46 protein-coding genes and 1 other RNA gene (1 of these 47 only partly in view) are annotated in these 49,097 nt (G+C 47.0%); 25 read left to right on the top strand and 22 right to left on the bottom strand.

The features are described from left to right. Nucleotides 1–639: outer membrane beta-barrel protein (locus tag G517_RS0106370; protein WP_028303714.1), on the top strand; the 639-nt coding region annotated here is incomplete at its 5' end. 102 nt (nt 640–741) lie between these two features. Here G517_RS0106370 and bamJ read toward each other — a convergent pair. Together bamJ and G517_RS20010 are read right to left on the bottom strand one after the other, a co-directional pair. Then, the gene (gene bamJ, locus G517_RS0106365; protein ID WP_028303713.1) at nt 742–1,449 is read right to left on the bottom strand and encodes a BamJ family beta-barrel-assembly machinery protein; all 708 of its coding nucleotides are present in this window, start codon (nt 1,447–1,449) and stop codon (nt 742–744) included. A gap of 229 nt (nt 1,450–1,678) precedes the next feature. Beyond that, complete coding sequence (locus tag G517_RS20010; RefSeq protein WP_051206164.1) at nt 1,679–2,230, bottom strand: TIGR02444 family protein; 552 nt, start codon at nt 2,228–2,230, stop codon at nt 1,679–1,681. 76 nt (nt 2,231–2,306) lie between these two features. On the opposite strand from G517_RS20010, the gene G517_RS0106355 reads away from it, so the two are divergent. Then, entirely contained in the window at nt 2,307–4,241 is a 1,935-nt protein-coding gene (locus G517_RS0106355) for an ATP-binding cassette domain-containing protein (protein WP_028303712.1), read from the top strand. A 123-nt stretch (nt 4,242–4,364) separates the two neighbouring features. On the opposite strand, the gene G517_RS0106350 is transcribed toward G517_RS0106355, so the two are convergent. From G517_RS0106350 to G517_RS0106330, 5 genes are all read right to left on the bottom strand, one after another. Beyond that, entirely contained in the window at nt 4,365–5,144 is a 780-nt protein-coding gene (locus G517_RS0106350; RefSeq protein WP_028303711.1) for an SDR family NAD(P)-dependent oxidoreductase, read from the bottom strand. 29 nt (nt 5,145–5,173) lie between these two features. Next, nucleotides 5,174–5,611, bottom strand: coding sequence for a D-aminoacyl-tRNA deacylase (dtd, locus tag G517_RS0106345; protein WP_028303710.1), 438 nt, complete (start codon nt 5,609–5,611; stop codon nt 5,174–5,176). A gap of 139 nt (nt 5,612–5,750) precedes the next feature. Beyond that, complete coding sequence (locus G517_RS0106340) at nt 5,751–6,989, bottom strand: HDOD domain-containing protein (RefSeq protein WP_028303709.1); 1,239 nt, start codon at nt 6,987–6,989, stop codon at nt 5,751–5,753. Between the two features lie 133 nt (nt 6,990–7,122). Further along, complete coding sequence (locus tag G517_RS0106335) at nt 7,123–7,518, bottom strand: CoA-binding protein (protein WP_028303708.1); 396 nt, start codon at nt 7,516–7,518, stop codon at nt 7,123–7,125. A gap of 90 nt (nt 7,519–7,608) precedes the next feature. Further along, a complete protein-coding gene (locus tag G517_RS0106330) occupies nt 7,609–8,631 on the bottom strand; it encodes a hypothetical protein (protein WP_157833164.1) in 1,023 nt (340 codons plus the stop codon). 417 nt (nt 8,632–9,048) lie between these two features. On the opposite strand from G517_RS0106330, the gene G517_RS18050 reads away from it, so the two are divergent. Beyond that, nucleotides 9,049–11,919 (top strand): bifunctional diguanylate cyclase/phosphodiesterase, encoded by a 2,871-nt coding sequence (locus G517_RS18050; protein WP_051206163.1) that lies wholly within the window; start codon nt 9,049–9,051, stop codon nt 11,917–11,919. A gap of 57 nt (nt 11,920–11,976) precedes the next feature. Here G517_RS18050 and G517_RS18045 read toward each other — a convergent pair whose 3' ends face one another. Then, nucleotides 11,977–14,085 (bottom strand): putative bifunctional diguanylate cyclase/phosphodiesterase, encoded by a 2,109-nt coding sequence (locus tag G517_RS18045; protein WP_169447903.1) that lies wholly within the window; start codon nt 14,083–14,085, stop codon nt 11,977–11,979. Nucleotides 14,086–14,290: 205 nt separating this feature from the next. After that, on the bottom strand, nt 14,291–15,262 hold the full coding sequence (gene ispB, locus G517_RS0106315) for an octaprenyl diphosphate synthase (RefSeq protein ID WP_028303706.1): 972 nt from the start codon (nt 15,260–15,262) through the stop codon (nt 14,291–14,293). Nucleotides 15,263–15,692: 430 nt separating this feature from the next. Here ispB and rplU point away from each other — a divergent pair, with 430 nt between their 5' ends. From rplU to ispH, 11 genes are all read left to right on the top strand, one after another. Then, nucleotides 15,693–16,004: a 50S ribosomal protein L21 gene (gene rplU / locus G517_RS0106310; RefSeq protein ID WP_028303705.1), complete on the top strand. Its 312-nt coding sequence runs from the start codon at nt 15,693–15,695 to the stop codon at nt 16,002–16,004. Nucleotides 16,005–16,096: 92 nt separating this feature from the next. Then, nucleotides 16,097–16,354 (top strand): 50S ribosomal protein L27, encoded by a 258-nt coding sequence (gene rpmA / locus G517_RS0106305; protein ID WP_028303704.1) that lies wholly within the window; start codon nt 16,097–16,099, stop codon nt 16,352–16,354. A 380-nt stretch (nt 16,355–16,734) separates the two neighbouring features. Further along, nucleotides 16,735–17,985, top strand: a complete 1,251-nt coding sequence (cgtA, locus tag G517_RS0106300) for an Obg family GTPase CgtA (RefSeq protein WP_028303703.1) — start codon at nt 16,735–16,737, stop codon at nt 17,983–17,985. A 64-nt stretch (nt 17,986–18,049) separates the two neighbouring features. After that, nucleotides 18,050–19,171, top strand: a complete 1,122-nt coding sequence (gene proB / locus G517_RS0106295) for a glutamate 5-kinase (RefSeq protein ID WP_028303702.1) — start codon at nt 18,050–18,052, stop codon at nt 19,169–19,171. A 215-nt stretch (nt 19,172–19,386) separates the two neighbouring features. Continuing rightward, a complete protein-coding gene (gene rpsT / locus G517_RS0106290) occupies nt 19,387–19,653 on the top strand; it encodes a 30S ribosomal protein S20 (RefSeq protein ID WP_028303701.1) in 267 nt (88 codons plus the stop codon). A gap of 125 nt (nt 19,654–19,778) precedes the next feature. Beyond that, the gene (murJ, locus tag G517_RS0106285) at nt 19,779–21,374 is read left to right on the top strand and encodes a murein biosynthesis integral membrane protein MurJ (RefSeq protein ID WP_028303700.1); all 1,596 of its coding nucleotides are present in this window, start codon (nt 19,779–19,781) and stop codon (nt 21,372–21,374) included. A gap of 114 nt (nt 21,375–21,488) precedes the next feature. Further along, on the top strand, nt 21,489–22,457 hold the full coding sequence (ribF, locus tag G517_RS18040; protein ID WP_036590584.1) for a bifunctional riboflavin kinase/FAD synthetase: 969 nt from the start codon (nt 21,489–21,491) through the stop codon (nt 22,455–22,457). 242 nt (nt 22,458–22,699) lie between these two features. After that, on the top strand, nt 22,700–25,507 hold the full coding sequence (gene ileS / locus G517_RS0106275; RefSeq protein WP_028303699.1) for an isoleucine--tRNA ligase: 2,808 nt from the start codon (nt 22,700–22,702) through the stop codon (nt 25,505–25,507). A gap of 62 nt (nt 25,508–25,569) precedes the next feature. Next, the gene (gene lspA, locus G517_RS18035; protein WP_051206161.1) at nt 25,570–26,103 is read left to right on the top strand and encodes a signal peptidase II; all 534 of its coding nucleotides are present in this window, start codon (nt 25,570–25,572) and stop codon (nt 26,101–26,103) included. A 104-nt stretch (nt 26,104–26,207) separates the two neighbouring features. Then, entirely contained in the window at nt 26,208–26,663 is a 456-nt protein-coding gene (locus tag G517_RS0106265) for an FKBP-type peptidyl-prolyl cis-trans isomerase (RefSeq protein ID WP_028303698.1), read from the top strand. Between the two features lie 189 nt (nt 26,664–26,852). Beyond that, the gene (ispH, locus tag G517_RS0106260; protein ID WP_051206160.1) at nt 26,853–27,839 is read left to right on the top strand and encodes a 4-hydroxy-3-methylbut-2-enyl diphosphate reductase; all 987 of its coding nucleotides are present in this window, start codon (nt 26,853–26,855) and stop codon (nt 27,837–27,839) included. 26 nt (nt 27,840–27,865) lie between these two features. Here the strand turns inward: ispH and G517_RS21210 are convergent, their stop codons facing one another. After that, on the bottom strand, nt 27,866–28,297 hold the full coding sequence (locus tag G517_RS21210) for a type IV pilin protein (RefSeq protein ID WP_028303696.1): 432 nt from the start codon (nt 28,295–28,297) through the stop codon (nt 27,866–27,868). Nucleotides 28,298–28,460: 163 nt separating this feature from the next. Between G517_RS21210 and G517_RS0106250 the strand changes: the two genes are divergently transcribed. The 5 genes from G517_RS0106250 (at nt 28,461) to thiO (ending at nt 32,094) form a co-directional block, all read left to right on the top strand. Further along, nucleotides 28,461–28,979 (top strand): GspH/FimT family pseudopilin, encoded by a 519-nt coding sequence (locus tag G517_RS0106250; RefSeq protein WP_028303695.1) that lies wholly within the window; start codon nt 28,461–28,463, stop codon nt 28,977–28,979. Between the two features lie 20 nt (nt 28,980–28,999). After that, entirely contained in the window at nt 29,000–29,800 is an 801-nt protein-coding gene (locus tag G517_RS0106245) for a prepilin-type N-terminal cleavage/methylation domain-containing protein (protein ID WP_028303694.1), read from the top strand. Next, entirely contained in the window at nt 29,775–30,401 is a 627-nt protein-coding gene (locus tag G517_RS0106240) for a pilus assembly PilX family protein (protein WP_028303693.1), read from the top strand. Before G517_RS0106245 ends, G517_RS0106240 begins: the two co-directional genes overlap by 26 nt. Before the next feature lie 62 nt (nt 30,402–30,463). Next, nucleotides 30,464–30,940, top strand: coding sequence for a type IV pilus modification PilV family protein (locus tag G517_RS0106235; protein WP_157833162.1), 477 nt, complete (start codon nt 30,464–30,466; stop codon nt 30,938–30,940). 44 nt (nt 30,941–30,984) lie between these two features. Next, nucleotides 30,985–32,094, top strand: coding sequence for a glycine oxidase ThiO (gene thiO / locus G517_RS0106230; protein WP_028303691.1), 1,110 nt, complete (start codon nt 30,985–30,987; stop codon nt 32,092–32,094). Nucleotides 32,095–32,249: 155 nt separating this feature from the next. Here thiO and G517_RS0106225 read toward each other — a convergent pair whose 3' ends face one another. Both G517_RS0106225 and G517_RS18030 read right to left on the bottom strand, forming a co-directional pair. Then, nucleotides 32,250–32,519 (bottom strand): PP0621 family protein, encoded by a 270-nt coding sequence (locus tag G517_RS0106225; RefSeq protein WP_028303690.1) that lies wholly within the window; start codon nt 32,517–32,519, stop codon nt 32,250–32,252. A gap of 60 nt (nt 32,520–32,579) precedes the next feature. Beyond that, nucleotides 32,580–33,650, bottom strand: a complete 1,071-nt coding sequence (locus G517_RS18030; RefSeq protein ID WP_245543206.1) for an outer membrane protein assembly factor BamD — start codon at nt 33,648–33,650, stop codon at nt 32,580–32,582. 92 nt (nt 33,651–33,742) lie between these two features. On the opposite strand from G517_RS18030, the gene rluD reads away from it, so the two are divergent. Continuing rightward, nucleotides 33,743–34,699: a 23S rRNA pseudouridine(1911/1915/1917) synthase RluD gene (gene rluD / locus G517_RS0106215; RefSeq protein ID WP_028303689.1), complete on the top strand. Its 957-nt coding sequence runs from the start codon at nt 33,743–33,745 to the stop codon at nt 34,697–34,699. After that, complete coding sequence (gene pgeF / locus G517_RS0106210) at nt 34,700–35,443, top strand: peptidoglycan editing factor PgeF (RefSeq protein ID WP_028303688.1); 744 nt, start codon at nt 34,700–34,702, stop codon at nt 35,441–35,443. Here the strand turns inward: pgeF and G517_RS18025 are convergent. From G517_RS18025 to G517_RS0106165, 9 genes are all read right to left on the bottom strand, one after another. Next, entirely contained in the window at nt 35,440–36,132 is a 693-nt protein-coding gene (locus G517_RS18025) for a metal-dependent hydrolase (protein WP_051206159.1), read from the bottom strand. The two genes, pgeF and G517_RS18025, sit on opposite strands and share 4 nt — an antisense overlap. A 123-nt stretch (nt 36,133–36,255) precedes the next feature. Beyond that, a complete protein-coding gene (locus G517_RS0106200; RefSeq protein ID WP_028303687.1) occupies nt 36,256–37,080 on the bottom strand; it encodes a DUF2971 domain-containing protein in 825 nt (274 codons plus the stop codon). Nucleotides 37,081–37,105: 25 nt separating this feature from the next. Beyond that, a complete protein-coding gene (locus tag G517_RS0106195) occupies nt 37,106–37,561 on the bottom strand; it encodes an acyl-CoA thioesterase (protein WP_245543205.1) in 456 nt (151 codons plus the stop codon). Then, on the bottom strand, nt 37,545–38,747 hold the full coding sequence (locus tag G517_RS0106190; RefSeq protein WP_028303685.1) for a class I SAM-dependent rRNA methyltransferase: 1,203 nt from the start codon (nt 38,745–38,747) through the stop codon (nt 37,545–37,547). Before G517_RS0106190 ends, G517_RS0106195 begins: the two co-directional genes overlap by 17 nt. A gap of 277 nt (nt 38,748–39,024) precedes the next feature. Beyond that, nucleotides 39,025–39,624, bottom strand: coding sequence for a YcxB family protein (locus tag G517_RS0106185; RefSeq protein WP_028303684.1), 600 nt, complete (start codon nt 39,622–39,624; stop codon nt 39,025–39,027). Nucleotides 39,625–39,765: 141 nt separating this feature from the next. Beyond that, complete coding sequence (locus tag G517_RS0106180) at nt 39,766–41,247, bottom strand: FAD-dependent monooxygenase (RefSeq protein WP_084632089.1); 1,482 nt, start codon at nt 41,245–41,247, stop codon at nt 39,766–39,768. Next, nucleotides 41,244–42,671 carry a 2-octaprenyl-6-methoxyphenyl hydroxylase gene (gene ubiH, locus G517_RS18020; RefSeq protein ID WP_051206158.1) on the bottom strand — a complete coding sequence of 476 codons (1,428 nt, stop codon included), beginning with the start codon at nt 42,669–42,671 and terminating at the stop codon, nt 41,244–41,246. Before ubiH ends, G517_RS0106180 begins: the two co-directional genes overlap by 4 nt. A gap of 37 nt (nt 42,672–42,708) precedes the next feature. Continuing rightward, nucleotides 42,709–44,100, bottom strand: a complete 1,392-nt coding sequence (gene pepP / locus G517_RS0106170; RefSeq protein WP_051206157.1) for a Xaa-Pro aminopeptidase — start codon at nt 44,098–44,100, stop codon at nt 42,709–42,711. Nucleotides 44,101–44,217: 117 nt separating this feature from the next. Continuing rightward, entirely contained in the window at nt 44,218–44,814 is a 597-nt protein-coding gene (locus G517_RS0106165; RefSeq protein ID WP_028303681.1) for a UPF0149 family protein, read from the bottom strand. A gap of 183 nt (nt 44,815–44,997) precedes the next feature. Here G517_RS0106165 and G517_RS20730 point away from each other — a divergent pair, with 183 nt between their 5' ends. From G517_RS20730 to G517_RS0106150, 4 genes are all read left to right on the top strand, one after another. Further along, nucleotides 44,998–45,210 (top strand): hypothetical protein, encoded by a 213-nt coding sequence (locus tag G517_RS20730; protein WP_157833161.1) that lies wholly within the window; start codon nt 44,998–45,000, stop codon nt 45,208–45,210. Beyond that, on the top strand, nt 45,203–45,526 hold the full coding sequence (locus tag G517_RS0106155; RefSeq protein ID WP_102043354.1) for a cell division protein ZapA: 324 nt from the start codon (nt 45,203–45,205) through the stop codon (nt 45,524–45,526). The genes G517_RS20730 and G517_RS0106155 overlap by 8 nt, the downstream gene beginning before the upstream one ends. A gap of 32 nt (nt 45,527–45,558) precedes the next feature. Next, nucleotides 45,559–45,737, top strand: a non-coding RNA gene (gene ssrS, locus G517_RS20450) — 6S RNA. A gap of 26 nt (nt 45,738–45,763) precedes the next feature. Then, on the top strand, nt 45,764–46,414 hold the full coding sequence (locus G517_RS0106150; RefSeq protein WP_051206156.1) for a 5-formyltetrahydrofolate cyclo-ligase: 651 nt from the start codon (nt 45,764–45,766) through the stop codon (nt 46,412–46,414). A 17-nt stretch (nt 46,415–46,431) separates the two neighbouring features. On the opposite strand, the gene G517_RS0106145 is transcribed toward G517_RS0106150, so the two are convergent. Next, nucleotides 46,432–49,097 carry the 3' portion of an EAL domain-containing protein gene (locus G517_RS0106145; RefSeq protein WP_157833160.1) on the bottom strand. 994 nt of this gene lie beyond the right edge of the window, so the window shows 2,666 of its 3,660 coding nt (coding positions 995–3,660); its start codon lies beyond the right edge, outside the window; it ends in the stop codon at nt 46,432–46,434.

Genomic DNA, 49,097 nt, shown 5'->3' with positions numbered 1-49,097 from the left:
GCTCTGAATGCACAGGCAGGTAACGCTTATTTGCAGCTTGAAGCAGGCCAGTCCCGCTCAGATATGAACATCAGTCATTTTGAGGCCTTTAATAACAGTATTGAAGCCGCTGGTGGCAGCGCCCGTTTAACAGAGAATAAGACAGATACCGCCCTGATTATCGGTGTCGGTTATGAATACTCACCCCATTTCGCGGTTGAGGTGAGCTATCTGAATCTGGGAGAGGCCTCTGCCCGCTCAGAAACCACAGATACTACCGCAGGCATTACGCGTCACCGTACCATTAAAGAAAGCGTCGAACAGGATGCTTTGATACTGAGCCTCATCGGCCAGCTACCCTTAACGAAGCAGTGGCAATTACGAGGTTCTCTGGGGCTAGCGTGGTTAGACCAAACCAGCCGAGGTGAAGCATCTGGAGCCAGTCGAAATAATGTTGGCACGGTAGTGAGTGAAACCTCAGAAAGCACCCGTCAATCAAGCCACGAATGGGTTCCGGCATTAGGTTTAGGGGTAGGTTATCAGTTTAAACCAGAGTGGCAGCTACAGCTCAACTGGCGGCGTTTGCTGAACACCGAACCAGACCTTCTTGGCAAACAGGACGCGGATCTCATCACCGCAGGCGTGGGTTATCAGTTCTAATTTTATTTTAAGCCCCTGCCCTTATAAAAGTAAAAGGGCAGGGGCTTAATCTCAGGTACAATTTTAATTGAATACAACTTTAACTTGAATGCAGCCTTAAATTTACTGTGCAGAAGAAGCTTCTGGGTTGATATCCAATAGCTCAACTTCAAACACTAGTGTTTCATTCGGGCCGATTGGACCACCGGTACCACCAGGGCCATAGGCTAAATCAGACGGAATAAATATTTTCCATTTACTACCGACTGGCATCAACTGCAGACCTTCCTGCCAGCCTTGGATCACTTGATTCAACCCAAATGTTACCGGTTCGCCACGCTTATAAGAGCTATCAAAGACGTCACCGTTCAACAGCTTACCTTCGTAGTGCACTTTTACCTGATCAGTCAGCTTAGGCTTAGCTCCGTTACCTGCGGTCAGTACTTGATACTGTAAGCCGGATTCCGTAGTAACAACGCCCTTTTTCTTACCATTGTCGGCCATAAATTTCTGACCATTTTTCAGGTTTGTCTCTGCCGCTTTAGCCTGTGCTTCTTGCTGTTCCAGTACTTTCTTCTGCTGGTAAGCTTCCATGGTTTCTTTGACTTCAGCTTCGGTCATTTTCAAGGTGCCGTCGGCATAAAGATCTTTTACCGCTTGAGCCATAACATCGACTTTAAGCTCAGAAAACTCTTGTTTCAGACGTTGGCCCATAATCAGACCCAAGCTGTAACTCAGGCGATCCTCGTCGGTCTTCAGGGGGGTATCCGCCATGACCGGTGCTGCGACTAATAGGCTGCTGAGGGTCAGGGTGAGTAACGCTTTTTTCATGAAAACTCCTTATTAGGGTCTGCTTAATTTTTTAATAAGATTGACTAAAGTAAGGTCGTACAATCAATTTTTTCAACTCTAACGGGTTAAGTCAGTATTGCTGATTGATTCAGACCAAAGATAAAGTGAGTCGTTCCTCTTTTTCTCAACGTTTAGCAATACGATCACATCAGCTAACAGGTTAAACGTCTGTTATTAATGGGTAAAGCTATCATCGATGATAAGGCTGCTAATCTTTATCCGCAGAGAGCGTGATAACGATATTATCGGCGATATCGTCATCAACGACTAAGGCTAGAACATGTTTAAGTTGTTGCTGAGCCGTGGCAGTTAACTTGGCATCTTTGAGAACGAAGCGAATATTAGTACGCAGAGCCGTTTCTCGATCTGCACAGGTTTGCATTCCTTTTTTTAAGGTATAAAGCAAGTAAAGCAATGACTGCTCATGCTGCTCAGCTATCAACTCTGCCGCGAGCAGGTGATCGCACATTTTTTGTAGGTGTTGTTCTACGTTTGACATCGGCTTAAGCTGGCGACGTTGCTTACGCAGGGATACCACAAATTGATTGTGCCACCCCAAGACTGGCTCTACGTGTTGTGACCAATCCGAGCGATAACATACATTTTGCGTAGTTAACCAACAGCTAAATAGCAACTGATTAACCATGATGCCCTGATGATCTTGCAGATAGAGGCAAGCAGCTTCTACAGAATCTAACCGATAGAGTTTCGTAGAAAAGCGCCAGAATGGGTTATCATACTCTAATGAAAGTTCTGACATAATTACTCGCCTCCGGGCTCATCTTTTTTCGCGCGGCACATTTTAGCGCGCTTTGAATATTTGATAGTAAAATCACATGATTACACTAGAAGGCCTGAGCCTGCAACGGGGAAGTCTCTCCCTGTTGCAAAATACCTCATTGATTATCCACCGTGGGCAGCGCATCGGCGTTGTTGGCTCCAACGGTGCTGGCAAATCAAGTCTGTTTAAACTGCTACTGGGTGAGCTTCATCAAGATGCTGGCGAGTTGCTGATTCCTGCGCAATTGCGAATCGCTCATATGGCACAGGAAGTTCATACCCGCGACAAAAGTGCGCTAGATTATGTGCTAGATGGCGATAAGCCCCTGCGTAAAGTGCAAATTGAACTGGCCGAAGCAGAAGCCAAGGAAGACAACCACGCCATCGCACGGCTACATGCGGAGCTGGAAAACCTAGATGGTTATACTGCTCCGAATCGTGCAGAACAGTTGTTGCTCGGGCTTGGCTTTACGATGGAACAAACCCAGCAGCCGGTACAGTCATTTTCCGGTGGTTGGCGCATACGCTTAAACCTTGCTCAAGCACTGTTGATGCCATCAGAATTACTACTGCTTGATGAGCCAACCAACCACTTGGATCTGGATGCAACTCTATGGCTAGAAAACTGGCTAAGACAGTACCCTGGTACTTTGCTATTAATCTCCCATGACAGGGATTTCCTCGATAGCGTAGTGGAGCATATCGCTCATTTTGAACAGCAGAAAATCAACCTATATCGCGGTAACTATTCTGCCTTTGAAATGATGCGTGCTCAGCGACTGGCCCAACAACAGGCTCAGTTTGAGAAGCAGCAAACCCGTATCGCTGAAATAGAAAACTTTGTTCGACGCTTTAAAGCCAAGGCCTCTAAGGCCAAGCAAGCACAGAGTCGAGTGAAAGAACTGGAGCGGATGGAGAAAATAGCCCCTGCCCATGTGGATTCACCCTTTCAGTTCACTATACCTTGCACCGAGAAAACGTCATCCCCCCTACTCGTCATGGATGGTGCCAATGTGGGTTATGGCGATAAAGCAGTTCTAAGTGACGTGAACTTTAGTTTATTACCGGGGATGCGAATTGGCTTGCTAGGCCCTAACGGTGCGGGTAAATCAACCTTAATCAAAACCCTTGTCGGCGATTTACCGGTAGTTTCCGGCGTTTATACCGCTGGTGAAAACCTACAGGTGGGCTACTTTGCTCAGCATCAACTGGAATCATTAGATCTCAACGCGTCCGCTTTGCTGCATATTCAGCGTTTATCACCTAAGGTATCTGAGCAGGAAATTCGTAACTATCTAGGCGGCTTTGGTTTCCGTGGTGACGATGTAGAAACCAATGTAAATCGCTTCTCTGGTGGCGAAAAAGCTCGCTTGGCACTATCGGTTATCGCATGGCAAAAACCCAATCTTCTACTATTGGATGAGCCAACCAACCACCTTGATCTTGAGATGCGCTTGGCGCTAACGTTTGCCCTGCAAAGCTTCCCCGGCGTCGTTATTCTAGTATCCCATGACCGGCATATGCTGCGTAACACAGTCGATGAATTTTGGCTGGTGTGTGACGGTAAGGTAGAGCCATTCGATGGCGACCTTGAGGATTATCATGTCTGGCTGAAGAACCGATCACAGGGACTGAAAAAGGCCGCCGACGCCAGTGCGCCAGCCAATGAAGATGATCGCAAAGAAGATAAACGCGATCGTAAAGAAGAGCGTCGTTTAGCGGCCCAGCGTAGAGAGCAGCTACGACCGATGAAGAAAAAAGTTGATAAGCTAGAAACCGATCTGGATAAAGTACAGGCGGAGCTGGCTAAAATAGAGCAGGAGCTGGCAGAGCCTGAGATCTATCAGGATGAAAATAAAGATCGGTTGCAGGTGCTATTGAAGAAGCAGGGTGAGTTAAGCACAAGCTCAGAAACAATTGAAGAGGAATGGATGACACTTCAAGAAGAGCTAGAAGAAGCCCAGGCGGAACTAGAGAACGAAAAAGCCTAGTCAGCAACAGTGAACAGCGAATAGATGGAGCAAGCGTTTGTCTTGCTCTATCTATTCAGTTTTATCTATCTAGACCTGCTATCTCCACGTGACTCTATTTATTTCGTCCGTATCCGCTTTATTTTAGCTGTCGTCATAGGACATTTTGATGCTCATGCCACCATCAACAACAAAATTTTGACCCGTGATAAAACCGGCAACATCAGTGGCTAAATAACAGACCATGTAGGCGACATCATCAGGCTTACCGATTCGACCAACAGGGTGTTGCGCAAGATCTGAGGGTGAATGAATAGGCTCTATACGAGCGCGGGATTTCTGCCAATCCCCAACCTCGATCCAACCGGGGCTAATACAGTTAACCCGTACTTCACCACTTAGGCTAATCGCTAACGCATGAGTTAATGATTGCACCCCGCCTTTACTGGCCGCATAGGCTTCGGTATCCCGTTCAGACTGCATGGCACGGGTTGAACCAATATTAATAATACTGCCCTGTTGATCCCGTAAATAAGGCACCGCATGCTTGCTGACCAAAAAAACACCGGTCAAATTAACATCCAAATAACGCTGCCAATCATCAAGGGATAAGTCTTCAATCGGGTCGTTAAAGGGTGTAGACAAACCCGCATTATTGATTAAGACATCCAACCGACCAAAGCTATCAATAATATCCTGAATACAACTTTGTACCACCGGCTCATCCGCAACATCCACAGCACAGGCTTTAATCGTACCAAGCTCCGCGTACAACTCTGCGGTTTCGTCAGCGGCTTCAAGGTCGATATCCGCACAAATAACGATCACCCCCTGATTCAATAAACCACGGCAGATGGCTCGACCGATGCCCTGTCCGCCACCGGTTACTAAGGCTACTTTTTTTGGAGTGGAGTTTTGTGTCATGGGTATGCCTTACGCATATAAGCTGATCATTAAGTTTCAAGCAAGAAGGTCACAGGACCATCATTCAATAACTGCACCTTCATATCAGCACCAAAGCGACCTGTAGCCACCGTAGGGTGAAGGTTTTTTGCCTGTTCGACAAAATAATTATATAAGGTTTCACCTTCCGCCGGTGGTGCCGCAGAAGAGAAACTAGGCCTAAGGCCTTTTTGAGTGTTCGCCGCCAGCGTGAACTGAGATACCAGTAAGAGGCCGCCTTGCACATCGGTAACACTGAGATTCATCTTGTCATTGTTATCGGCAAAGACTCGATAGGCGAGAATTTTTTTCAGTAGCCGATCAACATCGTCCGTACTGTCGCCTTTTTCAACGCCAATAAATACCAATAACCCCTGATCTATACTACCGATGCACTGTTGATCGACTTCAACTTTGGCTTGGGCCACGCGCTGAATCAGTGCTCGCACGGGATGCTCCTTATATTGACTGAGTTAGTGTACATGTACTGACGGTAATATTGAAAAATATCAAAAAACTATTTTAACCTAAAGCGTTAGATTAACAGGCCTTAAAAGAAACCCAGATAAGATTTTGTCAGAACCTAGATTAGTGGTTAAGTAAATTTTTAATTTCAGTGATCTGCTCTTTGGCATCTTCTAGAATTTCTAGGCGCTGCTCTTTTGTCAGAGCGCCAGGGGATACTTTCTCATAGGATGGGACTTGTCTAATATTAGGGGCAAACGGTGAAGCATCATTCATAGCAAGGCTGTGCAAGCGGGCTAAAATAAGAATATCTGTTAGAGTTGCTTCTTCACCATTAGCCTCATAGAACCATGTATCCGCATGTTGAACCGCCACCACCAATGAGCGGGGAAGATTCCAACGATGAAGAATCATAGCACCAGCCTGCCCTCTGGCTTCTTGAATAATTTGATCTAAATAATCTGGGTCATTCGCCAACTCTGGATATTGATCGCAAAACTGTAGCAATGGAAGCTCGCCAATATTATGCAGCAGCCCTGCGAGCAAGGCTTCTTCTGGAGGGATCTTGGTACATTTCTTAGCTAAGACGTAACACAACGAGGCTAGTTGAATACTTTCTTTCCAACTGCGTAACAGGCGCTTTCTGATCCAATTAGGGGCAAGCTGCTGATGTTGCTCATGTAACGCAAAGGCAAGAATTAAATGCCGAGTAGCATTTAGCCCTAAACGCTTAATCGCCTCGGGAAGCTGACTAATAGACTGACAGGCCCGATAAAGAGGGCTATTAGCAAGCTTTAATATCCGCGCCGATATAGAGGCATCTGCGGCAATTAATGTTGATATATGATGAACATTACCCTCATCGGCAATGGCTTTACTCACCCTTAGAGTGACCTCAGGCAGAGCAGGTAAGGAAATATTATCCGCTAGTAACGAGCGATAAAACTTAATAACCAAAGGATGGCTTTTCTCGTTGGCTAAAATTTCTGCCAGAGGTTGGTCTGAGGGACTGTACTCAGCCTGTAGTGATTGAATAAATTCAGGAGATAACAAAAAATATTCAACAGGAGTATGACTGATAATTTGATTAGGACTTGGCCGGACATTCAAAAGGCTAAAGCGGCTGCGGTCATCTTCAGCTGATAACATTATTACATCATGTTTTTCGCTTTGGATCTCAACCTGTCCATTAAGCAGAAATAATTCTTCTAGGCGAGAGTCACCCATCGGACTAATCTCGCTACCGGCCTCTGCATGGCAAATCTCAATGTGATAACTCAAGAGAATAAGCTGTTCATCGGATAGCTTAGAGAAAGGGGTGAACACCGCAAGGCGCGCTAAAGGTAAGGGCAGTGTATGCATTGGCTTTTTCTTCGCTTAGTGCTCATGGACAGAAAAGGTAGGGCTTCCAATAGGTGAAGCCGCTGGCATGCTTTTGCGGTAAAGCATAGAGATTGTTAGATTCTGCTTATGATAGCCAAAGTAAGAAAGGAGCTTAAAAATACCCACCACGAAGCATGACCAAAGTGCAATTTTCCTGCCATGGGATGCCTGCCTGCGTTAACGCCTGCTGCAGGTCCCAAGATTCTGTTCCGGGATTAAAAATCACCCGCTTCGGCTTTAGAGTAATAATGTCATCAATTAAGCCGGTTAATTGCGATGCGCTGCGATAGAGAGTTAACGTGTCGACAGGTTCTTGAATGTCGGCAAGCGTTGCAACGCAAGGCTGCCCTTCAATAAGATCAAACCCAGGGTTTATTGCGGTAATGTTATGCTGATGCTGCAGTAAAAGACGAACGGCTTGATTAGAATAGCGCTCACTTTTCGGACTGGCCCCAAGGACGGCAACATGCTGATGGCTTTTTTCAGGGTTCTGATTAGATGCGCTCATAAGTCATTCATTTAAAGAGATCGTCCATTAAAGAGATCATAGGTTAAAAAAATCGATACAATTAAGGCATACAAAGAAACACTGTACCGTTTAGCCCTGCTTCGCTGCACCGGCCTCATCTTGATGTGCATCCGGTTGACCACCTTCACCTTCGCCCTGTGGGTTCAGCACAGACTTATCCGCAGCCTGTAAACTCTTATCACTTATTTTTAGCTCTGGATCCGATGGGTCTGTCTCTTTCTCTGCGTCTTGATCTTTTTCCTGCGCCTGATCATCGTTCTCTTGGCCATTGGCCTCATCAAGATCTTTTTCAAGATCTTCTACATTGGGGTCAATATCTAAGTTCGATAACATCTGATCCTCACGCTCTTTCTGGAAATACTCTTGAGCAGCGTTTCGGCATTCATCAAGATATTCATAATACAACGCAACATCATGCAATGTTTTCATATTGCTCATCAAGCTGTGCTCTTTAGACATCAGAGCAATACGACGGAACTTACGCGCTCTAAGCCTAGGATTGTGATGAACAAGAGGATAAATACGGTGAATAAAGCCCCGTTTAGCTTCAATTTTTTGGATGTATTCGGTCACCTGATTTTTAATACGCCGACGCTTAGCTAGCAGTTCAGGGTAACTCGACAATCCCGGTAAAAACTTCATCATTCCGGTGCCGTGGCTTAACCACAGGACAAAAGCGATACCACCAGAGATGCCACCAACCCAAGGATGAACAAGGTTGAGTAACGAACTTGAAAACAGGAACACAGATACGCCCAAACCAAAGAACCAGCCTAAACGAGAGCGTCTAGCGGATTCTATTTCAAAATCTGAAGGGTAACTACTGAGAGAAAGTAACTCATAGTCCAAGCCTTCTAAATCACGATAGAGAGCATCTCTCTCCGCTTTTAGACGATCTTCTTCGGCTTTTTTCCGCTCCTCTTGCTTCTTCTCCGCTTGTTTCGCTTCCCATTTCGCTTTGACCTTTTCACGCTCGCGCTCTGCTTCCTTTGCCGCGACTTCTGCTTGCGTCATTTTATGATGGGCAGGATACACCCCAGGCACAGATGGCAGGTCTTTGGGTGCTTTGTCAGAAGACGCATCAGGCGCCAATTTTTTTTCTTCCATTTTTATTTAAGTAGACTTATATCAGGTTGATTTGTAGAGCCCATATTAGCTCTGTTCGTACCGAATAAACTGTTTCGCGTTGTAACGGCTTGAGACTTTATGTGACCGATATGGTAAGCCTTGGATCAAATCGCGTTTTTCTTACGATTTGAGGGTTAATGTAGCGTGACAAGTCATGAGTTTAAAGTAAAAACAGCGCAGAATGCATGAAAAATACATTCGAGATAACGGCGAGACATGTAAAAGAAGCACAAAAATCATTGGAGGTTTTCTATAAGCTTGCCTAAGGTTCATTCTAGAGGCTGTGTATTTTTGATTTTAAGGTTAAAGTAGCGTTTTTTTTACCTGTCTTTTGCGTGAGATTTAAAGTTAAGTTACGCAAGATTAGAGTTAAGGCTAACTATGAATGTAGAAATTAATGCCCATCGTTTACCGCGATTGCAAACGCTGGGAATGCTCGCAGTTGTCATCTTATTTTGTATCGTTATAAGCGGGTATTTTTTATGGGGGCAATATAGTCAAAAAGAACAGCAACTGGATAGCTTGGAGCGGGAAGTTCTCGCACAGCAAGAAGGCCTTTTACAATCAGAACTTGATGCCACTATTAGCTATATCCAGTATATGCGAACCCGTACGGAGCAAACCCTTAAATCTCAGTCAAAGGTGTACGTTGATCAGGCGATCTCTATTGCAGAGAGTATTTACTCGCAAACCAAAGACTCTCGACCTGAGCATGAAATTAAAAGTTTAATCCGAGAAACATTAAGAGGCATACGTTTTTTTGATGGCCGAGGTTATATCTTTATTGATGGCATGGATGGACAGTGCATACTTTTGCCAACTGCACCGCAATTAGAAGGCTCTTCTCTGTACGATAATCGTGACGATACAGGCCATTATATTATGCGCGGTTTGATCAATGCCGTGCAAAGCCCCAAGAAATCAGGTTTTTCCCAATACCGCTGGTATTTACCTCACGATAAAGAACAGATGGAAGATAAAGTGGCTTACGTACGCCTATTTGAGCCATTCAATTGGATTATAGGCACAGGTGATTACCTTTATCGTATTGAGAACGATATCAAACAAGACGTTTTACAGCGTTTAAAAGACTTCCGGTTTGGGGAAAACGGCTATATTTCGGTACTTAATACCCAAGGACAGACATTAGCGAATAGCGTCCTAGGTGAACTAACAGACACACCTATCGTACGTGATCTGCAAAACACCGCCGTCGATAGAATCATGAATGTTGCAGCATCAGGGGGCGGGACAACGGAATATCAGTGGTTTTATCCCGATGGTCGCGGCCCTGTTAAAAAGCGCGCCATGGTCAAAATAGTACCGGAATGGGGCTGGGTTTTAGTAGCCGGTATCTACCCCGATGAGCTGCAAGGTATGCTGGCATCTCATCAAGAAGCCCTTGACCAAGAAAATAACGAACGCCTCTACTCTTTTGCTTTTGTTCTTAGTTTGGGGCTGATATTCGCCTTAATCGTTGCGATGCTTTATTCCCGTTGGTTGAAGGCTTTATTTGACCGTTACGAACACGACAGCGAAGATCAAAAAGCACACTTACTTGAAAATGCACAAGCCTTAGAGCTATCAGCCCAAGTCTTCAAAAATGCAACCGAAGGCATTGTCATTACCGACCCCAAGAACCGTATTTTAGCAGTGAATCCTGCTTTTACCGAGATTACAGGTTATAGCGAAGAAGAAGCTCTGGGTAAAAACCCCTCGTTCATGTCATCAGGGAATCATGATGCTCGTTTTTACGAAGATATGTGGCTGCGCCTGAGCAAGCTAGGTCGCTGGCAGGGTGAAGTCTGGAATCGCCGAAAAGATGGCGTATTGTTCCCTGAATGGCTGTCTCTTAGTACCGTAAAAGAAGAAGGTAAAGTTAGAAACTATATTGCGACCTTAAGCGATATTTCGCTTCGTAAAGCTAACGAAGATCGGCTACGCTATCTAGCAGAATACGATGCGTTAACCGACCTACCTAATCGACGCTTACTGGCTGACCGTGTTGGCCAAGCTCTACGCTTAGCCCACCATAATACGTTTGGTTTGGCCCTATTGTTTGTCGATCTTGATCGCTTTAAAAATGTAAATGACTCACTGGGCCACGAAGTTGGAGACCAGCTTTTATGCACGGTTGCCCTACGATTAAATCAACTTACCGGTGCAGGGATAACGGTAAGCCGTGTAGGCGGTGACGAATTTGTCGTCCTTTGCCCTAAGCTAAATGACCCCGATCAGGCTGCAGCTATCGCGCAGAAAATAATCCATGATATTGGACAAGCCATAGAGGTTCGTCATCACACGTTAACGCTAACGCCGAGTATCGGCATCGCCCTATACCCCAGTGATGGCCTAGACTTTGAAACCCTGTATCGCAATGCCGACGCGGCGCTTTACCACGCTAAAGAGCAAGGCCGTAATCAATTCCAGTTCTTTACCCAGCAGATGAACGATGATGTTTCTCATCGCTTAGTCATGGAGAATGCGCTGCGAAAAGGTATTGCTGCAGGCGAATTACGTCTAATGTATCAACCACAGTACCGCATGGAAGACCTGCGCTTAATAGGCGTAGAGGCTTTGGTTCGCTGGCAGCACCCTGAGCAAGGTTTAGTCCCACCTGACTTTTTTATATCTCTAGCGGAAGAGACAGGATTAATCTTAGAGCTAGGCGAATGGGTACTAAGAGAAGCCTGCGCCCAAGGGCAACGCTGGCGTGAAATGGGCTACCCTAACATAGAAATTGCGGTCAATGTCTCTGCAGTTCAATTCCATCAAGGCATTGTTGGCCAAGTTCAACAGGTACTCAGTGAAACTGGCTACCCCGCCCAACATCTCGTTATAGAAGTCACCGAAAGCACCTTGATGAAAGGAGCCCTACAAGCGGCTGATCTTTTGACCGAGCTAAAAGCGTTAGGCGTTTGGTTATCGCTTGATGACTTTGGGACAGGATACTCCTCCTTAGCCTATTTAAAACGGTTCCCACTGGATAAGCTGAAAATTGACAAGGCCTTTGTAACCGACTTACCCCTAAATACTGATGATGCTGCCATCACTGGTGCGATTATTGGGCTAGCGTCTAACTTGAACCTACTGACCGTGGCCGAAGGCGTGGAAACAACCGAACAGCTAGACTTCTTAAAAGAACATGGCTGCCAAATAGCTCAGGGCTTCTTACTCGATTTACCACTCTGGCCAAATGAGCTAGAAAAACGGCTACAAGCTGAACAGAAAAAACAAAAGCAGGCAGTCTGACCTCAAGGAAAGAAGAAAAGGGAAAGAAGATAGAAGAAATAGGAAAAAGGGCGGTTTTTACTGCCCTAGGGCAAACAGCTTAGGTTCAAAGTGTTTCTTAGTGTTAAGTAGCTCTATTTCATTCATCGGTTTAGCCAGTAGAAAGCCCTGTGCTTCATTACAGCCAAGCTGCTTGATAATATCGAGCTGACGCTGAGTCTCAATACCTTCAGCGACAACGCTAAGCTTTAGATTGTGCGCCAGTTGAATAATGGTATGCACAATGTTGAGGTCGGTTTGATCTTGCCCTTCCAACTCTTGGATAAACGCTCTATCGATTTTTAGCGTATCTGTTGGCAGCTTTTTCAAATACGCCAAAGATGAATAGCCAGTGCCAAAATCATCAATAGCAATACGAACACCCTTTTCCCGCAATCGGGTTAACTGGGCTATCGAGTGCTCCACATTTTCCAACATACTCGTTTCTGTTAACTCCAACTCCAACAACTCGGCAGGAAGACCAGAGGAATCTAAGCACCGCTGAACAATAGTCAAAAGATTAGGCTGCTTAAGTTGGCGAGCAGACAAATTAACCGAGATGCTTATTCTATGGCCTTTCTTCAACCATTGACTGGCATAGCAGCAGGCGCGCATAAGCACCCATTCACCAACGGATGTGATCAAGCCCATTTCTTCCAAAACAGGAATAAACTCCGCTGGCGAGATGTTTTTTCCATTGGATCTTACCCAGCGCAGTAACACCTCCGCACTTTCAATTTTGCCATTAGCAAGATTTACTTTGGGTTGAAAAACTAAGTGAAACTCCTTGTGGAGCAAGGCTTGGCGTAGCTGATTTTCCAACCGAACGCGGTTTTGAGTCTGCAGTGTTAGATCTTCGGTAAAGAAGCCAAAGCCTTGATCGTTATCCTTACTGCGGTGCATCGCACTGTCCGCTTTATTGACCAGCTCATCAAATTGATCGCCATCATAAGGATATAAAGTGATGCCAAGACTGGCACTCATAAAGAGCTCTGCCTGAGTCAGCTCAAAGGGTAATGCCATAATCTGCTGAATTTTCTGTGCCAGATGCGCGGCTTGCTCCGGTGTTTGAATCTCTTCAGCCAGCACCATAAAAGCATCGCTACCCAATCGGCCAACAACATAGGATGGCAAAGCTTTGCGTAGTCGACTCGCGGTCATGCGTAACAACTCATCACCCGCCAGACGGCCAAGGCTGTCGTTAATACGGCTTAGTCGATCAAGGTCGATCAAAAAAAGAGCAAGAGACGTTTTGCGACGCTGCGTCACATGTAACTCAAAATGCTCCGATAAACGCTGTCTATTCGGTAAACCTGTAAGTGAATCAAATCGACGAAGATAATTAAGATGCTGTTCGCTATTGATCAAATCAGTAATATCACGGCCCGTGGCAACAAAATGACTGACTTGTCCGAATTCATCGCATACCGGAGTAATCGTCTTTTCTTCATGGAAGCGGGAGCCATCACGGCGGCAATTGATAAAAACATTGCGGTAGCTATCACCTGCGTTCAACGTTGCCCACATCTCTGAATAAAAGGCATCATCATGCTCATCAGAGCTTAGAACACGAGGATTCTGGCCAAGAACATCGGCTTCACTGTATCCCGTTTGATGAATAAAAGCGGGATTAACGTATTCGATGCAACCCTGGTTGTCTGTCACCATGACCATATCTTCGGTTTGCTGTATGGCTTGATAAAGATGATCGGGAAGGTGCTGCGCCGCATTGTATTGCGTCGTATCTTTTAGCGTGGCCAGCAGGGGTTTCTCATCACTATTTTCGATAATAAGCGGGGAGAGGCTCAGCTGAATACTACGTTGCTTTTCACCATACGGCTCATCATTATAGAAAAAAGTCAGGGATAACTGTTGCTCAGTAAATAAGCTGCAAGCGGCTTGTAGCTCTTTACCCTGCTGAGGACTTAACCGCTGAAGAAGCTCTTGACCGGTCAAAGTATTGGAGATGACGGTATTGGAGATGGCTGTATCGGAAATAGACACGCCGCTGAGTAACTGACGGGCAGCTTTGTTTCCATAACAAAGCAGGCCATTTCTCGATAGAATGAGGCTGGGAATTGTTAGATTATCCAGAGCGGTGATTTGCGCTGACTGTGTCGTGCCCAAAGATAATTTTTGTACGTTCATGAAGCCTATCGATTTCTCGTTAAAAGCCATCCCATGCCATTTAATATACAATCCGTCAGTGCCCGTCGCGGCTAAAATATCAGGCTTCAAGCTTCTGTCATAGAAGATTGTTACAGGTATTTTGTAACCATGTTTTTTATACGGGCTTGTTTTAGAGGTGAAAACCTAACGCAAAACCCTCTACACCCTTAGTCAACAAAAGCAATTAACTGCTGCGCTTTACGGCCATATCAGCAAATAAAGCCAAACGCGCTTTATAAGGCGAGTCTGGCAGGCAGACTAAGCTTTCTTTGGCTCTATCTGCCATCTCGTAAGCTTTTTGTTCCGTATAATCCAATGCACCCGTTTTATTGATAATCTCCAGCACAGGTTCTAGTAGCTCTAGACCACCTTTACGAATCGCCTTACGGATAAGCTTGGCATCTTCTTCTGAGCCTACTTGCATCGCACGAATAAGCGGTAACGTTGGCTTACCTTCAGCAAGGTCATCACCCACATTTTTACCCATGGCGCTAGCATCGCCTTTATAATCCAACAGGTCGTCCTGTAATTGGAAAGCAAGGCCTAGGTAATTGCCGTAATCAGCCATCATTTTTTGCTGCTCATCAGAGCCACCGCTAAGAATAGCAGCTGACTGGGTTGCCGCTTCAAACAACATGGCGGTTTTGGCTTTAATAACCGCCATATACTGTTCTTCGCTAATTTTAGGGTTGCGCACGTTCGTTAGCTGAAGTACTTCACCCTCTGCAATAACATTGGTTGCATTAGCGTAAATTTTTAAGATATCCATATGGCCGATATTAACCATCAGCTCAAACGCACGGGTATAGAGAAAGTCGCCAACCAGCACACTGGGCGCGTTGCCCCATTTATTATTTGCGGTATCACGGCCTCGGCGCATATCTGACTCATCCACAACGTCATCGTGCAGCAATGTAGCCGTGTGGATAAATTCCACCAAAGCCGATAACGGAATACGCCTATCATCATTGCAGGCCAATGCTTTACACGTTAAAAGTACGAGTAAAGGCCGCATACGTTTACCGCCACTGTCGACGATATACTCAGCAATTTTTTCAACAAGAGGCACGCGGGAGTGCAGTTGATCGATGATGTATTGGTTCAGTGCGGAAAAGTCATCCGCTACAAGGTCATGAATGGCGCTCTTTGGCTGCATTGTAAGACTGCTTTTTTCTCGTAGGTGGGCTAAAAACGGCTGCCTGAATGCTATTGGGCACGGGATAGGGTGTCAAGCAAAGGCCAAGCACAGATCCTGTTTTAATGGTTTTTGGTACAATTTTGTCGATGAAGTGTCTATTTTGCTAATCACTTTTGATAATTGCAGCACTTTGCGGTCTTTGGACACGATATTTGCGGCTAAAAATCAAGCTCAACGGTTGCCGTTATCTTGCGCTTACTATAAAATTCGCGCCCTGCTTAGTTACCGTGTACAAATTATGAGGTTAATATCTCAAATAAATGTCAGGATTCATTCCTGTTGTATCCGGTCTTTGCTCCCTGTCCGATAGTTGCCAGAGCGCTTCTATTCAAAGCAGGTAAGTAAGAAGCATATAATTCACTAAGCACTGCTGTTTTTGGAGACAAGCATGTACGCAGTTATTAAAACTGGTGGTAAACAGTACCGCGTTAAAGAAGGCGAAGTCCTAAAAATCGAAAAGCTAGAACTGGAAACAGGTTCTGCTGTAGATTTTGATCAGGTTTTGCTAATTGCTAACGGCGAAGACGTTAAAGTTGGCGCTCCTGTTGTTGAGGGTGCTAAGGTTTCTGCTGAAGTTGTAAGCCACGGCCGTGGTGATAAAGTTACTATCATCAAATTCCGTCGTCGTAAGCACAGCATGAAGCGTCAAGGCCACCGTCAGTGGTTTACTGAAGTGAAAATTACCGGTATTACTGGTTAATTCACAGAATAAAATTTCAGTTTCGATTAGGCTCAATAATCACTCACGCAGTGGAGTCTAATCGGCAAGATCAACTTAACGAGGAAGTACTCATGGCTCACAAAAAAGCTGGTGGTAGTACCCGTAACGGTCGCGATTCCGAATCGAAACGCCTTGGTGTCAAGCGTTTTGGCGGCCAAGTAGTTAAAGCAGGTAACATCATTGTTCGTCAGCGTGGAACTCGTTTCCACCCAGGCGTTAATGTTGGTATCGGCAAAGATCACACTCTGTTTGCAACAAAAGACGGTGTAGTGAAATTTGAAGTACGCGGTCTGAAGAAACGTAAAACCGTTACTATCGTACCTGCGTAAGCCGATTTCGATCGGTTGAAAAAGCCTCGCCGTGTGCGGGGCTTTTTTCGTATCTGCCACAATCTTTATATCTGTTGCAGCGATTACTACAGCGGATAAAATGATAACGATACTAGCACTAATCTTTCACCGTTCTCATGCGAGTTCACTAAGATTTGTGATAATACCGGCAAGGATTTCCATCGACATCGTAGATCTGAGGTGCCGAATACCTGCCCAACTATCTTACGATACAGGCTTAAATACAGGGCTTTTCTACGGCTGGATGAATAATCGGTAGGACGGACAGCAGTGGCTGCTGCTCTCATCCCTTGAGAGGCTCCGTGTGGGCGTAGCCGATGAAAAGCTGGAAAAACACACCAGATTAAGAGCAAATAATCATGCAGTTTGTAGATGAAGCAAGTGTTCACGTTGCCGCTGGCAAAGGCGGCAATGGCTGTTTGAGCTTTCGCCGAGAAAAGTACATCGCCAAAGGTGGCCCTGACGGCGGTGACGGTGGTGACGGCGGTAATGTTATTCTTGTGGGCGATGACTCGCTAAACACACTAATCGATTTTCGCTATCAGCGTCGTTATCGCGCGCAAAACGGTGAAGGTGGTCAAGGTCGTCAGTGCTCAGGAAAAGCCGGTGAAGATCTATATGTTCAAGTACCGGTAGGCACCACGGTGATCGATGAGGATACGTTAGAAATTCTAGGTGATATTACTGAGATCGGCCAAGAATTGATGGTCGCTCAAGGCGGTCGTCGAGGTTTAGGTAATACTCGCTTTAAATCCAGTACCAACCGTGCGCCTCGCAAAATCACGCCCGGCACGTTAGGTGAAGAGCGCAGCCTTCGCTTTGAAATGAAAGTCATGGCTGACGTGGGGCTACTTGGCCTGCCGAATGCGGGTAAATCAACCTTGATTCGCTCAGTTTCTGCTGCAACACCAAAAGTTGCAAACTATCCGTTTACGACACTCGTTCCCAACTTGGGCGTTGTTAAACTGGGGCAGTTTAAACACTTTGTTATGGCGGACATTCCTGGCTTGATTGAAGGCGCTTCTGAGGGGGCAGGTCTTGGTTTCCGTTTCCTTAAGCACTTAACCCGTGCACGCCTGCTGCTGCATCTGGTTGATGTGGCACCATTTGACGAAACTGATCCGGTTGAGTCAGCACAGGCCATTATCCGAGAACTAGAGCAATACAGCCCAACACTGGCTGAACGCCCTCGCTGGCTGGTACTGAACAAACTGGATCTATTGCCAGAAGATGAGCGCGATGCCGTTTGCGAACGCATTGTTAATGAGCTGAACTGGGAAGGCCCTGTCTTCCGTGTTTCCGCCATTAGCAGCGAAGGTACGCAGGTTGTTTGTCAGCAGATCATGAACTGGCTGGATGAGAAGCGCATCGCACAGACGGAAAACCCAGAGCTTGCCGAAGAAGAGTCGAAAATGCGCGAACGCATGGAAGACGAGTCGGTTGCTCGTGTCGAAGCCTATCTGGAACGTCGTCACGGCCCTAAAGAGCCTAAACCTGTCGCGACTGAAGATGATAATCTTAGCGAGGGCGTTAGCGATCTTGGCGATAATCTTGATGACGACGACTTTGATGACGATGACTACGACGTAGAAGTTGAATACGCAAAATAATGACGGTGACATAGAACCACTGAGGAAACCCCAGTGGTTTTGCGACATAAGGCTTGGGTGAAAGATGTCTCAGCGTGACAGGCTAGTGCGTGCAAAACGCCTTGTAGTGAAGATAGGTAGTGCTCTTTTAACGAATGATGGTAAAGGGCTTGATCTACCTGCAATCTCTGCTTGGGTTGATCAGATGGCGGCTTTGAAAAAACAAGGCATTGAGTTGATTTTAGTCTCCTCTGGCTCCGTCGCAGAAGGGATGAGTCGCCTAGGTTTGACTGAGCGACCGTCAACGTTGCACGAACTACAAGCGGCGGCTGCGGTAGGCCAGATGGGCCTGGTACAGGCTTATGAATCACAGTTTATTCGCCATGATTTACGCGCTGCGCAAATCTTATTGACCCATGATGATCTTTCTAACCGCAAGCGTTATCTTAATGCCCGCAGCGCTGTTAAAGCGCTGTTAGGTTTAGGGGTTGTGCCGATTATTAACGAAAATGACACCGTTGTAACCGACGAGATCAAATTTGGGGATAACGACACCTTAGGCGCGCTAGTTGCGAATCTGCTAGAAGCCGATGCCTTAATTATTCTGACCGATCAAGAAGGTCTTTTTACCGCCGATCCACGCTCTAACCCTGATGCAACCTTAATCGAGGAAGCATGGGCCGACGACCCAGCCTTGGCAGCAATGGCTGGAGACGGAGGCCGACTCGGGCGTGGCGGTATGATTACTAAAGTTCGAGCCGCAGGGCTTGCTGCCCGCTCTGGCGCGACCACCTTAGTTGTCAGCGGTCGCCAGCCTAATGTGCTGGTACGAGCTATCACCGGTGAATCAATTGGTACGCTATTTTTACCAAAAGATACGCCGTGGGCTGCTCGCAAACGTTGGTTGGCTGGCCATCTTCAAACTCGGGGAACACTGGTACTGGATGATGGTGCTGTGCGCGTCCTGCGCGACAAACACTGCAGTTTACTCTCCGTTGGAGTGCGACAGTCATCGGGACGTTTTCGGCGCGGAGATATGGTACAGTGCGTGAACGAGCAAGGGGAGCTTATCGCCAAGGGCTTGGTAAATTATGACCATGAGGATGCATTAAAGATCCTCGGTCAGCCCAGCTCTATGATAGAATCTCTGCTGGGTTATATGGCTGATCCCGAGTTGATCAACCGTGATAACCTTGTTTTGGTGTAAAGCCTTTTAGTGTAAAATCAAAACTGATTTTCGAGAATTTCTTAGGCATTTCGCTAAAAAATTTAAGAAAATTTTGAGCTAACGGTTAAAAAGGCTGTTCATACCCTATGGTTTACCGTAGAATGCGCACCCCTAAAGACGTTAGACTTTAATTCGTGGAATACGCATATCGCGTATCTCAATTTATTAGACCGATTTCTCCAAGGAGCTTAACGGTGGCGAATATCGCATCTGCAAAAAAACGTGCACGCCAGGCTGAAAAGCGCCGTACTCACAATGCCAGCCTGCGCTCCATGGTGCGCACTTACATTAAGCGCGTTGTTGCGGCAGTTGAAGCGGGTGATCACGCTACAGCTATGGCTGCGTTCAATACAGCTCAGCCTGTTATTGATCGTATTGCTGACAAAGGCATCATCTCTAAAAACAAGGCAGCTCGTACCAAGAGCCGTCTAAATGCGCGAGTTAAAGCAATCGCTGCATAGTTTAGAGGTTTTACCTTTTAAAAAACCGGCTTAGGCCGGTTTTTTTGTGCCTGAAATTTGGCAAAATACGGCGTCTCCTTCTTAATTTTCTTTCTTCCCCTTTGTCTTAACTGCAGGGCCCTGTCATGGCAGCACAAGAACCGGAAAATGGATCAGCTTCAGAGTCTATCCCACCAAATAAAGCGGTGAAGAAACCAGGGCTGTTGCGCTCTGGCGCATTAGTCAGCGTGATGACACTGTTATCTCGGGTTTTGGGACTTATGCGCGATATTGTGATCGCAGGCTTATTTGGCGCGGGGGCAGGTGCGGATGCTTTTTTTGTTGCATTTAAGATCCCCAATTTTTTGCGCCGCTTATTTGCCGAAGGTGCGTTTAACCAAGCCTTTGTGCCGGTATTGTCAGAATATCGCAGCCAACGGGATCTGCCTTCAGTCAAAGATCTGATTAACGCCGTTGCCGGTACGCTAGGCGTCACCTTGGCAGGTATTACGCTACTAGCCGTGCTTGCTGCACCCGTTCTGGTCTGGGTATTTGCCCCCGGGTTTAGTCAGGAGCCAGACAAGCAGGCGCTTACCGTTGAGATGCTGCGTATTACTTTTCCCTATCTGCTGCTAATTTCTCTAACGGCATTCGCTGGTAGCATACTGAACAGTTACGACCACTTTGCTATTCCTGCATTTACACCAGTATTGCTCAATCTGTCATTAATTGGTGCCGCGCTTTGGTTAACGCCCTATATGGATGAGCCGGTTATGGCGCTTGCGTGGGGGGTTTTACTTGCGGGCGGTGCTCAGCTTTGCTTTCAGCTACCATTTCTAGCCCGTATCGGGCTGATGCCAAAACCTAAAGTCCGCTGGAAAGATGAAGGGGTTCGCCGGATTCTTAAGCTGATGGCTCCCGCATTGTTCGGCGTCTCCGTTAGCCAAATTAACTTGCTGTTAGATACCATACTGGCATCGTTTCTGATCAGCGGCAGCGTTTCATGGCTGTACTACTCAGATCGTTTGGTCGAGTTGCCTTTAGGCGTATTTGGCATTGCAGTTGCCACAGTGATACTGCCGAGCCTTTCAACCAAACATGCGGAAAAGTCTGTTGAGGCGTTTGCTAAAACGCTGGATTGGGCCGTGCGCATGATTCTATTGATCGCAGTACCAGCGGCTCTAGCGCTATTTCTTCTGGCAGAGCCTTTGCTCTTCACTTTGTTCCAGTATGGTGCAATGACCAGCCATGACGTAGATATGGCATCATTAAGCCTACGAGCCTACGCTGTAGGACTTTTGGCCTTTATGCTGATTAAAGTATTGGCTCCCGGTTTCTACGCCCGACAAGACACTAAGACACCGGTTAAAATTGGCATCATAGCTATGGTCGCTAATATGGCGCTCAATCTTATGCTGGTATTCTGGCTAGATCATGCCGGATTGGCGCTGGCAACATCCTTATCAGCGTTTTTAAATGCCGGTCTGCTTTGGCTGGGCTTACGCCGAGAAGGTGTGTTTATTTGGCAGGCGGGCTGGGGACGCTATCTTTTACAGTTAATACCCGCCGTTGCCGTTATGGTGGCCATCTTACTTTACGCCACCCCAGAGGCAATGCAGTGGCAACTTGCCCACTGGCAAGAGCGTGTCCTGTGGATGTCGGGGTTAGTCGCCCTAGGAGGCGGTAGCTACCTGCTTGTCTTGATTCTATTGGGGCTTCGCTTACGCCATATTCGTCATTAGGCACAGATAATAAGTAGAGGGGATGCAGACGCGATGAATTTCGCTATAATCGGTCTCTTTTAGAAAAAACGTGATAAAGCCCATAAATAATAAAACGAGAGCAACAGGAGCAAAATGGAACTGATACGAGGATTGCACAATTTACGGAAAAAGCATCAGGGATGTGTCGCCACAATCGGCAACTTTGATGGTGTGCACCTTGGGCATCAGGCTGTTCTGCGCCATGTAAAAGCTAAAGCTCTTGATCTAGGTGTACCCTCTGCTGTTGTCGTGTTTGAACCTCAGCCCAGAGAGTTCTTTGCGGCTCCACAGGCACCTGCACGATTGACCCGCTTTCGAGATAAAGTTGACCGGCTCGCCGCCCAAGGCATTGATCGCATTGTTTGCTTGCCGTTTAACCAAAAGCTGGGCAGTTTATCCGCCCATGACTTTATCACCCAAGTTTTAATTCAAGGCTTGGATGTACGCTATTTGGTTGTTGGTGATGATTTTCGCTTTGGCTGTGATCGAGCGGGGGACTTTGCCCTGTTGCAAGCGGTTGGAAAATCCCAAGGCTTCGATGTCGTCAACACCACAACCTTTGAAGTAGAAGCGGAACGCGTTAGCAGTACCCGAATTCGTACGGTTTTAGCGGAAGCTAATTTTGTACTCGCCAATAAGCTACTGGGTGTGCCTTACCAAATTGGTGGCAAAGTGCTACATGGCCGTAAATTAGGTCGTCAGCTTGGCGTACCAACGGCGAATTTGTCACTCAAAAATAAGCAACCAGCTCTGCATGGCGTATACACGGTGCTATTAAGCAGCGGTGACGGCTTACTGCATAAAGGCGTTGCCAATATTGGTAACCGGCCAACGATTGATGGCGTTAAGCCCGCGCTAGAAGTACACGTATTTGATTTTAATGGTGATCTGTACGGGCAACGGGTACAGGTGACTTTTTGCAGTAAATTGAGAGATGAAAAGCGTTTCTCTGATGTTGCAGCCCTGCGCGAACAGATCATGAAGGACCTGCTTGCAGCAAGGGAATATTTTACCCAACAGTCTGACCAAGGCATCCCCTTGGCCAGCGGGCTGTTAAGCTAATACCGATAAACGAATAAAAATACCGATGAACTAACAAACGATGAGCTAACAAAAAACGTTAACATCGTCCCTTTTTTAAAGTAATGCGATGTTAGTCACTTGCCTATTGCTAGCCACAATAGAGCATCCGTGTTGCATTGAAGACAAGGCTAATGTCAGAGTGAGTGCCGCTGCTGACATAAGAGATAAACCCTATTCCCTCTGATACCAGATAAACCGATAAAGAGCAGCGATTATTAGCCATGAGCGACTATAAACATACTCTCAATCTTCCAGAAACTGATTTCCCAATGCGAGGCAATTTGCCTAAGCGCGAACCTTCACGTTTAGCCCATTGGGATGAAATCGGCCTATACCAGAAACTGCGTAAAGCAGGCGAAGGTCGTCCAAAATTTGTGCTGCATGATGGCCCTCCCTATGCAAACGGCAATATTCATATCGGCCATGCAGTTAACAAAATTCTGAAAGATATGATCGTTAAGTCGCGTACATTGGCAGGCTTCGATGCCCCCTATGTACCGGGCTGGGATTGCCACGGTCTACCGATTGAGCACAAAGTAGAAACCTTGATTGGCCGTGCAGGAGATAAAGTTCCTTACCGTGAATTCCGTCAGAAATGCCGTGAGTATGCGACGGAACAAGTTAACGGTCAGAAAGCTGACTTTATTCGTTTAGGTATTCTTGGTGATTGGGAAAACCCTTATCTAACCATGAACTACCAAACCGAAGCGGACATTGTACGTGCGCTGGGTCGCATCGTAGAAAACGGTCATTTGGTAAAAGGCTATAAGCCGGTTTACTGGAGTGTGGTCGGTCAGTCTGCGTTGGCAGAAGCTGAGGTTGAGTATCAGGATAAAACCTCCATCGCGCTGGATGTGGCGTACACTTTCATTGATCAGGCGAAAGCGCTGGAGCTGTTTGGCAACCCAGCGGGTAGTGGCGATGTTGCCGTTGTCATCTGGACAACGACCGCCTGGACACTACCGGTCAGTCAAGCAGTTTCTCTGAATGCGGATCTAGACTACGCCCTAGTACAACTGCGCGACCAGCGTTTTGTTGTTGCAGCAACCATGGTTGATGACATCATGGCCCGCTGGGGTGAAGATAAGTTTGAAGTGCTTGCGACGGTATCCGGTCAAGCATTAGAAAATCTACTGCTGAAACACCCTTTTTATGACAAGCAAGTACCGGTCATTCTAGGTGATCACGTGACAACCGACGCCGGTACAGGTGCCGTACATACCGCGCCGGATCACGGTATGGAAGATTTCGTGGTAGGCAAAGCTTACGGCCTTGGCACGATCAATCTTGTACAGGCTAACGGCACATACAGCGCAGAAGCCGGTGAGTTTGCCGGTCTGCATGTTTACAAGGCCGATGAGCCTGTAATGGATGCGCTACAGCGCGAAGGTAAGCTGGTTCACCACAAAGCCTTTGAGCATAGTTACCCCCATTGCTGGCGTACCAAAACGCCGCTTATCTATCGTGCAACCCCGCAGTGGTTTATTTCGATGGAAGAGAAAGGCCTGAAAAAAGATGCCCTAGAAGCGATCAAAGGCGTGCAGTGGTATCCCGCGTGGGGCCAAAACCGTATTGAAGCGATGGTTGACCAGAGCCCAGATTGGTGTGTTTCCCGCCAGCGTACTTGGGGCGTGCCGATCACTCTGTTTATCAATAAAGAAACCGATGAGCTGCATCCAAATACCCCTGAACTTATTGAGAAAGTCGCCCTGTTGATGGAAAAAGAGGGAATGGACGCTTGGTTTGAGCTGGATATTGAGACACTTCTAGGTGATGAAGCCGACCAGTATTACAAGGTCACTGACACACTGGATGTTTGGTTTGATTCCGGTGTCACCCATCACTCGGTACTGCGTCCCCGTGAAGAACTCACCTTCCCTGCGGACTTGTACCTAGAAGGTTCAGATCAACACCGTGGTTGGTTCCAGTCATCCCTTAAAACATCTATCGCGATCAACGGCTGCGCGCCTTACAAACAGGTGCTAACCCACGGTTTCACGGTTGATGAAAAAGGCTACAAGATGTCCAAATCGTTGGGCAACGTGATCGCACCGCAAGAAGTAACAGACTCACTGGGCGGGGATATCCTGCGTCTTTGGGTTGCGGCCACAGATTACTCTAGCGAGATGGCGGTATCGAAGCAGATTCTGCAACGTACGGCAGACTCTTATCGCCGGATTCGTAATACGGCTCGCTTCTTACTGGCAAACTTGAACGGCTTTAATCCAGAAACCGACATGGTCTCACCGGAAGAGATGTTGTCCTTGGACCAGTGGGCTGTTGACCGCGCACTGCAGCTACAAGGTGAGCTAAACGACGCGTATAACGAATATCACTTCCTAAGCATCTATCAGAAAGTGCATAACTTCTGCGCTCAGGATTTAGGTGGTTTCTATCTGGATATCATCAAAGATCGCCAGTACACCACGCACCCTGATAGCTTGGCGCGCCGCTCTTGCCAAACCGCTCTGTATCACATCATTGAAGCTCTAGCTCGTTGGGTCGCTCCGATTTTGACGTTCACCGCGGAAGAGATCTACGAGAACATTCCAGGCCAGCGTGAAGCGTCTGTTTATCTGACCACTTGGTACGACGGCTTGTTTGAAATGAAGGCCGATGGTGAGAAAAATCGTGACTACTGGAATCGCATCATGGATGTGAAAGAAGCAGTCAACAAAGCCTTAGAAGATGCCCGTAATGCGGGTACCGTTAAAGGTTCAATGGCGACAGAAGTTACCTTATTTGCGAATGATGAATTGAAAGCCTTAATCGAAGGCCTCGGTGAAGAACTGCGCTTTGTCTTGCTAACCTCTGGTGCGGTTGTTACGCCTCTAGAGAATGCTGTTGATGCTGCGGATACAGAACTAGCCGGTCTTAAGGTAGCGGTTAAAGCATCGGAACACGCTAAATGTGGTCGCTGCTGGCATCACCGTGAAGATGTCGGCCAACATGCCGAGCATCCAGAACTGTGTGGCCGTTGCATCACCAATTTACCAGAAGGTGAAGGTGAACAGCGTCGATTCGCTTAATTTTCTCTGCTTTCTTCAATATCGGCCTTCTTACACAAAAGAAGCTTAAATAACAGAAGCTTATGAGCAAACAAGAACGGAAATCTGAGGCGCCTACGGGCGCCTCAGTTACAGAAAAAAAAGATAAAGGCACACAACTAAAATGGTTGTTGCTTTCGGTTCTCGTGATCGTGATTGACCTTGGCTCAAAGGCTTGGGTTAGTGGCAGTTTTCGCTACGGTGAAATACTAACGGTGCTGCCAGTGTTTGATCTAACCCTGTTGCACAACACCGGAGCAGCTTTCAGCTTTTTAGCCAATGAATCCGGTTGGCAGCGTTGGCTTTTTGCCTTAATCGCCTTGGTCGTTAGTGGTGGCTTGCTGGCTTGGCTGTCTCGGTTAAAACGTCACGAGACATGGCTTGCCTGTGCCTTAGCACTGGTTTTAGGTGGCGCACTGGGTAATTTGCATGATCGTATCCTATTAGGATATGTCGTAGATTTTCTTCTATTCCACTGGGATAACGCATATTTTCCTGCGTTTAACTTAGCGGATGCAGCGATCACCTTAGGTGCCGGTATGCTTATTGTGGATATGATCCGTAATCCTGACGCTTAATATCCATAGCTCTAACGCTTAGATAGAAGCTAAACCCTAGCAGGCCATAAACCAGCCCGCTTAAATCGATATTCATTGTTATATTGTTAAAAAAGGTAATCAACATGAGTGAACAGCAGATCGGCCCAGGCAAACAGGTAACGCTCCACTTTGCACTAAAGCTGGCAGAAAAAGGCGCAGTGGTTGATAGTACTTTTGATAAAGACCCCGTACGGTTAATTGTGGGTGATGGCAATTTGCCTGAGGGTTTTGAAAAACCTCTACACGGATTAACCGCAGGCACCAAACAGACCTTTGAAGTGGCACCTGAGAATGCTTTTGGTCAGCACAACCCAAGCAATATCCAAAAGCTACCACGGGCTCAATTTGCACCGGATCTTAATCTGGAACCCGGTCTGATGCTAAGCTTTGCCGATAAAGCTAACGGTGAGCTGCCAGGGGTTGTTGTGGAGTTTGATGACGAGCTTGTCTCTGTTGACTTTAACCATCCTTTAGCCGGTCATACGCTAACGTTTGAAGTTGAGATTTTAGCCGTGGAAGATGCCCCAGAGCAGGCATAACAGACAGCATCCACTGGATAGATAACAGGTTGGCGGATGAGTTTAAACTCCGCCTGCCTGTGGATAATCGGTGCTATTTAACACTGAGTGCTCTTTATCACTGTGTACTATTTATCGCCGTGTATTATTTACCACCGCATATCATTAACCACCGTGTATTATTTTATTTAACGCTGTAGAGACCCTCCTATGACTGCGACACAATCGACTGAATCCACCGTTAATCTTGAGATTAAACTGGCTAACCCCCGTGGGTTCTGTGCAGGGGTTGATCGCGCCATAGAGATTGTTAATCGTGCCCTTGAGGTATTTGAGCCACCGATTTATGTGCGTCATGAGGTAGTGCATAACAAGTTTGTGGTTAACGACCTGAAGGATCGGGGGGCTATTTTTGTCGATGAGCTACATGAAGTTCCCGATGATGCCATTGTGATTTTTAGTGCCCACGGTGTTTCCAAAGCAGTGCAAGATGAAGCGTCGCGTCGCGGCTTAAAAGTATTTGATGCAACGTGTCCTTTGGTGACAAAGGTACACTTGGAAGTGCTGCGTTATAGCAAACAGGGACAGGAGTGTATTTTGATCGGCCATGCGGGCCACCCTGAAGTTGAAGGCACCATGGGACGTTATGATACCAGCGCTGGAGGCAGTATCTCGCTAGTGGAAGATGACGCGGATGTAGAAAAGCTAGAACCCCGCGACCCAAGTAAGCTGGCCTTCGTTACTCAAACAACCCTATCAATGGATGATACCGCTCGGGTGATTGATGCCCTACGCGCTCGATTCCCTAAGATCCAAGGGCCAAGAAAAGATGATATCTGCTATGCCACCCAGAACAGACAAGATGCAGTAAAGCAACTGGCGGCAGAATGTGATTTAGTCCTCGTTGTAGGCTCACCCAATAGCTCGAACTCAAACCGTTTAAGGGAGTTATCCGAGCGGATGAACACACAAGCCTACTTGATCGACAACGCCGATGAGATCCAGCAAAAGTGGCTAGTTCCTGCAAAGAAAATTGGTATTACAGCAGGCGCTTCAGCCCCCGCCATCCTAGTACAGCAAGTTATTGACCGTCTGGAAGAATTAGGGGCGGATGAACCGACAGAGCTGGATGGCCGAGAAGAGAATGTTGTGTTTTCGATCCCGAAAGAACTTAGGCTCACGGATATTAGCGAGTAAGCCCTATCACGGCTATACCGGCTTTTTCACCAGCAATAGACCGGAGCCTTGGTCTCCCCCGAGGCTGATTTGGTCAGCTCAATGGTTTGGCATGGCGTGTCGTTTACCTGTAATCCTTTCGCTGTCGCCGAGATCTTGTAGCCTATAGCACTCGAATCCGATACCGATAAGGTATAAAAACCGTCACTAGACTCAGAGGCTGTATCTAAGCCGCTATGGGTAAGATCATCACTGTAGCGGTGATGGGATGCTCGCCAGTTTTCTTGCGCTAACTGTATTCGAAGAATCCCCATATAGGCATCTGTCCTGCGGCTTTCTAGTGCATAGCGCTGGTATGCAGGATAGGCCGCGCCAGCTAAGACGCCAATAATAGCCATAACAATCAGCAGCTCAATTAGAGTAAAACCGTGCTCTGCTTTCTCTGTACTCCGCCGTCTAAGAACATATTCAGGCAACATAACCAACCTCTCTGGGGTGCGTCTTCAGTCCATTGATGTCTCTATAGCGCTCTCATTCCTTTCCCGTAACATTCCCATAATCTTGACAACAAGTGCTTGTGAAGCCTCTGTCTGCATGGCATCTTACATTAATTAAGAAGATTATTTAAAAGCAGGGAATAATATGCCTGTGCGCGGATTCAGCCTTATTGAGCTACTTATTACACTTGTTATCGTCAGTATGCTGGCGGTTATAGTAGTGCCAAATATGAGTGATCTGATCATTCAAGAGCGACTGCGTGGTGCTTTGATTCATTTAAAACAAGAGTTGGCTTTTGCCCGATCTGAGGCAATTAAGCGCAACAAGCCCTTATTTATCTCATCCCTCGCCGGTGACCATTGGTGCGTTGGTATAAGTCTGACACCTAATTGTGATTGCACTCTGGATGACCCAGAAACAGCATCGGCCTGCACCCTGCCCATCAAGAGCGATAACATACTCAGGCGCTTAAGTAGTACTGATTACTCGAACGTGCGTATGACTGCTTTAAAATCACCGATAATATTTGATAGCGTACGAGGAACGACAAAAAATAATGGCACGTTTACTCTACAAATAGAGCATTTTTCCGGCAATGTAGTGTTATCAGCCTTAGGCCGAGTACGGGCCTGCGGCAATATCCACGGCTTGACGGACTGTTAACACTATGAAGGGGGGTTAATATGAGCCAGTTATTCATAAAACCTGTCATGCTCGCCATGCAAAAACCTCAACCACCTACAAAACTGTTACCGCCTGCAGAAAGAGGCTTCACGCTTCCCGAGCTACTTATATCCCTAGTGCTAGGGATAACCTTAATCGGCGCGATACTTAGCGCCTACCTGACGACACTACAGTCCTCTGGCGACAATAACGCCCAAGTTGAATTAAGTCATAACCTTCGGGCCAGCCTTGACCTGATTTTAAGCGATCTAAAACGAGCAGGTGGCGTCGAGCGGCCTCTCACCCTAAGTACTGTTTTAAGCCAATATGCCGATAACCCCTTTATGGATAACGTCAGTAATCTGAAGCTTTGGCAGTGTAATGCTCTCCATGAATGTCATTGTGTGACCTACAGCTATGATCGAGAGCGGGACGGAAACCCTTATGCCGGATACAATAATCACTTCGGCTTTAAATTGGACAGCCGCAAAAGAATAAGCTCAAGAAGGGGGCCTTTAGCTCCAAGTAGCGGCCCGCATCCCGGCTGTGATTACCATGCCAGCAACAACCAATGGGAAGCTTTAACTGAAGATAGTATTAAAATCACTCAATTCTCTGTTAGCTATATTGACCAAGATGGCGATGTTATCCCTCAGCCAAAAGCCATATCGGCTCCCAGTGGTGGAACCTGCTCGACGGGAGATCACTGTATTGAAGCACGCCATTTACTAGTGACGATCAGTGGCACTAAGGATGCATTTTCTTTGACCATCACAGGGAAGGTGAGAGTACGTAATGACCGTTATTTTAAACGCCTTTAGTAGGCCGTCCTCTTTTGGGAGCAGGCCTTCCTCTTTTGGGCTTAACAAGCCGCACCTTAAGCACAACCGCCCCCTTGATCGACAACAAGGCATGGTCACGCTAATGTTTGCTATGGTGCTGCTGGTTGCTCTAACGATGATCTCTTTTTTAACCGCTAGAACATTACTCACAGAACAAACAATCTCGGCGAATGAATATCGAAGCAAAGAGGCCAGCTATGCCGCAGAAGCCGCCTTAGAATACGGTATTGCATGGCTTGATCAACATCATCATACTTTTGCCATTTGGAATGCCAGCGATGAAAATAGCGATGCTGTTAGCTGGAATGATCTAAATGCAGATAATATTGTGCTAACCCGTAGCGGTGATCACTATCAGCTTACCGTCAGCTATACGCGCGCTTGTTTGGATGATCCTAATCCGGTGCTTTTAGCGGACTGCAATAGATGGATTATCGACGTAGCCGCCACAGCTGTGGCAATGTCAGATTCAGATTTAACCCGAACACAATGGATCAGGGTCTTATCGAAACCCAATGCCGTAAACCCCGCGATCACGGATTTTATCCGTATTCCTGGTAGCTGGCGTGACTGGCCATAGGCATGATTGGTCATAGATGCAGGGATGAGCATGGAGCCAACCGTTAGTATGGAGCCAATATTATGATCCGATCTCAAACAAGCATTTCTCTGCAAATAAGTCTGTCTCGACAAACAGGCATCTCGCTAATAGAAATATTAATGGTTGTTCTGATCATCTCCGTTGGCATGACCGCTACCGCTAAATTCCAGGGCGACCTACTTCGAGCTGGGGCTACAACGCAAGCCCGTACTCAGGCACTGGTTCACGGGCAAAATGCCATTGAAGGACTGCTGATAAACCCTAGCAACGGGACAAATGGCCATAAAAACAACATAGCCGGTGTCAGTGCAGCGTATGATCTCCTCTGGGAAGTTAGCCCTTTTGCAGGGCTGAGCAATACTCATCAATATACAGCGACCGTTCGTTGGCACGATAATCAGAATCAAGAGCAAAGCATTAAGCTCAGCACCCTACTTTATATCGATTTTATGCAAGGAGGCCCAGGCGCTGACGATAGCGTGCGAATCCAAGCGACCTGCGACCTTTTTGGTTGTTAATGATGAATGGCTATTTATTGACCGCGACAAGATAAGGATAAACAGTGAACGACTTTCTAATCGTAGGGGGCGGCGTTATCGGTATGATGACCGCCCGCACATTGGCTAACTCCGGCGCAGATGTCACTATTATTGATCAAGGCGAGTTGTGCAAAGAATCCTCATGGGCTGGCGGAGGCATTGTTTCTCCTCTGTATCCGTGGCGTTATCGCCCTGAAATCACCGCATTAGCAAACTGGTCTCAGGGCTACTATCCAGAGCTGGCTAACCTTCTAGCAGAAGAAACAGGGATTGATCCTGAGTTTCGTGCCGGCGGCATGCTTATGCTAAGGGTTGAAGACGATGCCGAAGCTCTTGCTTGGGCGGCAAAAAATCAGCAGCCCTTACATCACGTTGATCAGCAGTTTATCTACGAAAAAGAAGCGAATCTTGCTGCCGGTAAAGAGCAAGCGATCTGGATGCCTGAAGTGGGCAGCATTCGTAATCCTCGCTTAGGAAAAGCACTGAAGAAAAGTCTAGAGCAGCACCCTAATGTTCGTATTTTAGAGCATGTGGAGGTTAAAAGTATTCGCGTAATGGACGGTCAAGCCATTGGCGTTAATACTTCTAACGCGGTTTTAGGGGCAGGACAAGTCATTGTCTGCGGCGGTGCTTGGAGTGCGGGGATTTTGGCGGAAGAGGCGGTTTTACCAAACCTACCCATTGAGCCCGTACGGGGACAAATGATGGTCTACAAAGCGGAGCCAGGTTTGGTTGATCGGGTCGTGATGCTCGATGGTCGCTATGTCATCCCCCGTAATGATGGCCGTATTTTAGTTGGCTCTACCTTAGAATATGAAGGCTTTAACAAACAAACAACGGAAGAGGCTCGCCAATCATTACAAGCCAGTGCTGAAGCAATATTGCCTGCGCTAAAAGATATTCCAGTGGAACATCATTGGTGCGGCTTACGGCCCGGTTCGCCAGATGGTATTCCCTTTATCGGAGCCGTAGAGAGTACGGGGCATTTGCATCTTAACACAGGGCACTTCCGTAATGGCTTAGTACTGGCTCCTGCAGCCACCGAGCTACTGTGCAATCAGCTATTAGGACAAACACCGATTATTGATCCCAGCGCCTATCTACCAAAAACCCGTCTATCGACAAAGAACTAGCCTTATCGACCAACCAACAGAAAAAGGGGTTGTGGATAAACCTTCTATCCACAACCCCTTTTCGATGCTACTTATTACTCGGCTTTCTATTCACTGCTAAGCTTTCGATTCACTACTAGCTATTTACTTCTAGCGTTGTGATTCATCGCTCACTTTTATTTTTCAGGGCCATGCTCTAAAAAATGCTTTTTATGTTCGTGGCAGCAAAACCAAAGGCTTTCATGTTTAACCGCATCTTTCTGTGGTAAATGCAGGTTGCAGTAACGGCATTGAACCATCTGCTCAGGGTCATTTCCCTTGCGGTTTTTCCCCTGCAAGCTATCGTTTTGAGCCTCTAGTTTTTTCTGGTTATAGACCTTTAACAGGCGTAACCCAAACCAAACGATCGCTACAAAAATAATTAACCTGAAAATAATAAAACCCATGATATCACCCTAAAGCTAAGTCCAATATTAAATGGATTGAATGGTACGCTATCAATGTTTCTATCCAAAAAGATCAGGAATAAGAACCTTCCACGGCGCCTGGCCTTTTTCACCCAAAGGTTTTAGCAATTTCAGTTTTCCATTTTCTGTGAGCTGCTTGTGCTGCGGATATTGCGATTTAAGCAAGCTCAACGCCTCAAAAGCTTCTTCCTCCATACCTAAGTGAAGATAGGCCTCACTAAGTGTCGCCAAAGCATCACCAGAAATACCCGAGGTTGGATAATTCTCAAGCGCGAACTGACTGCGTTTTATTGCCGCCACATAGCCACTTTTACGAATATAGAACTGGGCAATAAAGATCTCTCGGCGGGCAAGCACATTACGAATATAAAGCATACGCTGGCGAGCATCGTTGGCGTAGCGACTATCAGGATAACGTCTTAGAAAAGTATCAAAATCGCTGAAAGCATCACGGGTCGCACCCAAATCACGCTCAGAAATATCAATCAGCTCTAGGCCTTCCAGCATATAGCGGCCAGCCATATAGGATGACAAGCCTTTCATATAATAGGCGTAATCAACCTGCGCATGACGAGGATGTAAGCGCGTAAACCGATCCGCGGTTGCCCGAGCACGCTCATAATTTTGGCTTCGATATTGCGCGTAGATTTGCTCTAACAACGATTGTTCAGAGAAACGGCCTAGGGGATATTTTGTTTCTAAGGCTTCTAACAGCTCAAGACTACGAATAAAGTTATTGCCCTCAAGAGCCTCTCGGGCTTCTAAATAGAGCGTACGTTCAGCCTTGGCTAAATCGGCAGCAGATTGATCTTTTGCACAGCCCGATAATAGGAGAGAGATCCCTGCAAAAACAGCGAATAACACACGACGAGAGCAGCAGGCCGTTATTCTTTTTGAACACACCGCGATGCCTTTTGAGCACGCCTGAATGCCTTTTGACAAGGCGCATAGGCCGCGACCACGGGGTTTATAATGACGGAGAGAAACTAGGTTACGCATAATCACCAAAAAAGCTGTTTTCAATGGTAGAATGACCGGCGAATGACTATAGCACAGGCCGCTGACAAATACGTGTTCAGAATCGGTCAGACCTGAGCCCTTTTCTGACACCCAAGGCCTGTATCAGTTTCCTGAAAAACGAACATTTATTTTTCAGCTTCTGATACCTAGATATTACCTCTTACCCGGACTGATTTTCATCCATGGCTGAAACAATTTCCTTGCAAGCAACCGTCCCTTTTGAGCTGAGCGGTTCCCGTTTAGATCAAATTGCCGCAGAGCTTTTTCCTGATTACTCTCGTTCCCGCCTGCAAAGCTGGATTAAGTCCGGTCAATTGACCGTTAATGATGCCCAGCGTAAGCCGAAAGAGAAGTTGAATGGCGGAGAGCAGCTCAAGATTGAAGCAACCGAAGTTAATAACGATGAGTGGGTTGCTCAAGATATCGCTCTGGATATCGTTTACGAAGATGACGATATTTTAGTGATCAACAAAGCCGCAGGGTTGGTTGTTCATCCCGCTGCAGGTCATCAAAGTGGTACTTTGTTGAATGCACTGCTACACCATGCTCCTGATATGGCTCACTTACCCCGTGCAGGTATTGTGCACCGTCTTGATAAAGATACGACGGGGCTTATGGTGGTCGCAAAAAACTTAATGGCGCAAAATGCCTTGGTTGAACAGCTACAAGATCGCTCAATGGGCCGTGAATATGAAGCGGTTTCTGTGGGCGTTATGACCGGCGGTGGTAAAGTGGATGCGCCCATTGGCCGTCATGCCAAAGACCGGAAACGTATGACCGTAACCGATACAGGTAGTAAGCCTGCGGTGACGCACTATCGTGTTTTACAGCGATACCGTGGTCATACACATATCCGCTGCAAACTGGAAACCGGTCGCACACACCAGATTCGTGTACACATGGCTCATATCAACTATCCTCTTGTCGGTGACCCTGTTTATGGGGGCCGTATGCGTTTGCCTGCGGGTTGTACCGAAACACTAAAAGAGCTGTTACGCACCTTTGGTCGGCAGGCATTACATGCCAAGCGCCTTGAACTCTGTCACCCCGCTACTGGCGACATGATGGAATGGGAAGTTGATCTCCCCGAAGATTTCCTCCATCTGCTAGACGTTCTTAAAACAGATCAGGAAGACTAAATGCGAAATGCCTTTGCTTTTATAGCGCCCCATTGGCCAGCGCCGAAAAATGTAAAGGCGTTTGTAACCTCCCGTGAACGCGGTGGTAGTACATCTCCTTTTGATCACTTTAATATGGCCGCCCATGTTGGTGACAATCCTGCAACGGTGGCAAAGGCACGGGGTGATCTACAAAGTTTTATTGGTGAACAGCACCCTTTGCTTTGGCTAAACCAAACTCACTCCACACTTGTAGCGGATAGCTTTACGCCGAATATCGAAGCTGATGCCTCTGTTGCGTTTAACTCTCAATACGCCTGCGTTGTGATGACCGCCGACTGTCTACCGGTATTTTTCTGCTCAGAAGACGGGGATCGTGTGGCCGTAGCGCATGCGGGTTGGCGTGGTTTAGCGGATGGCGTACTGGAAGCTACTTTAGATCGGTTAGATTTAGACCCTGAAAAGACATTGGTCTGGCTTGGCCCAGCCATTAGCAGCAAACACTTTGAAGTGGGCGATGAAGTTCGCCAACGTTTTGTTGAGCAACTCCCCCAAAGTTTTGATTGCTTTGAACCCAGCCCTTTTCGACTCAATCACTACATGGCTGACCTGTATCAACTTGCCCGCCTAAAACTGGCAGAGCGAGGTGTAGACCAGGTCTACGGCGGAGCCTTCTGCACCTACGCTGAACGTAAACGCTTCTACTCCTACCGTAGAGATGGCCAGACAGGCCGTATGGCTAGCGTTATTTGGCTAGCAGATTAAGACCAACTCTTCTGCCAGCTCCAACGAACCCTCGGATCTGTCAGCAAATACCAGAGTTCACTAATCGGAGGAGCAATAGTCATAATAAGCGCCACCAGCAAGCCTAGCATCAAGATGCTATTCCCAATATTACGGTAATCAAACAGCTTAAGCGCAGTTCCAAAGGAGCGCTTTAGGCGTGCATTGGTTAAATCCACGCTGTAACACTCATCCAATAGCAAATGGATAATATAGCCAATCAACAGGCTAAGCCCCATTAACCAGCTCACATCATCTGATAGCTCCATGCCTTGAAACGCCACAAAAGCAGTAAATACAGCGAATAAACAACCGGCCAATAACGAATGAAAAATACCTCGGTGTACAGTAAACCGAGTAAAGACGTACCAGCAGCCATAACGCACCGTGACAAAACCGATAGTCCCGACGATCCAAAGCCCCATAATCGGTATTTTATCGGTGAAGACCACCACCCCAAGCACGGCGGCAATCCCCCCAAGAACCGTAAATAGTGCCCGTACAACCTTAGAATGATTGGAATCAATATCGGGTAAAACCCCGCCGATCATCACCAAGCACCAGCCTGCAATCGCTTCATTTAAACTCATTAAATTGATCACTAAAGCGCCAGATAACGCTAGACCACCGCCAAGAGCTGCACCCCCAAGGTGGGTTTGAAAATTAGCCATAACACACTCACTATCAACACTTAAAATAGATAACCGGAGATAAAACGAAAGACAACATCGAAGGAACAAGGTGAAAAGGTGACGCTGCGGCCAGACTATAAAATCTTCTCACCAGCCAAACTATTATGCGGGCTTGATATGCAGCGCATAGAAATCTGGGTCAAGCCAAAGATTAGACTGCAATACTTTCTTATAGCGCAGATCCACGGATAAAAGCTGCTTTAGCTGCTGGCGATCTTCCGCGCTAGCGTTGCAACCAACGACAACCTGCTTAACAATGGTCGGCGGAAATTTATAGAAGAAAAACTCTTTACCTGCCGCTACAGCCATTTTATCAGCGGTCTCTTTCGGACGAACCAAGCGCACCTCTTCTTCAAAGCTCCAGCCATTACCACGATAGAAAAGTGCGGGAAACGGTTGCACCCGAGCCTTTACCGAGGGGCGTTCATTGCTGTAAGTCACAGGGCGCAATAACTGCGGTTGTTCATTATATTTGGGATGCATAAAGTAGCTGTGCCCACCATCCAGCTCAATCACAAAGCCACGGTAATTGTCGCTATAGCGCTCCCATAACACAGGATTGTCCGGTGCCTTAAACAGGCGGCATAGTGCTAAACTTTCTAGTTTTCTAGCATCCGGTAATTTTTTTGTTTTCGGCTGTTGTCGTTGGCGCATCTGCTTTTCTATGGCAGGGCGTTTTAAAGCGGCTTGCTCACAAAAATAAGCCTCTGTAACAAAACCCTGCATATGCGCAGGTAGCGCCGCATACTGTCGGCGCAACTCCGTTTGGAAGTCTTCTTCGCTAATCGGTGTTTTTTCTGGTGCTTTACGTACCGTGGGCCGATTAATCTCAAAGGGATCTTGGCACTCGGTGACACCGGAAAAATGCAGACGATTGTTACGTAAAACATCAAGATGGCGAAATGAAAGATAAAGGTAAAGCTTCATTGCGAGTCTCAATCCCAGAGATCATTCAGTTAAGTGGACAAGCCTGATCATAGCACTCCGTTAACGCTTTCGGGATACGTCGCGCCTTACCGCTACTCATGTAAGTACAAACGTAATGACTAAAAGCTTTGAAGAGTGTTTTATCATCTCTAACCCGCTTCAAATGAAAGCGTCGAAATACACTGATACGATTATGACGTTCCAGCCACGTTGCCATTACCAGTTGATCACCAGCATAGGCCGGCGCAAGATAATCTAACTCATGCCGATGAACAACCATGGCAACATCCCACGCCTGATACCGCTCAAGATTAATTCCCAGCTGCTCCAAATGCGCCCAACCGGCCTCTTCTAGCCATTTGAGATAGACCGCATTATTCACATGGCCGTAATGATCGATAGCCGTCTGAGAAACCGTTAGCGGCAGCAGGAATATATCCGGCTGCCCCAATTCCGCCTTGGATTTAATCTCGGAAAACACGAACAATCAGAGACTTAAGGTAGGCTGTTTCTGGAATCGCAGGATGTACCGGATGGTCAGCCCCTTGATGGCCCTGTTCTAGAATTTGCGCTTGGCGATCCACGTGACGTGATGTACTGCGCACGATATCAATCAGGCGATCGTAGGCTAGATGCATTGAGCACGATGCCGAGATCAAAATGGCATCTTTTTCTAGCAAGCGCATCGCCAATTGATTAATCCGCTGATAAGCCAATTCACCATTTTTAATATCTTTACGGCGCTTAATAAATGCCGGTGGATCTAGCACGACAACATCAAAGCGTTCGCCTTCCTGCACCAGCTGTTTTAGGGCTTCAAAAGCATCCCCCAGCATGGTTTCTACTTTGTCGCTAACACCGTTAAGCGCGGCATTTTTATCGACTTCATCCAACGCTGTTTCTGAGGCATCAACACACAAAACAGAGCTTGCCCCAGCAACTGCTGCCTGCACACCCCAGCCGCCTACATAGCTAAAAAGATCCAATACTTTTTTATCTTTGCAGTAATGCTGCAAGCGAGCCCGATTCATACGGTGATCATAGAACCAGCCGGTTTTTTGGCCGGTCAGAATGGGCACATGGAACTTAACGCCATTTTCCTCTAGGAAAACTTCGTCGGGCAAAGTGCCACGGGCAACACGGGTTTCTTCCTCTAGGCCTTCAAGTTTACGCATACCACCGTCGTTACGCAGTACAATGGCTTGGGGCTTCAGCACTTTTTCCAGCGCATCGAGAATATCCTCTTCCAGCACCTGCATACCGGCAGTATTCAGCTGTACAGATAGCACATCGCCAAAACGATCGACGACCAAGCCTGGTAAAAGATCACTTTCACCGAAAACCAAACGGTAATGCGGCGTAGGAAACACCCGCTCCCGCAAACCTAACGCGATCTTAATGCGGTGAACCAGCATTGATTTATCCAACACCTTCTCAGCATCTTGGCTGATCATACGCGCACAAATAAGCGTTTTCGGGTTGATATAGGCGCTACCCAATACTTTACCGTTATAGCCTTCAACAATAACCTGCTGACCCGCGCTATAGTTACGCAGTGGTGATACCTTGGTATCGACTTCGTTACTGTAAAGCCAGATATGGCCGGCGCGGATACGGCGCTCGGCATTTTTATTTAAGCGAAGAGTCGCTAACGGTATTGATGACATGATGTTCTCTCGTAGGCTGTAGTGGCTCATACGGTTGGAACTCAGGTTTAACTTTTCAGGAAGACTAAGATCCAAATAACGCTGTTTCACCGTATTTTGCGGGCATTATAACCAAAACAGGCAGAGTTTCCCCTGCCTGTTTTGGTGTTTTACCGGCAATCCGACCTAAGATGAAAATAAGGTGGCAATTACGTCCATTAATCCATAAGACAAACATAGATCCGATGATATAGAACAGGCGTAGTCGCTATTAACGAGTACAGATGAATCAGTGGAACTATCCGGCGGTCTTATCCAAAAACGAACTTGCTTTACGCTCACTCATAGCGGCAAAGCGTTCGCAGGTCCCCTCGTCAACAAAAGCAGCCACAGGCAACCAGATATAATTAACACCCCGATAGAGTAAAAAGCCTCGACCAGTACGAACCACTTTGCTGATCTCATTCCAACCGAATTGACCGTCTATTTTATCGCCTGTTTTAGCGCTAATACGTTCATCATCAATAATAAGGCTGATCTCTTTGCCTTTTTGCTCACTTTTATGGAAACGACCCAGCAATAACTTTTTATGCATACGACCCCGAAGTAAAAACCAGTACACGGCTAAGACCAAGGCCATAGAATCTGCAGGCTGAAAACCTCGCTGAAACATCATAAAAACGCTGAGCAGAATAAGCCCAGCCACCACAAGAGTGATCATTTTTTCTTTTGTGTTACCGCCACCAAAACGGGTATGTTCTTCGCTGGCGTCTAAGTAAACTTGCTCACTCCAGAGGTATTTAACCTCGATAGTTGACGAGTTTGCATCGGCGGATACAACATCATCGGTAGACAAACTCTTCTCGCTAGGTGAGACGGATGTTTTTTTCTCTATCATTCTATATTCACTCTATATATCAAAGTCTTATAAGTAGCCAGATCCAGATCTAGATCTAGATCTAGACTAGAGGGTTTTGGACACAGTTTAATCGTGCAAAGTTCCAGTTAAGTCTTTGATTTTGGTCTACATACAGCCTATCTAAGCAAGATTCACCTGAGCATTTTTCGGTAAACCGCTGCGCGCGCCTAATGCCTGTCGCAGTAGCTGTTTTTTAAGCATCGGCGTGTCATTAACGAGATTCATGCCAGTATTGCGTAGCCAGCGTAACGGCAAGGGTACGGGGCCATATAGGCGCTTAAAGCCTTCCATTAGCGCCATCATTTTTAGGTTATCGGGCAGGCGGCGACGCTGGTATTTACCTAACGTCTGCTCAATGCCTAACGGTTGTTTCCGCTGCCAAGCATTGGCCAACTCCTCCACAAGAGTCGCGGCATCCAGCAAGCCAAGATTAACCCCCTGACCGGCTAAGGGGTGGATCGTGTGAGCGGCATCTCCGGCTAAGACTAAACCCTCTTGCCAATAGCGTTTAGCGTGGCGCTGACGTAGCGGGAAGCTAAAACGGGGGTCACAGGAAAGCACCTTGCCCAGTTTATGCTCAAAGCTTAGACTCAGCTCATCACAAAATGTCTGATCATCTAAAGCCATCAAGCGTACGCATTCCTCCGGCGTAGTTGACCACACAATCGAGCAGTAATGGTTGTCGCCATTGAAAGTAATCGGTAGTAATGCCAAAGGGCCGGTGGGCATAAAGCGTTGCCAACAAGTACTGTCGTGGGGCTGCTCTAGCTTAATCGTGGTCACGATCGCTTCGTGGTCGTAATCCCACTCACGGGTTTCAACCCCCCCCCATTCCCGTAGCTGAGAGCGCGCGCCATCGGCGGCCACAACAAGACCGGCTTGAATAACGCTACCGTCAGCTAGAAAGACTTGGCGCTTAACCCCGAGCCCGCCTTCAAGGGTCTGTACCGGACTAATACCTTGAATCGAAACACCACGATGCCAGTGGATATTATCGAAATGTTTACTCTGCTCAACTAACGCGGTCAAAGTAACGCTGTTTTCTACGATATGACCGATATTTTCGGCAAAAACATCATCACAGTTAAATTCGATATGGCCCGTGCCATCAGACTCCCAAACGCTCATCTGCTGGTAAGGGGTTACTCGATTGGCCGCCATACTCGGCCAAGCGTTAAGGCTCGCTAAAAACAGGCGTGAAGCTTCTGTTAGCGCACTAACACGAGGATCTACCTTATCAGAGTGCCACTGAGGTTCGTTTTCAAAGGTTTCCAGAATAGCAATTTTCATCCCTGTTGGTGCGACACCACAGGCGATTGCAGCGCCGACCATGCCGCCACCCACAATAATCAGATCATACTCTTTTAAGGTTGTGTCTAAAGCCGTGTCTTCTAAGGCAGTGCGCTGCTCTGAAGCGGTATCGTTTAAGTCCAAGGCTTCTAAATCAGATATTTCCGAATCTAATGGCTCTGAATCAAGCACCTCGGCCTCAGCGGCACTCACGTCTTTAGCCTTTAACGCTGTACCACTTAAATCCAGCTCTTCTAAATCGGTATGATCTAAGCCTGTGTTATTTCCCTGTATTCCCTGTTCTGTGCTCATACCTGCTCACCTGCTTTTGCTAGAACCTGCTGCTCTGTTATACGGTGTTGTTTGTACGGCTTGACCACGTCTTGGTTGCTAGCTAGCGCTCTTAAACGTACAGACGATCCGCCAATGCCCATTGCCTGACGGGCAAACCATCGCTTAGCAGGCTTAAATCGATCAAGCAACATTAAGCCACCAGCACGAAAATGCCCCAATACTGGATTGTTATTGGCAAACAGGCGAATCAAGCCATCACTAAAGCCAATAACCGCGTCTTGATCCTGTCGTCGTCGCTGCTGATAACGCTGCAACACGCTTAAATCACCTAATTTTTCTCCCTGTTCTGCGGCTTGGTGTAAAACACCGGCCAGCTCGGCTACGCCTCTTAACGCTAGGTTATAGCCTTGACCTGCAACAGGGTGCATATAGTGAGCGGCATTACCCAGCACTGCTAAGCCGGGGCGTACCTGTTCGGTGGCACGTACTAAGGTAAGCGGGTACTGGTAACGCTCGCCAACCCGTTCGATATCCCCCAAGCGAAAGCCAAACAGCTGTAATAACTTTTGCTTAAAGTCCTCATCATCTAGGGCGCTAATCTCATCAATTTGCTCCGTAGGCACCGTCCAAACAAGGGCAATATTATTTGGCTCTGGCAATGGCAGCCATGCCATAGGCCCATCAGCGGTAAAGCGCTCATAAGCCCAGCCTTCATGGGGTTGGCTCATGGTAAGATTACATACCACAGCATGCTGGTCATAAGGGCGCACGGTATCTTTGATTTGTAATTGCTGTTTTAGGCCGGATTGACCACCATCGGCAAGTACAACCAGGCTGGCTTCGATCACCTGCTGCCCACCGGCGGCGTTGCTTAACGTCAGTTGATGACGTTCCGCTTTTACAGAAAAATCCGTGACTTTAAACGGACAGAGCCAGCTAACATGGGGTGCTTTTTTAACACCGGCCAAGAGTGTTCGGCCAAGAGCAACATTGGGAGCAACATAGCCTAAGGCTTCCACATAATGATCTCTGTGATCCAACCGAGTCGCACCAAGATGGCCTTTATCTGACACATGGATCTTTTTAATCGGGGCGACATAGGGAGCCAAATACGACCAAAGGCCGATCTGCTCATAAATATGACGGGAGCCCCAAGATAAAGCCGTAGAACGGGCATCATAACTGGTTTGAAAAGCACTGGTTTGGCTGGTTTGAAACGCGCCAGCTTGAGAGTCGGCTACATGAACATCATCGGGCACATCAACCGCCTCAATCACTGCAATCGACCAGTTGTGCTCTTTAGCAAAGCCTTCCAGTGCGCAGGCAAGACTGGCACCTACTAAGCCACCACCAATAATAGCAATATCATAAGCAGAGATTGGCGTGTCTTCTTCTGTGGTTGAGTTAGTCGATTCTGCTCTAGCCAAAGGGGCTGTCGTCACTGAAATACTCCCGTTAAAATCAATTCTCGTCTGTCGACTACGCGCTAATAGCGATACCTTCACCAGCCATTAGTGCTTCAATTTCTGCAATATTTTTTGGCACGCCGGTGGTTATCACCTCTGGGCCCTGCTCGGTAACAATCACATTATCTTCTATACGAATACCTATACCGCGCCAGCAAACATCAACGCTGTCATCATCCGGCGCGATATACAGCCCTGGCTCTATTGTAAGTACCATTCCTACCTGCAATGGCCGTGACTGCCCTTCTATTTTGTAGCGCCCAGCATCATGCACATCAAGACCTAACCAATGGCTGGTGCCATGCATATAGAATCGGCGATAGCTTTCGCTCTCAACCACCTCATCTAAGGTTCCACCAAGCAACCCCAGATCCAGCAGGCCTTGGCAAAGCACATTTAACGCTGCTCGGTGCGGTGCATGACAATCTAAACCGACTTGCACCTGATCAATAGCCGCATATTGCGCCTCTAATACCACTTGATATAAGGCACTCTGCTCTGGGCTGAAACGACCGGAAACAGGAAAAGTACGCGTAATATCAGCGGCATAATGTTGCAACTCGCAACCGGCATCAATCAATACCAGATCACCGGCATTTAATGGCTGATTATTTTCCACATAATGCAACACGCAGCCATTGGCTCCACCGCCCACAATAGTGTTATACGCCGGAGCACGACTACCGGAGCGCATAAAGTGGTATAGATACTCTGCCTCTAACTGATACTCCATCATCTCTGGTTCACAGACCTGCATCGCCTTGCAATGGGCCTCAGCGGAGATCTCTGCAGCGTGACGCATAATGACTAGCTCGGCATCGCTTTTAATCAAACGCAGCTCATGTATCAGCGGCAACACGTTATGGTGCTGCTCTGGAGCCACCGCACCTGAACGGGCTTTTTGTCGTAACTGCTGGCACCAGTCCTGTATTCTTCGGCTTAATGCATCGTCACCCTGCATAGGGTAAAAAAGATGCTGCGCCCCATCGATTAACTCTGGTAAGCGGTTGTCCAACTGATCCAGCGTGTAAGCGCAACTCATGTTGTACTCAGCAATAGCCTGCTCTTGCCCGACGCGAAAACCTGTCCATGTTTCCTGTGCTCGATCTTTAGGCAAGCAGAACAGATGACTATCGGCGCCTTTACGCCCAGAGGTGAGCACCAGCCACGCCTCTTCTTCAGCAAATCCAGTCAGGTAGTAAAAATCACTATCCTGACGAAAAGCATAATCCGCATCATTATTGCGATAACGTATGACAGCTCCAGGCAATATCACCACAGAGCCTTCCGGTAACTGATCGACTAAACGTTGCCGCCGCAAATCATACTCTGACTGAGGTATCTTGATGTTGCGGTTTATCAAATTTTGCTCGGCTCGACTCTTCTGTTGATTTGCATGCGTCATAAAGGCTCCAATATTCAAAAGCCACCGTTAGCCGCTGGCTTTGTTTCCAAAATAGATTAAAAATCTCAGTGAGTACGTCGTGTTCCACTCAAAGCAGAGCTTTCGCTAACTTGCATTTTACTGAAGGTTCTCAGCGGCTTCATCATCAACCGGAGATCCGCCAAAATGACACTCCGCATACAGCATCATCGCGGTCATTCGCACATATTCGCTAATGGAGAAAAAGTCTTGCTCGTTATGCTCATCATCTTCTAAGCTTTCGCTTATCTCTGCGATCTGCTCTAAATCTTTCAAGGCATCTTTTAATTCCTCTGATAGGCTGCCTTCATTAAACGGCGTATTATCTGCCAAGGCGGATAAAAAGCCTTCACACCACTCCAACAGTGTTTGCATACGCTCATTCAAAGAAAAGTCATCATCAGCAATTAATAATTTAAAGCCAAGGCCTCGATCTTTAATGCCCATTTCGGTCTGCTCTAGCAGCTCTACCAGTTCTACTTTAGAGATATCATCATCTAATGCAGAGACCTCCATAAACTGCATTGCCTGACGCAACCAAGTATCAACATCGGGCTTCTGATCCGCACAAAGTTGACCGCAAAGATCTCCATGAAGCTCTGCCGGAGCATGCAAGCAGCCATTCCGTAAAAAAAGATCACTAATTTGAGAAAAAATTGGCTGCTGAATGTCGGTTTGTTGCTGATTATCTGTCATAGTTAGCACCTTTAATCGGGCAGGATGCCTGCCAAATCAATGAATGGGGTAAGAAATCCTTACTTTGTTCGCTATTTTGAACAGAAAAATCTCATTTGTCAGGGTGTTAGTATTCATTCGCATGAATTGACCGGTTACAATCTCAGTTCTATAGTACGAGTATCCTTAGCTAAAGATAAATTTATGGACACTGATGATTTAGATCAGGTGGAAAAACAAATACATGAGCTACTTCTGGTTTGCGTAGATTTACGCAAAGAGAATGAAGCTTTGAAAAAGTGTTTGCACCAACAAACCACAGAACTAGACTCCTTAACGCAGCAGCGTGAAGCCACGGATGAAAAGGTCAGTTATCTTTTAACCTGCTTAGGCCCATCGGAGCCTCAAGATGAGTGAAATACAGAGCAGTCAAACCATTGAAGTAAAAATCCTTGAACGCAGCTATGTGGTTGGCTGCCCAGAAGAAAAACAGAGTGATCTGATTAATTCTGCCAAGTATCTTGACCGTAAAATGCGCGAAATTCGTGACAGCGGCAAAGTAATAGGCACGGAACGTATCGCCATAATGGCGGCGTTAAATATCGCCTATGAAATGCTGCATAATGACAAAGACGACACGGATTCCAGCGAGCAAGTGAAGCGAATTAATGAAAAATTATCAACGGCTATTAAAGCCCTGCGTCAAGACGAACCGAATAGCGATGCAGCCTGATTTTTTATAGAATATCCGTTATACTCGTTTTCTAATTCCTGGGGTGTGCGCCAGCTGTCAACGTCCTCGAGCCTAATTACGAACCCAGGGAATCATCCGTGAGTGCCCGTGTGCATGTCCGCGCGACGGAAAGCCTTAGGCACTTCGATGATTACCCACCTTGAACCGTTTGGTTCAAGGGCAACGACAGCAGCGGCACTCTGGGAATTTTAATTCTACCGGTATCATTACCACCTTATGCAGCATTCTCAGTCATACTCTCAATCACAGCCACATTCTCAACCCTTGGCACTCAACCGAATACAGCTGCGTCGGCAGATGCGCCAACGCCGCAGAGCTTTAACGCCCCTTGAGCAAAAAAGAGCCGCTGTTAGCCTAAAAAACCAACTATTGAGCATGCCAGAGTTTCTGCGAGCAAAGCGTATTGCCCTATATTTGCCAAATGATGGGGAAATTGACCCAAGCCTACTGATTGAGCAAGCTAAAAAGATGGGAAAAACTTGTTTTCTCCCCGTATTACAGCCACTGGTAGAAAACAGGCTTTGGTTTGTACGCTACGACAGCAATACACCGATGACTCGTAATCGTTTTGGTATACCTGAACCCAAATTAAGAGCCTTTGCGGATAAACAACGCAATCGCTGCCACCCTAAAGATTTGGATCTGGTGCTATTTCCACTGGTCGCATTTGACGAACAGGGCGGACGCATGGGAATGGGAGGAGGGTTTTATGATCGAACATTTGCCTTTACTCAGCATCGTTTGTTTAGCAAACCAACCCTTATCGGCTTAGCCCACGAATGCCAAAAAGTCGATGCTCTACCTACGGCTAATTGGGATATTCCTTTGCAGGCCGTGGCAAGTGATCAGGGCATTTACCGCGCCTGATCACATGATTTATAGCCCTAGGATCGCTCTAAAAGCAGCTTCTGCTGATAATCTAATAACTCATCAGCGGGCATAGGCCGTGCAAATAAGTAACCTTGATAACAAGGGCAGCCCAACTCTTGCAAGAAGTCATACTGAGCTTGAGTTTCTACCCCTTCCGCCACCAAATGAATACCAAGACTAATGCCCATCTGCACAATAGCTTTAACCAGCTGCGCATCTCTTTCATCTGTCACCAAGTCCCGTACAAATTCTTGAGCAATTTTTAGCTGATCAATATCCAGATTCTTCAGATACCCGAGAGAAGAATACCCAGTACCAAAATCATCAATCGAGCAGCGCATCTGCATCCTCTTCAACTGCTTAAAAGTTTCGTCCAGATTAGCGCCCGATTTAAGGAAAACGCCTTCGGTGATTTCTAACCAAAGCTTACCCTTTATCGCGGGATAGCGTTCCAGAGCCGATTCAATATGCTGAATAAATGCTGGATGAGCAAAATGCCGCGAGCTGATATTGATAGATACTTCGCAGTCGCCCATGGATGTCCCTAGCCAGAGCTGCATTTGATGGCACGCTTTCTCAAGAACTTGCAGACCTAAATCGACAATAAGGCTGCTCTCTTCTGCCACACCAATAAATTCAATAGGCCCGACAATACCCCGCTCAGGATGATTCCAGCGCACCAGTGCTTCGCAACCCACCATCGCTCCGTGTTGATCATGCTGCGGTTGGTAAAAGAGTACAAATTGATCTTGTTCTAAGGCCGTTCGAATCGACTTTTCAAGCTCTAATCGATTCAAAATCTCCATTTGCATTTGAGGTTCATAGAAAGCAAAAGCGGCTTTACCAGCATTTTTTGCACGATACATGGCTGTATCCGCCTGCTGAATATAACCTTCCGCCTCAGTATCTAGCTGAGGCAGATACGTAATACCAATACTCGCGCTTACCTTATGGTTATGACCTTTAAGATCAAACGGCTCTTCTAGTGAGCTTAGGATTCGATCGGCGACATGGGCAGCCTGATCCATCACCTGCTCTGGCGTTTCGTCGTTGGCCGGTAGCAGGAAGAGGAATTCATCGCCACCAAATCGACTGAAAATATCTTCCGCTCGCAGTACGTCAGTTAATCGTTCGGCAACCCTTTTTAGCAGTTCATCGCCAATATCATGACCAAGGGAGTCATTCAGCATCTTAAAGTTATCAAGATCCATAAACAGCAGAGCGGTATAACCGTTATGGCGCTCACAATGAGCTAATTGATGCCGCAGGGATTCCATAAACAAATCCCGGTTGGGCAGCTGTGTTATAGAGTCGTAGTACGCTAAATAACGAATGCGCTCTTCACTGGCCTTCTTCTCTGTAATATCCAGAAAAGCAGCCACATAGTGCGTAGGTTGACCTTGCCCTAAGGTATCCACGGCGGTGATCGTCACCATTTCAGGGTAAATAACGCCGTCTTTACGCTTATTCCAGATTTCACCGTGCCAGTGGCCCTTTAATGCCAAGGACTGCCAAAGCTCACGATAAAAATTATCACCGTGGCGACCGGATTTTAGAAAGTTAATCTTCTTACCCAAAACTTCATCGCTGCTGTACCCCGTAATTCGAGTAAAAGCTTTATTAACACGCTGAATCACCGTCTGAGGATCCGTAATAACAATGGCTTCATGGGTTTCAAAGGTGATCGCAGCCAGCTCAAGCTCTTGGGCCGCATACTGCTGTTCGGTAATATCCCGCGCAACAATAGAAAGGAAATGATTTTGCCCACCGTTTCGGTGATTCACAATAACGCGCTCACCCTTAAGCGCTAAGTGGCGCTGAGGTTTATCATTTTGCACCCGTAAACAACATTCAATATCCAAACGCTGCCCTCGAATAGCACTCGCTAACGCCCGCTCTACCTCTGGCATCTGCTCCGGTGCTAACTGCTCTAAAAATAAGCGCTCACTGGCTTTATGCTCCTCTGGATCAAGATCCAGCAAGTCATAAAATTGAGCAGACCATTGATGATCTAAGCCGTTATGAGCCCACTCCCAACTGCCCATTTGAGCAATGCGCTGGGATTCAGCGAGCAACTCATTACTTTTCTGCAGCTCTTTGGTACGTAAACGTACCTGCCTTGAGATATCAGATGAACGCCCTGCCAGCACCAACAGGAAGCCCCCCATCAAAGAGGTCATAAAAAAGCCGCCGGTTAAAACAAAATAAAGCCCCCAAGAATAACCAAGATTTTGTTTTGATGCTGCCTGCTCAAGTATCCAAACCCCTGACCCTACACGAATTTCCGATTGGTCATACAGCATACCCTTTTCACTGGTATCAAATTCACCAGAGGTATAATAAAGCTGATCAGGGCTGCCTTTGGGGTAAAGACGAAGTCCATTTTTCTTTAGATTGTATCGCGCTAAAACATTGTTAATTAGATCATCAATGCGTACGACAGCAACAACATAGCCTGCCAGGGCATCAAGCCGCTCACCTTCTTGTTCTGGGGTGCTCTTTGAATGAAACCCAGGAAGGAAGATTAGCGCGCCTTTCTGCTCACCGAACTCCTGCACTAATCGAATCGGATAGGTAGCACTCGCACGACCAGTTCTCACCGCTTGTTCTAACGCTTGGCGGCGCAATGGACTAGATAGAACGTCAAAGCCGAGAGCCGCCTGATTAAGATCAAAAGGCT

This window comes from Oceanospirillum maris DSM 6286, from assembly GCF_000422865.1.
Taxonomy (GTDB): domain Bacteria; phylum Pseudomonadota; class Gammaproteobacteria; order Pseudomonadales; family Halomonadaceae; genus Oceanospirillum; species Oceanospirillum maris.
The sequence above is the reverse complement of the archived record's forward strand: the minus strand, read 5'-3'. Positions and strand labels throughout refer to the sequence as shown.

Bases quoted from the DNA above. Each gene is read 5' to 3' on its own strand.
- ispB (WP_028303706.1), bottom strand. From the start codon at position 15,262: ATGCAGCCAAAGAGCGCCATTCATGACCTTGTAGCGGATGACTTTTCC.
- pepP (WP_051206157.1), bottom strand. From the start codon at position 44,100: ATGACGCATGCAAATCAACAGAAGAGTCGAGCCGAGCAAAATTTGATA.
- G517_RS20010 (WP_051206164.1), bottom strand. From the start codon at position 2,230: ATGTCAGAACTTTCATTAGAGTATGATAACCCATTCTGGCGCTTTTCT.
- G517_RS0106350 (WP_028303711.1), bottom strand. From the start codon at position 5,144: ATGACACAAAACTCCACTCCAAAAAAAGTAGCCTTAGTAACCGGTGGC.
- G517_RS0106235 (WP_157833162.1), top strand. From the start codon at position 30,464: ATGATCCGATCTCAAACAAGCATTTCTCTGCAAATAAGTCTGTCTCGA.
- G517_RS18045 (WP_169447903.1), bottom strand. From the start codon at position 14,085: ATGAACGTACAAAAATTATCTTTGGGCACGACACAGTCAGCGCAAATC.
- G517_RS0106355 (WP_028303712.1), top strand. From the start codon at position 2,307: ATGATTACACTAGAAGGCCTGAGCCTGCAACGGGGAAGTCTCTCCCTG.
- cgtA (WP_028303703.1), top strand. From the start codon at position 16,735: ATGCAGTTTGTAGATGAAGCAAGTGTTCACGTTGCCGCTGGCAAAGGC.
- G517_RS0106335 (WP_028303708.1), bottom strand. From the start codon at position 7,518: ATGAGCGCATCTAATCAGAACCCTGAAAAAAGCCATCAGCATGTTGCC.
- G517_RS18050 (WP_051206163.1), top strand. From the start codon at position 9,049: ATGAATGTAGAAATTAATGCCCATCGTTTACCGCGATTGCAAACGCTG.
- G517_RS0106150 (WP_051206156.1), top strand. From the start codon at position 45,764: ATGCAGCATTCTCAGTCATACTCTCAATCACAGCCACATTCTCAACCC.
- G517_RS0106250 (WP_028303695.1), top strand. From the start codon at position 28,461: ATGCCTGTGCGCGGATTCAGCCTTATTGAGCTACTTATTACACTTGTT.
- G517_RS0106340 (WP_028303709.1), bottom strand. From the start codon at position 6,989: ATGCATACACTGCCCTTACCTTTAGCGCGCCTTGCGGTGTTCACCCCT.
- ribF (WP_036590584.1), top strand. From the start codon at position 21,489: ATGGAACTGATACGAGGATTGCACAATTTACGGAAAAAGCATCAGGGA.
- lspA (WP_051206161.1), top strand. From the start codon at position 25,570: ATGAGCAAACAAGAACGGAAATCTGAGGCGCCTACGGGCGCCTCAGTT.
- G517_RS0106265 (WP_028303698.1), top strand. From the start codon at position 26,208: ATGAGTGAACAGCAGATCGGCCCAGGCAAACAGGTAACGCTCCACTTT.
- rplU (WP_028303705.1), top strand. From the start codon at position 15,693: ATGTACGCAGTTATTAAAACTGGTGGTAAACAGTACCGCGTTAAAGAA.
- bamJ (WP_028303713.1), bottom strand. From the start codon at position 1,449: ATGAAAAAAGCGTTACTCACCCTGACCCTCAGCAGCCTATTAGTCGCA.
- murJ (WP_028303700.1), top strand. From the start codon at position 19,779: ATGGCAGCACAAGAACCGGAAAATGGATCAGCTTCAGAGTCTATCCCA.
- G517_RS0106180 (WP_084632089.1), bottom strand. From the start codon at position 41,247: ATGAGCACAGAACAGGGAATACAGGGAAATAACACAGGCTTAGATCAT.
- G517_RS0106225 (WP_028303690.1), bottom strand. From the start codon at position 32,519: ATGGGTTTTATTATTTTCAGGTTAATTATTTTTGTAGCGATCGTTTGG.
- proB (WP_028303702.1), top strand. From the start codon at position 18,050: ATGTCTCAGCGTGACAGGCTAGTGCGTGCAAAACGCCTTGTAGTGAAG.
- ileS (WP_028303699.1), top strand. From the start codon at position 22,700: ATGAGCGACTATAAACATACTCTCAATCTTCCAGAAACTGATTTCCCA.
- ispH (WP_051206160.1), top strand. From the start codon at position 26,853: ATGACTGCGACACAATCGACTGAATCCACCGTTAATCTTGAGATTAAA.
- G517_RS0106165 (WP_028303681.1), bottom strand. From the start codon at position 44,814: ATGACAGATAATCAGCAACAAACCGACATTCAGCAGCCAATTTTTTCT.
- pgeF (WP_028303688.1), top strand. From the start codon at position 34,700: ATGCGAAATGCCTTTGCTTTTATAGCGCCCCATTGGCCAGCGCCGAAA.
- G517_RS18025 (WP_051206159.1), bottom strand. From the start codon at position 36,132: ATGGCTAATTTTCAAACCCACCTTGGGGGTGCAGCTCTTGGCGGTGGT.
- G517_RS0106245 (WP_028303694.1), top strand. From the start codon at position 29,000: ATGAGCCAGTTATTCATAAAACCTGTCATGCTCGCCATGCAAAAACCT.
- G517_RS0106190 (WP_028303685.1), bottom strand. From the start codon at position 38,747: ATGTCATCAATACCGTTAGCGACTCTTCGCTTAAATAAAAATGCCGAG.
- G517_RS21210 (WP_028303696.1), bottom strand. From the start codon at position 28,297: ATGTTGCCTGAATATGTTCTTAGACGGCGGAGTACAGAGAAAGCAGAG.
- G517_RS0106155 (WP_102043354.1), top strand. From the start codon at position 45,203: ATGAGTGAAATACAGAGCAGTCAAACCATTGAAGTAAAAATCCTTGAA.
- rpmA (WP_028303704.1), top strand. From the start codon at position 16,097: ATGGCTCACAAAAAAGCTGGTGGTAGTACCCGTAACGGTCGCGATTCC.
- rluD (WP_028303689.1), top strand. From the start codon at position 33,743: ATGGCTGAAACAATTTCCTTGCAAGCAACCGTCCCTTTTGAGCTGAGC.
- G517_RS0106185 (WP_028303684.1), bottom strand. From the start codon at position 39,624: ATGATAGAGAAAAAAACATCCGTCTCACCTAGCGAGAAGAGTTTGTCT.
- G517_RS20730 (WP_157833161.1), top strand. From the start codon at position 44,998: ATGGACACTGATGATTTAGATCAGGTGGAAAAACAAATACATGAGCTA.
- G517_RS0106200 (WP_028303687.1), bottom strand. From the start codon at position 37,080: ATGAAGCTTTACCTTTATCTTTCATTTCGCCATCTTGATGTTTTACGT.
- G517_RS0106240 (WP_028303693.1), top strand. From the start codon at position 29,775: ATGACCGTTATTTTAAACGCCTTTAGTAGGCCGTCCTCTTTTGGGAGC.